Origin of the sequence: Marinobacter sp. (assembly GCF_033722195.1) — a bacterium.
GTDB lineage: Bacteria > Pseudomonadota > Gammaproteobacteria > Pseudomonadales > Oleiphilaceae > Marinobacter.
Genome location: NZ_JAWVZL010000022.1, coordinates 1 through 44847, shown reverse-complemented (window position 1 = coordinate 44847; position 44847 = coordinate 1). Strand labels below are relative to the sequence as shown.

49 protein-coding genes and 2 pseudogenes are annotated in these 44847 nt (G+C 65.2%); 27 read left to right on the top strand and 24 right to left on the bottom strand.

What is annotated here, in order from left to right:
- Both R3280_RS06510 and R3280_RS06505 read right to left on the bottom strand, forming a co-directional pair.
- Positions 1 to 308, bottom strand: a pseudogene (locus R3280_RS06510) (hypothetical protein); the annotation flags it as partial.
- A 5-nt stretch (positions 309 to 313) separates the two neighbouring features.
- On the bottom strand, positions 314 to 1066 hold the full coding sequence (locus tag R3280_RS06505) for a TVP38/TMEM64 family protein (protein WP_318997776.1): 753 nt from the start codon (positions 1064 to 1066) through the stop codon (positions 314 to 316).
- 194 nt (positions 1067 to 1260) lie between these two features.
- On the opposite strand from R3280_RS06505, the gene R3280_RS06500 reads away from it, so the two are divergent.
- Positions 1261 to 2274 (top strand): hypothetical protein, encoded by a 1014-nt coding sequence (locus R3280_RS06500; RefSeq protein WP_318997775.1) that lies wholly within the window; start codon positions 1261 to 1263, stop codon positions 2272 to 2274.
- Positions 2275 to 2277: 3 nt separating this feature from the next.
- Here R3280_RS06500 and R3280_RS06495 read toward each other — a convergent pair whose 3' ends face one another.
- Positions 2278 to 3228, bottom strand: a complete 951-nt coding sequence (locus tag R3280_RS06495) for a ribose-phosphate diphosphokinase (RefSeq protein WP_318997774.1) — start codon at positions 3226 to 3228, stop codon at positions 2278 to 2280.
- A 313-nt stretch (positions 3229 to 3541) separates the two neighbouring features.
- On the opposite strand from R3280_RS06495, the gene R3280_RS06490 reads away from it, so the two are divergent.
- The 4 genes from R3280_RS06490 to R3280_RS06475 are packed head-to-tail and all read left to right on the top strand — an operon-like array spanning position 3542 to position 5814.
- On the top strand, positions 3542 to 4288 hold the full coding sequence (locus R3280_RS06490; protein ID WP_318997773.1) for a hypothetical protein: 747 nt from the start codon (positions 3542 to 3544) through the stop codon (positions 4286 to 4288).
- Between the two features lie 54 nt (positions 4289 to 4342).
- Positions 4343 to 4717 carry a DUF6152 family protein gene (locus R3280_RS06485; protein ID WP_318997772.1) on the top strand — a complete coding sequence of 125 codons (375 nt, stop codon included), beginning with the start codon at positions 4343 to 4345 and terminating at the stop codon, positions 4715 to 4717.
- Between the two features lie 15 nt (positions 4718 to 4732).
- The gene (locus R3280_RS06480; RefSeq protein ID WP_318997771.1) at positions 4733 to 5212 is read left to right on the top strand and encodes a DUF6644 family protein; all 480 of its coding nucleotides are present in this window, start codon (positions 4733 to 4735) and stop codon (positions 5210 to 5212) included.
- Between the two features lie 50 nt (positions 5213 to 5262).
- A complete protein-coding gene (locus R3280_RS06475; protein ID WP_318997770.1) occupies positions 5263 to 5814 on the top strand; it encodes a VIT1/CCC1 transporter family protein in 552 nt (183 codons plus the stop codon).
- A 25-nt stretch (positions 5815 to 5839) separates the two neighbouring features.
- On the opposite strand, the gene R3280_RS06470 is transcribed toward R3280_RS06475, so the two are convergent.
- The gene (locus tag R3280_RS06470; protein ID WP_318997769.1) at positions 5840 to 8734 is read right to left on the bottom strand and encodes an FAD-binding and (Fe-S)-binding domain-containing protein; all 2895 of its coding nucleotides are present in this window, start codon (positions 8732 to 8734) and stop codon (positions 5840 to 5842) included.
- A 183-nt stretch (positions 8735 to 8917) separates the two neighbouring features.
- On the opposite strand from R3280_RS06470, the gene R3280_RS06465 reads away from it, so the two are divergent.
- From R3280_RS06465 to R3280_RS06445, 5 genes are all read left to right on the top strand, one after another.
- Entirely contained in the window at positions 8918 to 10033 is a 1116-nt protein-coding gene (locus R3280_RS06465; RefSeq protein ID WP_318997768.1) for a glutathione S-transferase family protein, read from the top strand.
- A gap of 78 nt (positions 10034 to 10111) precedes the next feature.
- A complete protein-coding gene (locus R3280_RS06460) occupies positions 10112 to 11125 on the top strand; it encodes a class I fructose-bisphosphate aldolase (protein ID WP_318997767.1) in 1014 nt (337 codons plus the stop codon).
- 82 nt (positions 11126 to 11207) lie between these two features.
- Positions 11208 to 11582, top strand: coding sequence for an NfeD family protein (locus R3280_RS06455; RefSeq protein ID WP_318997766.1), 375 nt, complete (start codon positions 11208 to 11210; stop codon positions 11580 to 11582).
- A 37-nt stretch (positions 11583 to 11619) separates the two neighbouring features.
- Entirely contained in the window at positions 11620 to 12420 is an 801-nt protein-coding gene (locus R3280_RS06450) for an Fpg/Nei family DNA glycosylase (RefSeq protein ID WP_318997765.1), read from the top strand.
- Positions 12421 to 12495: 75 nt separating this feature from the next.
- The gene (locus R3280_RS06445; protein ID WP_318997764.1) at positions 12496 to 13077 is read left to right on the top strand and encodes a tRNA-uridine aminocarboxypropyltransferase; all 582 of its coding nucleotides are present in this window, start codon (positions 12496 to 12498) and stop codon (positions 13075 to 13077) included.
- Here R3280_RS06445 and R3280_RS06440 read toward each other — a convergent pair.
- A complete protein-coding gene (locus tag R3280_RS06440; RefSeq protein WP_318997763.1) occupies positions 13071 to 14027 on the bottom strand; it encodes a tetratricopeptide repeat protein in 957 nt (318 codons plus the stop codon). The genes R3280_RS06445 and R3280_RS06440 overlap by 7 nt on opposite strands.
- Positions 14028 to 14300: 273 nt before the next feature.
- On the opposite strand from R3280_RS06440, the gene R3280_RS06435 reads away from it, so the two are divergent.
- From R3280_RS06435 to R3280_RS06425, 3 genes are all read left to right on the top strand, one after another.
- Entirely contained in the window at positions 14301 to 14939 is a 639-nt protein-coding gene (locus tag R3280_RS06435; protein ID WP_318997762.1) for an HPF/RaiA family ribosome-associated protein, read from the top strand.
- A 44-nt stretch (positions 14940 to 14983) separates the two neighbouring features.
- Positions 14984 to 15370 carry a DUF2267 domain-containing protein gene (locus R3280_RS06430; RefSeq protein ID WP_318997761.1) on the top strand — a complete coding sequence of 129 codons (387 nt, stop codon included), beginning with the start codon at positions 14984 to 14986 and terminating at the stop codon, positions 15368 to 15370.
- Positions 15371 to 15443: 73 nt separating this feature from the next.
- On the top strand, positions 15444 to 16334 hold the full coding sequence (locus tag R3280_RS06425; RefSeq protein ID WP_318997760.1) for an NAD-dependent protein deacetylase: 891 nt from the start codon (positions 15444 to 15446) through the stop codon (positions 16332 to 16334).
- 10 nt (positions 16335 to 16344) lie between these two features.
- Here R3280_RS06425 and R3280_RS06420 read toward each other — a convergent pair whose 3' ends face one another.
- Positions 16345 to 17232, bottom strand: a complete 888-nt coding sequence (locus R3280_RS06420) for a succinyl-CoA synthetase subunit beta (protein ID WP_318997759.1) — start codon at positions 17230 to 17232, stop codon at positions 16345 to 16347.
- 62 nt (positions 17233 to 17294) lie between these two features.
- On the opposite strand from R3280_RS06420, the gene R3280_RS06415 reads away from it, so the two are divergent.
- Positions 17295 to 18071: a sulfite exporter TauE/SafE family protein gene (locus R3280_RS06415; RefSeq protein ID WP_318997758.1), complete on the top strand. Its 777-nt coding sequence runs from the start codon at positions 17295 to 17297 to the stop codon at positions 18069 to 18071.
- Here R3280_RS06415 and R3280_RS06410 read toward each other — a convergent pair.
- Positions 18060 to 18854, bottom strand: a complete 795-nt coding sequence (locus R3280_RS06410) for an SDR family NAD(P)-dependent oxidoreductase (protein ID WP_318997757.1) — start codon at positions 18852 to 18854, stop codon at positions 18060 to 18062. The genes R3280_RS06415 and R3280_RS06410 overlap by 12 nt on opposite strands.
- 116 nt (positions 18855 to 18970) lie before the next feature.
- Between R3280_RS06410 and R3280_RS06405 the strand changes: the two genes are divergently transcribed.
- Positions 18971 to 19933, top strand: coding sequence for a ribonuclease Z (locus R3280_RS06405; protein WP_318997756.1), 963 nt, complete (start codon positions 18971 to 18973; stop codon positions 19931 to 19933).
- 7 nt (positions 19934 to 19940) lie between these two features.
- Here R3280_RS06405 and R3280_RS06400 read toward each other — a convergent pair whose 3' ends face one another.
- Positions 19941 to 20171 carry a hypothetical protein gene (locus R3280_RS06400; RefSeq protein ID WP_318997755.1) on the bottom strand — a complete coding sequence of 77 codons (231 nt, stop codon included), beginning with the start codon at positions 20169 to 20171 and terminating at the stop codon, positions 19941 to 19943.
- A 72-nt stretch (positions 20172 to 20243) separates the two neighbouring features.
- Positions 20244 to 21284, bottom strand: coding sequence for an aldo/keto reductase (locus R3280_RS06395; RefSeq protein ID WP_318997754.1), 1041 nt, complete (start codon positions 21282 to 21284; stop codon positions 20244 to 20246).
- Positions 21285 to 21433: 149 nt separating this feature from the next.
- Between R3280_RS06395 and R3280_RS06390 the strand changes: the two genes are divergently transcribed.
- Together R3280_RS06390 and R3280_RS06385 are read left to right on the top strand one after the other, a co-directional pair.
- Positions 21434 to 22372: a fatty acid desaturase gene (locus tag R3280_RS06390; RefSeq protein ID WP_318997753.1), complete on the top strand. Its 939-nt coding sequence runs from the start codon at positions 21434 to 21436 to the stop codon at positions 22370 to 22372.
- A gap of 44 nt (positions 22373 to 22416) precedes the next feature.
- Positions 22417 to 23079: an SDR family oxidoreductase gene (locus tag R3280_RS06385; protein WP_318997752.1), complete on the top strand. Its 663-nt coding sequence runs from the start codon at positions 22417 to 22419 to the stop codon at positions 23077 to 23079.
- A gap of 396 nt (positions 23080 to 23475) precedes the next feature.
- On the opposite strand, the pseudogene R3280_RS06380 reads toward R3280_RS06385, so the two are convergent.
- A pseudogene (locus R3280_RS06380) lies at positions 23476 to 23579 on the bottom strand.
- Positions 23580 to 23860: 281 nt separating this feature from the next.
- Here R3280_RS06380 and R3280_RS06375 point away from each other — a divergent pair.
- The gene (locus R3280_RS06375) at positions 23861 to 24298 is read left to right on the top strand and encodes a nucleoside deaminase (protein ID WP_318997751.1); all 438 of its coding nucleotides are present in this window, start codon (positions 23861 to 23863) and stop codon (positions 24296 to 24298) included.
- A gap of 1 nt (position 24299) precedes the next feature.
- Here the strand turns inward: R3280_RS06375 and R3280_RS06370 are convergent, their stop codons facing one another.
- Positions 24300 to 25103: a DUF3750 domain-containing protein gene (locus R3280_RS06370; RefSeq protein WP_318997750.1), complete on the bottom strand. Its 804-nt coding sequence runs from the start codon at positions 25101 to 25103 to the stop codon at positions 24300 to 24302.
- Between the two features lie 18 nt (positions 25104 to 25121).
- Complete coding sequence (locus tag R3280_RS06365) at positions 25122 to 25790, bottom strand: cupin domain-containing protein (RefSeq protein WP_318997749.1); 669 nt, start codon at positions 25788 to 25790, stop codon at positions 25122 to 25124.
- A 142-nt stretch (positions 25791 to 25932) separates the two neighbouring features.
- Here R3280_RS06365 and dgt point away from each other — a divergent pair, with 142 nt between their 5' ends.
- The gene (gene dgt / locus R3280_RS06360) at positions 25933 to 27492 is read left to right on the top strand and encodes a dGTPase (protein ID WP_318997748.1); all 1560 of its coding nucleotides are present in this window, start codon (positions 25933 to 25935) and stop codon (positions 27490 to 27492) included.
- A gap of 3 nt (positions 27493 to 27495) precedes the next feature.
- On the opposite strand, the gene R3280_RS06355 is transcribed toward dgt, so the two are convergent.
- Positions 27496 to 28656, bottom strand: a complete 1161-nt coding sequence (locus R3280_RS06355) for a GNAT family N-acetyltransferase (RefSeq protein ID WP_318997777.1) — start codon at positions 28654 to 28656, stop codon at positions 27496 to 27498.
- Between the two features lie 191 nt (positions 28657 to 28847).
- Between R3280_RS06355 and R3280_RS06350 the strand changes: the two genes are divergently transcribed.
- The 6 genes from R3280_RS06350 (at position 28848) to R3280_RS06325 (ending at position 33039) form a co-directional block, all read left to right on the top strand.
- On the top strand, positions 28848 to 29537 hold the full coding sequence (locus R3280_RS06350; RefSeq protein WP_318997747.1) for a response regulator transcription factor: 690 nt from the start codon (positions 28848 to 28850) through the stop codon (positions 29535 to 29537).
- Positions 29534 to 30865 carry a HAMP domain-containing sensor histidine kinase gene (locus tag R3280_RS06345; RefSeq protein WP_318997746.1) on the top strand — a complete coding sequence of 444 codons (1332 nt, stop codon included), beginning with the start codon at positions 29534 to 29536 and terminating at the stop codon, positions 30863 to 30865. The genes R3280_RS06350 and R3280_RS06345 overlap by 4 nt, the downstream gene beginning before the upstream one ends.
- Before the next feature lie 116 nt (positions 30866 to 30981).
- Complete coding sequence (locus tag R3280_RS06340) at positions 30982 to 31506, top strand: DUF4136 domain-containing protein (RefSeq protein ID WP_318997745.1); 525 nt, start codon at positions 30982 to 30984, stop codon at positions 31504 to 31506.
- Positions 31507 to 31512: 6 nt separating this feature from the next.
- Positions 31513 to 31866 (top strand): DUF2007 domain-containing protein, encoded by a 354-nt coding sequence (locus tag R3280_RS06335; RefSeq protein ID WP_318997744.1) that lies wholly within the window; start codon positions 31513 to 31515, stop codon positions 31864 to 31866.
- A 53-nt stretch (positions 31867 to 31919) separates the two neighbouring features.
- On the top strand, positions 31920 to 32276 hold the full coding sequence (locus R3280_RS06330) for a translation initiation factor Sui1 (RefSeq protein WP_318997743.1): 357 nt from the start codon (positions 31920 to 31922) through the stop codon (positions 32274 to 32276).
- A 91-nt stretch (positions 32277 to 32367) separates the two neighbouring features.
- Entirely contained in the window at positions 32368 to 33039 is a 672-nt protein-coding gene (locus tag R3280_RS06325; protein ID WP_318997742.1) for a glutathione S-transferase, read from the top strand.
- Between the two features lie 58 nt (positions 33040 to 33097).
- Here R3280_RS06325 and R3280_RS06320 read toward each other — a convergent pair whose 3' ends face one another.
- Entirely contained in the window at positions 33098 to 34741 is a 1644-nt protein-coding gene (locus R3280_RS06320) for a fatty acid--CoA ligase (protein WP_318997741.1), read from the bottom strand.
- Positions 34742 to 34900: 159 nt separating this feature from the next.
- Positions 34901 to 35182 (bottom strand): pyrimidine/purine nucleoside phosphorylase, encoded by a 282-nt coding sequence (locus R3280_RS06315; RefSeq protein ID WP_318997740.1) that lies wholly within the window; start codon positions 35180 to 35182, stop codon positions 34901 to 34903.
- A 66-nt stretch (positions 35183 to 35248) separates the two neighbouring features.
- On the opposite strand from R3280_RS06315, the gene R3280_RS06310 reads away from it, so the two are divergent.
- Positions 35249 to 35737 carry a DUF4112 domain-containing protein gene (locus R3280_RS06310; RefSeq protein WP_318997739.1) on the top strand — a complete coding sequence of 163 codons (489 nt, stop codon included), beginning with the start codon at positions 35249 to 35251 and terminating at the stop codon, positions 35735 to 35737.
- A 14-nt stretch (positions 35738 to 35751) separates the two neighbouring features.
- Here the strand turns inward: R3280_RS06310 and R3280_RS06305 are convergent, their stop codons facing one another.
- From R3280_RS06305 to R3280_RS06265, 9 genes are all read right to left on the bottom strand, one after another.
- On the bottom strand, positions 35752 to 36084 hold the full coding sequence (locus R3280_RS06305) for a Na+/H+ antiporter subunit G (RefSeq protein WP_318997738.1): 333 nt from the start codon (positions 36082 to 36084) through the stop codon (positions 35752 to 35754).
- Complete coding sequence (locus tag R3280_RS06300; RefSeq protein ID WP_318997737.1) at positions 36081 to 36350, bottom strand: K+/H+ antiporter subunit F; 270 nt, start codon at positions 36348 to 36350, stop codon at positions 36081 to 36083. The genes R3280_RS06305 and R3280_RS06300 overlap by 4 nt, the downstream gene beginning before the upstream one ends.
- Positions 36347 to 36838 (bottom strand): Na+/H+ antiporter subunit E, encoded by a 492-nt coding sequence (locus R3280_RS06295; RefSeq protein WP_318997736.1) that lies wholly within the window; start codon positions 36836 to 36838, stop codon positions 36347 to 36349. Before R3280_RS06295 ends, R3280_RS06300 begins: the two co-directional genes overlap by 4 nt.
- Complete coding sequence (locus tag R3280_RS06290; RefSeq protein WP_318997735.1) at positions 36835 to 38370, bottom strand: monovalent cation/H+ antiporter subunit D; 1536 nt, start codon at positions 38368 to 38370, stop codon at positions 36835 to 36837. Before R3280_RS06290 ends, R3280_RS06295 begins: the two co-directional genes overlap by 4 nt.
- Positions 38367 to 38732 carry a Na+/H+ antiporter subunit C gene (locus R3280_RS06285; RefSeq protein ID WP_318997734.1) on the bottom strand — a complete coding sequence of 122 codons (366 nt, stop codon included), beginning with the start codon at positions 38730 to 38732 and terminating at the stop codon, positions 38367 to 38369. The genes R3280_RS06290 and R3280_RS06285 overlap by 4 nt, the downstream gene beginning before the upstream one ends.
- A 1-nt stretch (position 38733) precedes the next feature.
- The gene (locus R3280_RS06280; protein ID WP_318997733.1) at positions 38734 to 41523 is read right to left on the bottom strand and encodes a monovalent cation/H+ antiporter subunit A; all 2790 of its coding nucleotides are present in this window, start codon (positions 41521 to 41523) and stop codon (positions 38734 to 38736) included.
- A gap of 329 nt (positions 41524 to 41852) precedes the next feature.
- The gene (locus R3280_RS06275) at positions 41853 to 42665 is read right to left on the bottom strand and encodes a crotonase/enoyl-CoA hydratase family protein (protein ID WP_318997732.1); all 813 of its coding nucleotides are present in this window, start codon (positions 42663 to 42665) and stop codon (positions 41853 to 41855) included.
- Positions 42666 to 42849: 184 nt separating this feature from the next.
- Positions 42850 to 43014 (bottom strand): hypothetical protein, encoded by a 165-nt coding sequence (locus tag R3280_RS06270; RefSeq protein WP_318997731.1) that lies wholly within the window; start codon positions 43012 to 43014, stop codon positions 42850 to 42852.
- 179 nt (positions 43015 to 43193) lie between these two features.
- Entirely contained in the window at positions 43194 to 44168 is a 975-nt protein-coding gene (locus tag R3280_RS06265) for a GlxA family transcriptional regulator (protein WP_318997730.1), read from the bottom strand.
- 104 nt (positions 44169 to 44272) lie between these two features.
- On the opposite strand from R3280_RS06265, the gene R3280_RS06260 reads away from it, so the two are divergent.
- The coding region (locus tag R3280_RS06260; protein ID WP_318997729.1) for an acyl-CoA dehydrogenase family protein at positions 44273 to 44847 on the top strand (575 nt) is incomplete at its 3' end.

Genomic DNA, 44847 nt, shown 5'->3' with positions numbered 1-44847 from the left:
GTCCAGTTGCGGTTGCTCAGGTTGATGTGGGTAATGGAGAAGGCCCGGGGAATGAATGCCGGATCCTTGGGGTCGAACTGGCGCTCGACCCAGTAGGGCCAGACCCAGTCCAGGTTGTGCTGGATCACCCGGCTGTTGATGAGGCCCCGTGCATGGAAGACCACGCCGGCCCGCAGCAGTTCGATGGGCTCACCCACCTCCGAGGGCTGGGCGAAGCCGTGCAGCTTGGCCAGCAGGGAAATGGGGTCCAGAAAGCCGTGTTGCCGCGCAACCCGCTTTACGATGAACCGCCAGGGCAACCACTTCATCCAGCTCACTCGGGTGCCTCCACAATGTTTTCCGATCCGGTGTATTTCGCCAGCGCCCGTCGCGCCAGCCGATTGAGAAAGATCACCGCCACCACGGTGCCGACGAAGCCGGCGCCGTAGATCGCCCATTCCAGCGGTGTGCGTCCGGTCTCCCGCACCCCCAGCACGGTCAGGTCCGCCGCCAGCGAACCAAGGTAGACGTTGTGCAGGGAGAAGGGGATGTAGCCGATGGCGCTGCCCAGCACGAAGCCGGGAAATGAGAAGTTGGTCAGGCCGAAGAAATAGTTCGAGATCTTGCTGGGAAAGAAGGGAATCAGCCGGGTCAGCAGCACGATCTTCCAGCCGTGGGGCGTGAGCTCATCGCTCATCAGGCGCAGCCGGGCCCGGTCCATGACGAACGCCTGGGCTCGTTCCCCGAACAGGTGGCGGGCGATGAGGAAGGCCAGGGCGGCGCCCAGAACCGTGCCGCTTACCACGTACAGGGTGCCTTCCAGAACGCCGAACACGAAGCCGGCGCCGGTGGTGAAAAGCACACCGGGCAACAGCAGCAGCATGACCAGGGCCATGATCAGGATGAACAGCAGTGGCGCCCAGGCACCCTGGGCATCAAACCAGCGCAGCAGGTCCACCACCCGCTCGTGGATGCCGAAGGCATAGAGCACCGCGAGGATCAGGCCAACGAACAGGATACTGGCCAGGATGCCCAGTGCCGGACTCTTCTTCCAGCCTGCCCGCCGTTCTAGTTCCGCCTGTTTCATGGCTGACCGGGTCTCCCCCTGTAACTGGTGCGAACATTGCCTGCTGGCGACTTGCCATCTGTTTTCAGCCTAAGGCACCGATGCCTGCCAATACAAGGCGCCGCCTTTTTCGGCGGGACCCGCCGTGTAGCCTTGGGTGTGGCGGGAGGTTACCCTGTCGGTAACACGCAACCCCGCCCAACCCTGGAGCTTCAATGGCCCGCAGCAACGCCGGCAAGGATTCGAGCCCGAACAGCAACCAGCCTCTGGATGCCATTACCGACTTCCTTGAGGAGCCTGATAATTACCCTGAACCCACCGGCAAGGTCACCGTCAAGGACACCCACCTGTCTCGGGTATTCCTTACCGATGACTACGTCTACAAGCTGAAAAAGTCGCTGCGCTACGATTTCCTGGACTTCAGCAGCCTCCAGGCAAGGCTTCGCAACTGCGAAACCGAGGTGGTCATCAACTCCGAGCTGGCGCCCTCGGTGTACCAGGGCGTGGTGGTGCTGGCACAGGGCGGGAGCGGCGGCTTCGAGCTGGGGGGCAGCGGCGAGCCGGTGGATTACCTGGTGAAAATGCGCCGGCTGCCGGATTCAGCCAATCTGGAAGCGCAGCTCGAGGACGGCGGGCCTGACCGGGCGGAAGTGGACGCTGCCGCCACCAGGCTGGCCCGCTTCTACCGTGATCGGCCGGTGGCCGGCGGCGTCGACCCGGAGCATTACCGGTCCCTGTGCCGGGAGCGCCGGGACGAGCTGCGGGATTTGCCCCTGTCGCCGGGGGACGATCTGGATCGTCTCCACGACCGCCTGCAACGCGCACTGCGGGACCATGGCGACGCGCTGGCCCGGCGCCACCGGGTCGATGTGCACGGTGATTTGCGGCCCCAGCATGTCTACCTCGGCGAGGATCCGGTATTTATCGACCGGCTGGAGTTCAACAGCGAACTGCGACTGCTGGACCCGGTGGAGGAGCTGGTGTTTTTCCAGCTCGAGTGTCAGCGCCTGAGCCACGGCTGGGTGGGAGAGCGCTTCCTGCGAACCTACTGTGAGCTGTCCGGTGACCAGCCGCCGCAGTGGCTGCCGGGGCTGTACCAGGGCTATCGGGGGCTGCTCTGGGCGCTACTGTCGGCCCGTCACCTGGAGCGCAACGACACCCGCAAGCCCTGGGCCGAGATTGCCCGTGATTACCTGCGTCGTGGCCTGGCGGCCATGAAGGAAGACTGACGTCTACTCACCCCGCAGGCGTCTGACCGCATCGGCGAAGAGGCCGGCGACGGAGACCAGGGTGACCTTGCCGGTGTCTCCGGGCTCCATCCTTGGCCGCACACTGTCGGTGACCAGCAACCGGGTCATGGTCTCGTTGTCGTAGAGTTTCTCGGAACCTTCGCCGAACAGGCCATGGGTGATGACGCCGTAGACTTCGGAGGCGCCCTTCCTGCGGCAGGCATCCACCGCCCGCAGCAGGGTGGTGCCGCCGGCCACCAGGTCGTCCACGATGATGGCCACCCGGTCCTCCATGTCACCGACCACCGCTTCCCCGCTGACCTCACCCTCGCTGCGGCGCTTTTCCAGGAAGGCGGTTGGGGGCTGGTCGCCGGTGCGTTCGACCCAGACATCCCGGAACCGGTCCGCGCGCTTGGTGCCGCCGGCGTCCGGCGACACGATCACCACCGGCCGGTCGCCGATGTCGTCGCGGATTTCGTCCACGAACAGGCCGTGGGCTTCCAGGTGCAGGGTGCGGCAGCGGAAGGCGTTGTCGAAGGCGGCCCGGTTGTGCACCTCCAGCGCCACCACGCAGTCCACCCCCATGGCTTCGAAAAGCTGGCCCACGTAGCGGGTGGTGACCGGATCGTAGTCCTTGGTGCGGCGATCCTTGCGGGCGTAGGCCAGGTAGGGCAGCAGGGCGGTGACCCGGGCGGCGCCGGCGTCCCGCACCGTGGCGATGAAAAACAGCAGCGTCAGCAGCTTGTCGTTGACCGAGGCGTTGTCGTCGCCGAACAGGGTGTGCAGCACATAGACATCACGACCGCGAACACGCTCCAGCGGCCTGGCCTTGTGTTCGCCATCGCCGAAATCCCGGTGTTCGTGTTCCGCCAGGCTGATGTCCAGCTGTTCCGCCACCGCCTCGCCGAACGTCTGGCTGCCCTCCAGAGCGAACAATACCGGTTTGCTGTCCATAGGTTCTCCTTGATTGCTTTACAGAAACTTTGCACAGCGCCGACAGCAACTGACACCGCAGGGGGTAGCCTTGTTCTGTCGTTCAACCAAAAGGATAGGATATGAAACGCCTCCTGATAACCTTGATCACGCTTTCCTGATCCGAAGCCGGATTTAGGTGCCGGTGGCCTCGAGGCTGTCCGTGGACTGTACGGCCCTCGAAGGGCTCGCACTCCGCTCAGTCGCAAGCCTCCGCCGACTGAGGCACAATGACTGGGAGACCCGGCCACGGGTCTCCCAGTCACGACAGCCCTCAGTGAACAACGGAGGCGCCATGAGCTTTGAAAACCGCATAGAGGCCATTGTCGATGACCGTGAGCACGGCTCGTCGGTACTGGTGGAACGCATCTGCAGTGCCTTTGAATCCCTGGCCCAGAGCGACGGTAACCGCGAGCGCCTGCACTGGGCGTTCCGCGAACTGCGGCGGGTCGACTCTTCCATGGTCGTCGTCCACCATTTCCTGGATACCCTGGAACCCTACATCGACGCCGACTTCTTCGACCGCCTGGCGGCTTACGTGGCCCACTGGGAGGGAGTCGAGGTGGACATCGCCGAACGGCTGCTGAAGGCGCAGAAGCTGGAGGGCAAGACACTGCTGACCCACAGCCACAGCGGCACCCTGGTGGCGGTGATCAGTGAACTGGCCCGCCAACTGAAAGACCTGCGAGTGCTGCAGACCCGCTCCGAACCCGGCGGCGAAGGGGAGCGCCAGTATCGCGAGCTCAAGGATCGGGGTATCACGGTGGAGCTGATCGACGACGATCAGGTGGCCGAGCGTGTCGGTGATCTGGATGCCGCCCTTCTGGGAGCCGACCAGTACACGGATGAGACCTTCGTCAACAAACGGGGCAGCGCCGCCATCGTCGATACCCTGGCTGCCCGCGACAAGCCCACCTACGTGCTGACCGATTCCCGCAAGAAAGTCACCACACTGGATTTCTCCGGCGAGCTGTTCGAAGCTTGTACCATCGGCCCTTCGGTGCACCTGGTCACCGAGGGCAGGCGCCAGCGAATCCAATGAACCGCTGGTCTGGCTTGGGCCGCTGGCGGCCGTCAGGCCATGGGGAGAACCAAGATGATGAATGTCCTGCAACTGCGTTTTCTGCCACTCTGGATCCTGTTGTGCCTCGGCTCCGGTGTCCTCCAGGCCCACCATGGCTGGGCCTGGCTCGATGAGGATGAGTTTGAACTCACCGGCACCGTCACCGGCGTCAGTCTCGGGAACCCCCACGGCGAGGTGACGCTGGACGCCAACGGCGAACAATGGGTGGTGGAGGTGGGCCAGCCCTGGCGCAACGAACGCGCCGGTCTTACCGCCGAGCTGCTCAGTGAGGGCCGCACCATCACCGCCACCGGGCATCGCTCGGAGCAGTCCGGCGAACGCATCATGAAGGCCGAGCGGGTGATCATCGATGGCAGGAACTACGACCTCTACCCGGACAGACTCTAGCCACCGGCACCCAACGTGACCGACTGGCTGTTGGCGCTGGAGGGTACCGCCGTTGCCAGCGCGTTACGTGGTTCCACGCTGGCGTATCCGCTGGTCAACGCCGGCCACATCCTGGGCATTGCCCTGCTGGTCGGTGGCATCCTGCCCCTGGATCTGCGGCTCTTGGGGTTGTGGCGCTCGCTGCCGCTGCAACCCCTGCTGCGGGTATTGGGCACCACCGCAGCGGTGGGCCTGGCCCTTGCCCTGGTGTGCGGCCTGCTGCTGTTCATTGGCCGCGCCACCGAATACGTCCAGTCGAGCCTGTTCGTGGCCAAGATGGCGGTTGTGCTGGTGGGGCTGACCAACGCCGTGTTTCTGCGCCGGGCGCTGGCCAGCGACCCGGCTGCCGGTGCCGCCGGCTCTGTTCTGCCCTGGCATTTGCGGGTCGGGGGCCTGGTGTCCCTGCTGGCCTGGGTCTCGGCACTGGTGCTGGGGCGGCTGGTGGGCTATTTCTGAAGCCCCGGCGAGAACGGGCCGGGCCGTCGATTCAAACGCAGGGATGTTTCATGAGCATCAACAACAGGGCGGGTAATGGTGTCGGCCGGCTGGCCCGCAAATATCTCTCCGATCTGGTCTACGGCGCCAATGACGGCCTGATCACCACCTTTGCCATCGTGGCAGGAGTGACCGGCGCCGCCCTGTCCGCCGAGGTGGTCCTGATCCTGGGGTTCGCCTCGTTGCTGGCGGACGGCTTCTCCATGGCCACCAGCGACTATCTGGCGGAACGCACGCCCACCAGCGAGACCGCCCGTACCGGCAAGCGGGAGGCTGCCCGCCATGGCGTCGCCACCTTCGTGGGGTTCATCTTTCCCGGCGTGGTGCCGCTGCTCGCTTACCTGATGCCGCTGGCGCCGGATCATCGCTTTCCGGTGGCGGCCCTGCTGACACTGGTGACCCTGTTTTTCGTCGGTGCGGGTCGGGCCGCCGCCTCAGACCTCAAATGGTGGGTGGCCGGCCTGGAGATGCTGCTGGTCGGGCTGCTGGCGGCCTCGGTGGCCTATGGCGTCGGCGCCTTTGGCGCCTGGGTCACCGGCGGCATTGGCATGCCGGCGGTCTGACCCGACCCGCTCGACAGCTGCCCTCTCAGGTCCGGGCCAGGGCCAGTTCCAGCAATTCGGCGGTGTGCAGTGCCCGGCGGCCCGTACCCCGCTGGATCTGCTCCCGGCAGCTGAAACCGTCCGATACGATCCAGGTGTTGACGCCCGCCTCACGCACCGCCGGCAACAGCACTGACTCACCAATACGCTGGGACACGGCGTACTTGTCCGCCTCGAAACCGAAGCCGCCAGCCATACCGCAGCAGCCGCTGTCCGGCGTGGTCACCCGCAGCCCCATGGCCTCCAGCAACTCCCGGCTGCCGTCCAGGCCCGCACCGGCGGCCTGGTGGCAGTGGCCGTGGAGCAGGACCTCGCCCTCCAGACGAGGCAGCGCCAGGCCCTGCTGATTGGCAAGGAAGTCGGGCAGCAGCCAGGTGTTGTCCGCCAGCCAGCGGGCGCGGTCGTCGTCCGGCAGCAGGTTCAGGAGTTCGTCCCGGAACACGCTGAGGCAGGAGGGTTCCAGGCCCACCACCGGCAGGCCCTCGTCCATCGCCGGCTGCAGGGTCGCCAGGGTGTGCTCGAGGCGTTTGCGGGCCGGCCCCAGCCAGCCGTAATCGTACAGCGGGCGGCCACAGCAGACCGGACTGCCGGGCAGGCGCACGTCGAATCCGAGCTGCTCCAGCACCGACTGGGCCGCCGATGGGGTCTGGGCGTGAAGGAAGTTGTTGAAGGTATCGGGCCAGAGCACCACCGCCGGGCGCTGGCCATCCCTCGCCTGCGGGCTCTGATAGCTGCGGGTGTAAGGCCGGGTGGAGAAGCGGGGCAGGCTGCGCTCCGGCGCCATGCCGGTGATCTTCTTGACCAGCCGGTTGATGCCGGGCAGGGCGGTGAGGCCGTTGAACAGCCTCGGAGCCTGGCCCGCCAGCCGTGACCATTCATGGATGCGGCCAAAGGTCCAGGCCTGCCGGGGCCGGCGATGATGCTCGTAATAGTGGGCCATGAATTCCGCCTTGTAGGTGGCCATGTCCACCTGTACCGGGCACTCGTGCTTGCAGGCCTTGCAGGCCAGGCACATGTCCAGGGCCTGGTGCACCGACTCGCTGGCCCAGCCGTCGGCGACCGGTTCCCCCTGCAGCATCTCGAACAGCAGCCGCGCCCGTCCCCTTGTGGAATGCTGCTCATCCAGTGTGCCCCGGTAGCTGGGGCACATGATGCCGCCGGCCTGGCTGCGGCATTTGCCCACACCGACGCAGCGGTTGGCGGCCATGGCGAAACTGCCCTGGTCCTTATGGAAGCTGAAGTGCAGCGGCTCCGGCTCGATGGGGTCGTAATCCGGGCCGGTACGCAGGTTCTCGTCCAGCCGGTACGGGTCCACCAGCTTGTGGGGGTTGAGGCGGTGACGTGGGTCCCAGATGGCCTTGAACTCATCGAAGGCCTTCAGCATGTCCTCGCTGAACATCCGCGGCCAGAGTTCGGCCCGGGCCTGGCCGTCGCCGTGCTCACCCGACAGTGAGCCGCCGTAGGACACCACCAGATCGGCGGCTTCCTCGGTGAAGCGGCGCCATTGGGCCACGCCCTCGGTGCTGGCCAGGTCAAAGGTGACCCGGCCGTGGATGCAGCCGTCGCCGAAATGGCCGTACAGGGAGGAGCGGTAACCATAGCGCTCCAGCAGTTGGCGGTAATCCCGCAAATAGTCCCCCACCTGCTCGGGATCGACGGCGGCATCCTCCCAGCCCGGGTAGGTTTCCGGTTCCCCGGGCAGGGCATTGGTGGCCGCGGCACCGCTCTTGCGCACCGACCACACCAGATTGGCCTCGGCGGGATCGGTGTAGAGGCGGCTGTCGACGCAGTGATCCCGCTCCTGGTCCATGGCCCTGCGGGCCTGGTGGGTGGCTTCCTCAAGGCTGTCGCCACCGAACTCCGCCAGTAGCCAGCCGTTGCCATCGGGCAGACCCTCCAGGGCCTTCAGGCCCATGCCTTTTTTGCGCATGTCACCGACAATCTGCTCATCCAGGCCTTCCAGGGCCAGGGCGCCGGTGGCCAGCACCGGCGGAGAGCGGTCGCCGGCCTGGCAGATGTCCTCGTAGCCCAGCACCACCAGCACCCGGTGGGGCGGGCTGGGTATCAGCCTGGCTTCGGCGGCCAGGGTGACCGCGCAGGTGCCCTCACTGCCGATCAGGGCGGCGGCCACATTGAAGCCGTTCTCCGGCAGCAGGGCGTCCAGGTTGTAGCCGGAGACCCGGCGCCGGATATCCGGGAACTCCCGGCGAATCCGGTCGGCGTAGCGGTCACGCAGGTCGCACAGGCGAGCGTAGATCTCGCCGCGGCGGCCGCCGGCGCGGATCAGGCGTTGCAGTTCCTGCTCGCTGGTGGGCCCCACCGTCATGCGCAGGCCGTCGTAGGTGAGGATCTCCAGCGACTCGATGTTGTCCACGGTCTTGCCCGCCATCACCGAATGGGCACCGCAGGAGTTGTTGCCCACCATGCCGCCCAGGGTGCAGTGGGTGTGGGTGGACGGGTCGGGACCGAAGGTAAGGCCATGCTCTTCGGCGGCATTGCGAAGCTGGTCGCAGATCACGCCGGGTTCCACCCAGGCGCGCCGGCGCTCCGGATCCAGACTGAGGATGCGATTGAGGTGGCGGCTGGTGTCCAGCACCAGGGCAATATTGCAGGTCTGGCCCGCCAGGCTGGTGCCGCCGCCACGCATCAGCACCGGAGTGTCGGTGTCGCGGGCGATGGTCAGGGCGGTTTCCAGGTCGGCGGTGTCCCGGGGCGTGACCACCCCGATCGGCACCTGACGGTAGTTGGAGGCATCCGTGGTGTAGAGTGCCCGTCCGCCGGGGTCGAAGCGCACCTCCCCGGACAGCCGCCGCCGGAGTGTGGCAAGCAGCTCGGCGGTCTCTGGAGGGACACCGCTGTCGATATTCCTGGCCCGGGGCATGTAACGACTCCTGGGGTTTGAATGCGACGTTGATTTTTTATAACACGGTGACGCCTTCGAAAACCAACCGGGCCGGGACTTTCCCGGGGGCGCAGAGTGCGCTATTTTTGTTCGCTGCCTATCTATTCAGCCCGGGTCTTTCCACCCGGGATCCGTCTATAACCACCTCACCAGGAGACCAGGATGGCACGCGCCGATACCTTCACCCTTTATGGGACCGAGTTTTCCCTGTACACCGGCAAGGCGCGGGCCTACCTCCGCTACAAAGGCATTCCCTACCGCGAAGTGCTTTCCACCGTAGGGGTCTACCGGAAAATCATCGTGCCTCGTACCGGTGTGCGGTTCATCCCGGTGCTAGCCACACCCGAGGGGGAGTTTGTCCAGGACACCACCGAGATCATCGATGTTCTGGAAGCGCGTTTCCCCGAGCGCACGGTGTTTCCGCCGGGGCCGCGCCAGGCGGTGGTGGCGAAACTGCTGGAGCTCTACGGGGATGAGTGGTTGCTGATCCAGGCCATGCATTACCGCTGGAGTTTCCCCGAGCAGAACGAGGACTTCATCATGGCGGAATTCGGTCGCGTGGTGCTGCCTTGGGCACCGGCTTTCCTGCGCCGCAAGGTGGCCCGCTCCAAGGCCTCCCTATTCGCCGGCATGCTGCCGATCCTGGGCATCGATGACACCACAGCGCCGGCCATCGAGGACTGGTACCTGGAGACCCTGGACCATCTCGATGCCCACTTTGCCCGTCATCGCTACGTATTTGGCGACCGCGCCAGCATTGCCGATTTCGGCCTGATCGCACCGCTCTACGCCCACCTGTACCGGGACCCGGCCCCCGGCGCCATCATGCGCCAGCGCGCCCCCCATGTGGTGGCCTGGGTCGAGCGCATGTTCCAGAACCGGCCCGAGGTGGGGGACTGGCTGCCGGAGGACGAGGTGCCGGAGACCCTGCTGCCGCTGCTGCAGCGCCAGTTCAGCGAGCAGTTTCCGGTCTTGCGGGAGACGGTGGCAGCGGTGGCACGCTGGGTGGACGAGCACCCCGGTGAGCGTCTGCCCCGCCGCCTGGGCCGGCACAGTTTCCGCATCGGGAGCGTACAGGGTAGCCGCGAACTCATGCCCTACCCCCAGTGGATGCTGCAGCGGGCACTGGACGTCTACCAGGGCCTGCCGGACGACCAGCGCGCAGCCGTCGACCAGTTGCTGTCCCGCTGTGGCGGCCAGGACGCCATGCAAATGCGCATTCCCCGCCGGGTCGAGCGGGTCGCCAACCGGCTGGTGCCCGGCGCCGCCAATCCCTGACCCGGACCCTTGCCCCGGCCGGGTAAATCGGCAACCATGAGTTGTCGTTTAGTACGGGACACTTAGGGAGGGGAACCGATGTCGGTTTATGCCGAATTGCAGAAAACCATGGACGACATGCTCGATGCCGAACGGGGTATCCTGGCGGCGGACGAGAGTACCAGCACCATCGCCAAGCGCCTGAAGGCGGTGGGGGTTGAATCCACCGAGGAGAACCGGCGCTGGTATCGCTCCATGCTGTTGTCCACGCCGGACGTGGGCAAGTACATCTGTGGCGTGATCTTCTACGAGGAAACCCTCAGCCAGCAGGACAGCCGGGGCAAGCCACTGCCCGAACTGGCGGCCTCCCAGGGCATCATTCCCGGTATCAAGGTGGACAAGGGCAAAGGCGATCTGCCCGGCGCTCCCGGCGACATGATCACCTACGGCCTGGATGGCCTGGCAGAGCGGCTGGTGCGCTACCACAAGCAGGGCGCCCGCTTCGCCAAGTGGCGCGAGGTCTATCCCATCACTGACCACAACCCCACCGCGCTGGGACTCACCGCCAATGCCGAGATGCTGGCCCGCTATGCGGCGGTATGCCAGGCCAACGGCATAGTGCCCATCGTCGAGCCGGAGGTGCTGATCGACGGCAATCACAGCATCGACCGGGCCGCCGAGGTCAACGAGCAGGTCCTGCAGGCGGTCTTCCACGCCCTCTACCAGCACCGGGTCCGGCTCGAACACATGATCCTCAAGCCCAGCATGGTGACACCGGGCAGGGAGCAGACCAAAGCCTCGCCGGACGATGTCGCCATGATGACCCTGCGAACCCTGCGCCGGACCGTGCCGGCGGCGGTGCCCAGCATCAACTTCCTGTCCGGTGGCCAGACTCCGGAAGAGGCCACCGCCAACCTGAACGCCCTCAACCAGCATCAGGACAAGGCGCCCTGGCACCTGAGCATGTCCTTCGGCCGGGCCCTGCAGGAGCCTGCCATGAAAGCCTGGAGCGGCGATAACAGCCAGCGCGAGCAGGCCCAGCAGGCGTTCCTGAAACGGGCGCGCCTGAACAGCCTGGCACGGACCGGGCAATACACGCCGGACCAGGAGTGAGCTCGGCTCTGATCGGCCTTGACTTGGCATCCGGGACCTCTGGCGGCAGACGATAGAGCCCACAGTGATCTTGAGTGTCGCCATGTCCACTGCCGTCAAATACATCCTGCTGCAGATCCCCGCCGCCGTGCTGGTGGCGTTGCTGCTGATCTTCCTGCATCGTGAGGGCTGGGTCGACCTGACCTGGACCCTGGTAGTGATGGCCGGCTGGCTGCTGAAGGACGCCCTGCTGTATCCCTTCTATCGGCGTGCCCTGGAGGGCGCACCCCCGCAGGGAATGGCGGCGCTGGTGGGCGAAACCGCGACCTGTCTGACCCCGGTTGATCGCCGTGGCCTTGTACGGCTCAGGGGCGAGCACTGGCAGGCGCGGTCGGTGGACGGCGACACCCTGGCTGTGGGCCGGCGGGTCCGGGTGGTGTCCCACCAGGGCCGCGTACTTCTGGTAAAGCCCGAGTGAACGGGCGCACAACGACAAATTGCAAGGAGGGTCGAGCATGCCCGAACTGCCCGATGTCGAAGTCTTCAAGCGTTACATCGATGCCACCTCACTCCACAAAACCGTCCGCCGGGTAACCGCGCCGGCACCGAAAATACTGGCGGACCTGTCGGTCAACCAGCTCTCCCGGGCCCTCTGTGGCCAGCGCATCGAGGCCAGCCGGCGCTGGGGCAAGCAGCTGTTTCTGGAGCTGGACAGCGGACGCTGGCTGGCGCTGCATTTCGGCATGACCAGCTACCCCCGCTACCAGCGCGCTGAAACCCTGGATGACACGCCGGACGCCCGCTTCGATGCGGTCCGCCTGTTCTTCGACAACGACTACCTGATGGCCTTCAACTCACGCCGCAAGCTCGGGCGCATCCGGCTGGTGGACGACCCCGAGGCCTTTGCCCGGGACCAGCAACTGGGCCCGGATGCGCTGGCCATCGGCGAGGACGATTTCGTCCAGCGGCTGGAACGGGGCCGCGGCGGCCTTAAATCCTTCCTGATGAACCAGAAGCAGCTCAGCGGGCTGGGCAACGAGACCAGCGATGAGATCCTGTTCCAGGCCGGCTGGCATCCGGCCCGGCAGGTGCGCTCCCTGGGCGAGTCAGAGCGGCGGCGGCTCTACCGGCTCATGGTGGAGGTGCTGGAGGCGGACATCGACGCTGGCGCGGACCAGGACCGGATGCCCGACGGGTTTCTGCTGCCCCGGCGACGGGAGGGGGAGCGCTGCCCCCGCTGTGGCGGCGATATCCGCAATGTGAAGGCCGCCGGCCGGTCGGCCTACATCTGCCCGCGGTGCCAGCCTGAACCCTGACGCCGGCCTTGTACCGGCGGCGCCGGAGCCTGAAAATACCAGCCTCATGCGAGCTTTCTGTCCGGGGATCTGTCTGTGCGTGCCGGCCTCTGCCGCCAATGCGGTGTTCACCAACGACTCTGTGTCTGCGACCTCTGCCATCCGGTGGAGGGAGCGCCGCCGCTGTGGGCGCTGCAGCATCCCACGGAAGTCGGTCGCAGCAAGGGCACCCTGCGGCTGGCCCGGGCCTGCCTGCCGTCATTGCGGGTGCTGGTGGGGGAGGCCGGAGACTGCTTTGAACCCCTGGCCAGCCGGGCCTCGGGCGCCATCGGCCTGGTGTTTCCCCATGCCGGCAGCCAGCCGCTGGAAACCGCCGCCACTGGGGACATCAAGGAATGGGTGGTGCTGGACGGTACCTGGCGCAAGGCCCGGCGGATGTTCCTGAGCAATCCCTGGCTGCAGAGTCTGCCGGCGTTTCACTTCCAGCATGCCCCGGCTTCCGCCTACCGAATCCGCAAGGCCCCCCGCAGCGATAGTCTGGCGACCGCGGAGGCGCTTACCTACCTGTTGACAGTCGTGCGTCCGGAACTGGATGTGCGGCCACTGAGCGAGGCCATGGCCGGGCTGGTGAGCCGGCAGTTAGCGCAGCTGCCGGCCGGGGTGCGTGACCGTTACTGAGTGCCCGGGTCGCGCTCTGCAGCGCTGCCGTCAACGCGCCGGATATCCAGCTGGAGCCGTTGGATCAGCGCTTTGCCATCGATCACCTCCAACTCCGCGACCTCCAGGATCTCCAGCTGCGGGGCGTCCGGGCCGGTGCCGAACCATTCCCGGATCAGTGAATCGGCCCGAACGAGTTCACCGCCGCGGCTCAGTTCCGGGGCCAGGCGCTGATAGCGGTAGTCCTGCGCGCGATCGAAAGTGGCCTGCCAGAGCGCGACCAGCTCCGCGCGGTTGAGCGTCTGCCAGGCGTTGGCATCCGGCAGCCTGACCCGTATGTCCGCATCCGGCGCCAGCAACGCCAGCATTTCCTCCGGCTGGCCGCGCTGGATGGCCAGGTCCATGCGCGCCAGGGTGGCCAGCACCGCATCCCGCCGCTCGGCGGTCAGGGCGCTGTCACCGGCCGCGGTGGTGCTGAGACCCGCCAGAAACTGCTGGGCCGATGGCTGACCACCCTGCTGGGCGGCCTTGCGGATCCAGGCCAGGCCTTCCTGGTGCTGCCCCTGCTGATACATGGCCCTTCCCACGACCCACTGGGCGTCCGGATTGTCTTTCTCGGCTGAGCGACGGTACCAGCTCATGGCCAGCTCCGGATCCGGCGCCACCCCCAGACCTTCCTCGTAGGCCCTGGCCACCTCCGCCATGCTGATGGCATCGCCGGCCTCGGCGGACTTGCGGTACCAGTAAAGGGCGTTCTCGTGGCTCTGGGGAACGCCCAGACCCTGGGCGTACATATTGCCAACGTTGAGCATGCCCTGGCGGCTGCCAGCCCTGGCAAGCTTCAGGTAGCGTTCGAAGGCCAGTTCAAACTGACCCATCTTGTAGACGGTATAGGCGTCCAGCACCTGGATCATCTCGCGCGCCACTTCGGTCTGCTGATCATCCGCCTGAACCGGAGCGGTCAGGCCCAAGAGGAGCGCGAAGCCAGTGATTCGGAAACGATCTGAGACATGTGCCATGGCGGTGAGCCCAATGCAGGTGATCTGTCAGTCTGACGCTAGCAGAGACGGGGGCGCGCGTCTGCGGGCCCTTGGTGGTGATTCTCTCGCACTTTGGTGGGGAGCGCCCTGATCCTGTGCGGCACGGTTGAATTCTTTCCTGCCGCTCGCACAGTGTGTAATAGGGCATTCAGAATGTCGCTTCTGAAACCCAACGCGAATGCACGACAACCTATGGGGGCAACCATGCAAATCCCTCTGGAACTGAAATTCGACGGTGTAACCCACTCCCAGTGGATTGAGGATTATGTTCGTGAGCGTGCGGCCAAACTCGACCGCATGTGCGACAACCTGATGTCATGCCGGGTCGTGGTAGAACGGGCCCAGCATCATCACAACACCGGTAACCCTTATCGGGCCCGGGTCGAGGTGACTCTGCCGCCCAAGAAAGACCTGGTGGCGGATAAGCAGGGCACGGTATCAGACCCTCATGTCCAGCTGCGGCCGGTCATCCGCAAGGCCTTCGAGGCCATGGAAAAGCAGATCAAGAAGGAGACCGCCCGTCGTAACGGCGCCGTCAAGGTTCACGACGAGCAGCCCAGTGCCCTGGTGGTGCGGATGTTCCCGGATCAGGATTATGGTTTTATCAAATCCCCCACGGATGGCACCGAATACTATTTTCACCGCAACGCGGTGCTCCATGACGATTTCGACCGGCTGACGCCCGGCACCGAAGTGCGATTCGAGGCTGAGATGGGAGACGACGGCCCCCAGGCCAGTACCGTTCAGATCATCAACAAGCCGGGGGCACGGCCCCACACCGGTGCTGAGGAAAGCGAGCCGCCGGAGGAATGGCAGGCCAATCCGTCCGCGGATAACACCTGATTCAGAGGCCTGCCAACCGAAAGCCAACGAAAGGAGGTTTTGCTATGAAATTTGACGAATTTCTTGGTCATGTCCAGGACCGTGCCAAACTGGATTCCCTGGATGCCGCCATGCTGGCGACCCGGGCCACCCTGAATACCCTGTCCGAGCGCCTGACCGGCAATGAGCCGGAGCATCTGGCGGCACAGTTGCCCGGCGAAATTGGCGAGCACCTGAAAACCGACAAGGCCGGTCAGGGCGAGCGTTTCGACGTGAAGGATTTCATCGCCCGTGTCAGTCAGCGTGAGGGCGTGCCGGAAAGCCAGGCGACCCATCATGCCCAGGTGGTGATCGGCGTAGTGAACGAAGCGGTATCAACGGGCGAGATGTCCGACATCCGTGGCCAGCTGCCTTCGGACTACGAGCTGCTGTTCCGCCGGGAATGGGCCTGAACCCGGGCCCGGCCTTGGATGGGTCGGTTCGGCTCACTAGAATAGCGGTCCCATTGATGCCGCAGGCCGAGCCATGACCCTTGCCAAAGACCCCACGCGGGCAGTGCCCCTGCCCGCTACCGTCCAGCCGCTGCCAAACCATACCCTGGAAGAGGCAGCCTGCCGGCTGGCGGAATTCATCGATCGCCATCCCAGACTCTTCGTGCTGACCGGAGCGGGCCTGAGTACCGACTCCGGGATTCCGGATTACCGCGACGGCGATGGTGCGTGGAAGCGCAAGCCGCCGGTACAGCACCAGGACTTCATGACCCATCATCACGTGCGCCAGCGCTACTGGGGCCGCAGTCTGGTGGGCTGGGGTGTGATGCGCAGCGCCAGGCCCAACCCCGCGCATTTTCAGATTGCCGAACTGGAGCGCAGGGGCCGGCTCAGCCATGTGGTCACCCAGAATGTGGACCGTTTGCACCAGCGGGCCGGGAGCGAACAGGTCATCGATCTCCATGGCCGGGCCGACGAGGTGATCTGCATGGGCTGTGGGCAACGCCAGCCCCGGGATCGTGTGCACGAGCGCTGTGACCGGCTCAACCCGTCGTTCCGGCAGTACTCGGCTGCCACCGCGCCGGATGGCGACGCCGATCTGGAAGTGGATTTCAGTGGCTTTCAGGTGGCCGATTGTGAGCACTGCGGCGGCATCCTCAAGCCCGACGTGGTGTTCTTTGGCGACAATGTGCCAAGACCCAGGGTGGCGAGCGCCATGGCGGCCCTGGAAGCCAGCGACGCCATGCTGGTGGTGGGCTCGTCGCTGATGGTCTATTCCGGTTTCCGGTTCTGCCGTCAGGCGCGGGAGTGGGACAAACCCATGGCCGCCCTGAACATCGGCCGCACACGGGCCGATGACATGATGGACCTCAAGCTCAATGCCCGGATCAGTGAGACCCTGGCGCTGACGCTGGCGCAACTCTGACGCTCTGCGCTTACTCCAGGCGCAGGTCCAGCAGATACACCCGGCGAGGTGCCGGCAGGGCGCTGGCAAAGAGCCCAAGGCGGCGGATTCGGGCCATGTCCATCATGCGGCCGGCCGGCGCCTGCTCAATCTCCGCCAGCGGCACCACGAAGCGGTTGGCTCCGGGTGCCAGGACCAGCCGCCGATTGAAGCGGTCGCGGTAGGCCTGCTGGCCGCGGTCATGCTGCAGGTCATGGATTCTGAGGGTCAGTGTCAGTGGCTGTGGATCCGGGTTGTACACTTCCACCCGCAGCGCCCGGTAACCCTGCCAGTCCCCCGCCAGGTTATTTAGGGTGACGCCGCTGTAGGTGCCCGTATCAAGATCCAGGGCCAGACTGCGGCCGGCCGGTGCGCCTGCCTGATTGCCCGGCTTCAGCCCGGCCCCGCTCCAGTAAAGCGCCGGTTCGGCTTCACGGAAGTCGTACAGAGCTGGCAGCTGCTGCGCCAGCCGGAGCTGGCGCGCCGCCACCTCGGCAACCACCAGCAGTTCCACCAGCAGGAACGCCAGGGTTGCGCCCCGGAGCCCCAGGCGAACCCGGCGGGGTCGGGGCGGATAACACCAGGCCAGGGCGAGCCAGGCACCGGTGAGATTGCGGCCCAGGTCGCGCCAGTCCGCAGCCCGGTGGGCGGCGCCCTGCAGCAGTTCGATAGCCAGGCCCGCCAGCAGCACGGCCAGGGTCGTTGCCACCCACAAAGACGCTCCACGCAGCGGCTGCCGGGGCGCCACCAGCATCACCAGAAGCCCGAAGAACAGTGGATGTCCCAGGTTCCAGAGCGCCTTGTGCAGTGCGCCTGCGGACCAGTCGGGGCCACCGATGAAAAAGAGCGGCAGCATCAGCACCAGGGCGGCGGTTACCAATCCCCGCGGCAGGGCTTTACAATGTGCCGCCGTTTTCCGTTGTTCTGCCAATACGAGTCCCCATGAGCGATCTGCACGCGTACCAGTATGCCCTGATTGGCCTGATCTTTGTGTGGAGCGGTTTTGTCCGCTCCGGCCTGGGCTTTGGTGGTGCGGTATTGTCCCTGCCTTTCCTGCTGCTGGTCCACAACGACCCGCTGGTGTTCCTGCCGCTGATCGCCATCCACCTGCTGGTGTTCTCGTCACTGACCATCGCCATCAACAACCGGGGCCGGTCCGCCACCGGCTCCCTGGTGAGTACCGTGGACTGGCCCTACCTGTGGCGCATCCTGGGCATCATGATCGTGCCCAAGCTGGTGGGGGTGTTCGGGCTGCTGACGCTGCCCTCGGATATCATGAGCGCCATCATCTTCGTCATTGTGGCGTTCTATTCGGTGTCCTACATCGTCAATCGGCCGTTCCGCAGCGGCAGCACGACGGTGGACGTGGTTTTCCTGATGCTGGGGGGCTACATCAGCGGCACCTCGCTGATCGGCGCGCCGCTGATCATCGCGGTGGTGGCCCAGCACATCCCCAAGGAGCGGCTGCGGGACACCCTGTTCGCGCTCTGGTTCATCCTGGTGACCATCAAGGTGGCGGCATTCGTCTGGGCCGGGGTGGACATGCAGTGGATCCATCACCTCTGGCTCTTGCCCTGCGCCGCCATTGGCCACGTCATCGGCCTGAAATTCCACCAGCGCATGCTGCAGGCCGAGACCCCGGTATTCTTCCAGGTGCTCGGCTCGGTATTGCTGGTGATCAGTGTGATGGGGCTGTGGCAGGGCCTGTCAGGCGATTGAATCCACCACGCCGCCATCCACCCGCAGGGCCGCGCCGGTGGTGGCGGAGGCCTGCTCGGAGCAGGTGTAGACGATCATGTTGGCCACCTCCTCTACCTCGGCCGCGCGCCGGATGATGGACGAGGGCCGTTTGGCGGCGACGAAATCCCGGCCTGCCTGTTCCAGGGAAACGCCCCGTTCCTTGGCATCCTCCTCCAGCATACTCGCTACCCCTTCGCTCAGGGTGGGGCCCGGCAGCACCGAATTCACCGTGACACCGGTGCTGGCCATGCGTTTGGCAAGGCCCCGTGAGAGGCTCAGCACCGCGGTCTTGGTGAAACCGTACTGGATCATCTCGGTGGGAATGTTGAGGCCGGATTCCGACGACAGGAACACCACGCGGCCCCAGTCCCGGGCCTGCATGCCAGGCAGGTAGGCCCGGGAGAGCCGAACGCCGGACATGACGTTGGTGTCGAAGAAGCGCTGCCAGTCGGCGTCCGGAATCTCGAAGAAATCCTTGGGCTCGAAGATGCCCAGGTTGTTCACCAGGATGTCGCAGTCGGGCTCCTTCTCCAGCAGCAGGGTGCAGCCGGTGGCTTCCGACAGGTCCGCCGCAACGCCGCGGATGAGGGCGTTGGGAACCTCCTTCTGGATGGCCAGGCGGGCATCATCGACCGCCTCCTGGCTGCGACCGTTGACCACCACGGTGGCGCCGGCGCGGGCCAGGCCCTTGGCGGCGGCCAGGCCGATGCCCTTGGTGGAGCCGGTGACTATGGCGGTTTTGCCGGTGAGTCTGATGTCCATGGAACCTCCGTCTGCTCAGTGAATCGCGATGTTTGAGGGTCGGGTTAAAGCCATGCATCATGACGGCATTGGCCTTCCGGCAAGTGCGCCGGTGCCCGGACCCCGGTGAAAAGACTATGCAACTCGAGTTTCTCGGCACCTGCGCCGGCATGCCCAGCAAGCACCGCAATGTATCGGCGACGGCGATCCGCCGCAGCGACGCCAAGGGCTGGTGCCTGGTGGACTGCGGCGAGGGTACCCAGCACCAGCTGCTCTACAGCGAGCTTTCCCTGCACCACCTGCACGCGGTACTGATCACCCATGTGCACGGGGATCACTGCCTGGGCCTGCCGGGCCTGTTGGCCACGGCCTCCATGTCCGGCCGTACCGAGCCGCTGACCCTGGTGGCGCCGAAGGATCTGCGGGTGATGGTGGAGGCGGTGCAGGCGGTGACCCGTACCCACTGCAACTTTCCCATCCACTTTCTGGCCATCGAGGATTGGTCCGGTCAGGTGGTGGTGGGAGATTTCCGGGTCGATATCACCGAGCTTTCCCATCGTGTCCCCAGTTACGCCTTTGGCTTCAACGAGATTCCACGCCGCCGCCAGCTGGATATCCAGCGGCTGCAGCGTGAGCAGGTGCCCGCGGGGCCGGAATGGGGCCGTTTGCAGCAGGGCGAGGATGTTGCCCTGTCTGACGGCCGGCTGCTGCAGGCCGAAGACTTCCTGCTGGACCCGGGTCCGCCCCGGCGAATCGTTATTGCCGGCGACAACGACCGGCCGGAACTGCTGACCGGGGCCGTCGAGGGCGCCGATGTCCTGGTCCACGAGGCCACCTACACCCAGGTGGTGGCGGACCGCAACGACAATCGGCCCCAGCACAGCTCGGCGGAAATGATTGCCCGCTTCGCACAGCACGCGGGTGTGCCGCACCTGGTGCTGACCCACATCAGCCCGCGCTACGGCGATGGCCCCCGCAGCCAGCCGGCGCTGTCGGAGCTGGAGCAGGAGGCCCGGGCCCATTATCGGGGCACCCTGTTCCTGGCCCGGGATTTGGCCCGCTACCAGCTGGAGCCGGACCGCCAGTTGCGTCCGCTGTGAAACCGTATCAGCCGCCCTGTTCGCCCAGGAAGTAGTGGTCGATCTCCCGGCGCGCCTCGCTCAGGCGCTCCCAGGCGTCAGCAAGCCGGCCCTGGGCGACCGTGTCGGGAAGCTCCTCCTTGCCGGCGGCGGACATCTCCTCGTAGGCGGCATGCACATCGGTGACCACCTCCTCATAGTTACGCCAGGCGTCGTCATGGGCTGCGCGCAGGCTCTGCCAGCGGGATGGATCTGCCATTTCTTGCCTCCTCTTGGACGGGTTGACCGATAGCGGGCGATGGAATGCCGGAATCGATCTGTCGGATCCTGATCAAAGCGTACCGCTATGGACCGAGCGGGGCTTGCGCTTGGCACCGGGCTTGGCGCGGCTCGGCGGCGCCATGAATTCCGGGCCCACCGGGTCCTTGATGTACTGGTCGAGGATGTCGTCGATGGTGTCCATGGCGCCCTCATCCAGTGACCAGCCTTCAATGTCGCCAACCGGGTCCAGCTGGTCCGGGCGCCGGGCGCCCCAGAGTGCGGTGGTGACGCCCTCCCGGTCGATCAGCCAGCGCAGCGCCAGGGCCAGCACGTTCTTGCCGGCATAGTCATGGGCAAACCTGTCCAGGGCGTCCACGGCGCTGAGGTACTGCTGATAACGGTTGCCCTGGAATTTCGGGTCGTTCTTGCGCAGATCGTCACCCTGGAACTGTGTGTCCGGCCGCATCTTGCCGGTGAGCATGCCGCGGCATAGGGCGCCGTAGGTAATGGTGGCGATGTTCTGGCGCTGGCAGTAAGGCAGGATGTCCTGCTCGATCTCGCGCTCAAACAGATTGTAGGGTGGCTGCAGGCTGTGCAGGGGGGCGAACTTGCGAAACTCCTCCATCTGCTCGGGGCTGAAGTTACTCACCCCGATCGCCCGGATCTTGCCCTCCTGGTAGAGGGTCTCCAGGGCCCGGGCGGTTTCTTCCATGGGGGTCTCCGGGTCGGGCCAGTGCACCTGGTAGATATCGATGTGGTCGGTCTGCAGGCGCCGGAGCGAATCCTCCAGCTCTTTTTCGATGCGCTCTGCGGTGGCTTCGCGCCAGACCTTGTCCTGCTCCAGGTTCCAGTTCAGAGCCACCTTGGTGGCCAGCGCCACCTTGTCCCGGCGGCCTCCCGCCAGGGCCTTGCCAACGATTTCCTCGGAGCGGCCAAAGCCGTAGACCGGCGCCGTGTCAACCAGGCCGATGCCTTTGTCGATGGCTGCGTGGATGGTGTCGATGGAGTCTTTCTCATCGGTGCCGCCCCACATCCAGCCGCCTATGGCCCAGGTTCCAAGTCCCACCGGGGTCACCTGAATATCGGTATTGCCGAAGTTTCGGGTTTTCATGGCGCCTCCTGCGTCTTTGCCGTGGTTGCTCAATTTCACCATAGCAAGGCCAAGAGGACCCCGTAAACGTCGCCACCGGCGCCCGACGCTTTCTTGAATCGTCCGCGATATTGCTATATTGTCGGACAGAAATTACAAAGGTGATCCCTATGCCGTCCCCTTCCGACGCCCGGTCCCCGTCAGCCCTCGCCCAGGACGATGAGACCCTGGCGGCGCTGATCACCCCGCCCAGAGTGGCCTGGCCGACGCTGGCGCTGTTTGCCCTGAGTCTTTGCCTGTACGCCTCCGCCACGGCCCTGGCGCTCGCCGGTCAGCTGGCGCCGGTATGGGCGGTGTTGGTCAACACCCTGGCGGCCTACTGGCTGTTCACGGTGTTCCACGACGCCGCCCACCGGGCGCTGGGCCACAGCCTGCAGCTGAACGACTGGGTCGGGCGCATCAGTACCCTGGCGCTGTTCCCGTTTCCCATCTTCAAGGCCTTCCGCTTCATCCACATGCAGCATCACCGGTTCGCCAATGAATCCGATGGCCGCGACCCGGACGCCTACACCGGCGAGGGCCCGGCGCTACTGTTGCCGCTGCGCTGGGCCACGGTGGACTTCAATTATTACCGCTTCTACCTGGCCCACTGGCGGCAGCGGCCCCTGGCGGAGCGCCGGGAGACCCTGCTGGCGCTGGCGTTCGGTGTGCTCGCCTGTGGCGGCCTGATCCTGGCCGGTGCCGGCCAGGCCCTGCTGCTGTACTGGCTGTTGCCGGGCCGTCTGGCCATCGCCGTGCTGGCGTTCGCGTTCGATTATCTGCCCCACCATCCCCGTAAGAGCACCCAGCAGGAAAATCCCTGGCAGGCCACCAACAACCGGGTGGGCCTGGAGTGGCTGTTGACCCCGGTTCTGATGTGGCAGAACTACCACCTGATCCACCATCTTTATCCGCGGGTGCCCTGTTACCGTTACCTCAAGGTCTGGCGCCAGGGTGAGCCCCTGTTCCGGCGGCAGCAGCCGCTGCTGGTGGACGTTCTGGGTCGTGAGCTGGCCGGTACCGAGTTGGCCGGGCCGGCGGCCCGACAGGGGGAAAAGCCGGCCCACTGATGCTACCCTTGTGCGCTGATGTAACCTGAGCAGGAGGACACGGCATGGCATCTGTGCTGATTACCGGCGCCAACCGCGGCATTGGACTTGAGCTGGCAAAACTCTACTCGCGGCGGGGCTGGCGGGTGACGGGGGTCTGCCGGCAGAGCTCGCCGGAGCTGGATGAAGCCGCGGCCCGGGTGATCGACGGCATCGATGTCACCCGCCCCAAGGACGTGGCGCGGCTGGCCGAGCTGCTGAACGGCGACAGCCTGGACCTGCTGATCAACAACGCCGGCCTGCTGCAGGACGAAAAGCTCGGCAGCCTCGATTTCGACTCCATTCGCACGCAGATCGAAGTCAACGCCCTGGCGCCCCTGCGGGTGGTTGAAACCCTGCTGCCCAATCTGGGCCAGGGTGCCAAGGTGGCCAACATTACCAGCCGCATGGGGTCTATCGCCGACAACGATTCCGGCGGCCGATACGGCTATCGGGCGTCCAAGGCGGCGCTGAACGCTTTCGGCAAATCCCTGGCCATGGATCTGAAGCCCCGGGGCATCGCGGTGGCCCAGCTCCATCCCGGTTACGTCAAGACCCGGATGGTGAACTTTGGCGGGCTGATCAGTCCGGAGGAGGCCGCCCGAGGTCTGGCCGAACGCATCGATGGCCTGACCCTGGCGAACACCGGCTCGTTCTGGCACAGCAACGGCGACGAGCTGCCCTGGTGACTGGCCGGAAAATTAAGTCTCTGTAAATAAAGGGTAAATAACCCCTTCTACCGTGGATTGTTGGCGCCGGATGAGGCAACGTAGGGAAAGGGAGCCGGTGGGCTCCCGCTTCCAGGCGCCGGCCCCTGCCGTAGTTCGTTAGAGCGGGGCCGCCGCCTGACCAACATCGAATGTGGATCAAGAGGTGGGTTATGAAATCGATTCCTGCGGCAGTTGCCCTTACCCTGCTGGGCTCAGCCTCCCTGCCAGTGGCGGCGGACATCTACAAGAGTGGTGCCGGCAGCCTCTATGCCGGCGCCAACTACACCTTTGTCGACCTTGAGGGTAACGGTCTGGATTCCGATCTTGGCACCCTGTCCGCCAAGGTGGGCGCCAACATCACGCCTTATTTCGGCCTGGAGGCCAGAGCCGGATTCGGGGTCAAGGATGACAGCATCACCAGCACCACCGACCTGTCCGCCAATGCCTTCTACGGCGGCTATGCCACCCTGAACCTGGCCAACGAATCGCCGGCCACGCCCTACGCCATTCTGGGTTTCACCCGCTACGAGCTGGAGCTGGACAACACGTTTCTCGGCACCACCCGGGATGACGAGTCGGATCTCTCCTACGGTCTGGGCGTGAACCTCGCCATCACCGAGGCCCTGTCCGGCAACCTGGAATACATGCGCTATTTTGACAAGGACGATGTCACCATCGACGGCATCGGTGTCGGCCTGACAGTGAACTTCTGACCAGAGTGGCGGGCCAAATTGCCCGCCCGGGAAACGGAGAATGCGCCATGGATCTGTGCATGCAAGCCGCCATCGAGGAGGCCCGTAAGGGCCTGGAAGAGGGCGGCATCCCGATCGGCTCGGTACTGGAGCTGGACGGCAGGATCGTCGGCCGGGGCCACAACCGCCGGGTGCAGAAGGGCAGTGCTGTCCTCCACGGCGAGATGGACTGCCTTGAGAACGCCGGCCGCCTCAAGGCCGCCGACTACAGGCGTGCCACCCTCTACACCACCCTGTCGCCCTGCGACATGTGCACAGGCGCGGTGCTGCTCTACGGCATTCCCAAAGTGGTGGTGGGGGAGAACAAGACCTTCACCGGGCCCGAGGCCTATCTTCGCTCCCGGGGAGTCCAGGTGGATGTGGTGGACAGTCCGGAATGCCGGCAGCTGATGGAGAATTTTATCCGCGACAATCCCGAACTCTGGCACGAAGACATCGGGGAGTGAGTTACTGGTCCGATGCCAGGGCCGGCGGCGCCTCCGGTGAGGCGCCGTCGCTGTCCATCCAGGGGTCACGCAGGCCCAGATGACCCACCCCTGGCAGTTTGATGGCCAGGGCCAGCGGGTCCACGCCAAAAGACAGCCCCAGCAGGTTGAACTCCACGCCCTCCCTCAGGCTGGCCAGAACGCCCAAATACCCGGCGAGTGAAAACTGGTAGCCGGTATCGCTGGGTGTCCGTGACACCAGTCCTTCCCCGAGATAATCCTTGCCGATGGCGGTGTTGGGCAGTGCCACGTCCAGGTCCGGCACCTGCCGGATCACCCAGGCCACGAAAGTGTTGCTGTTGGGTCCGGGCCAGGCTTCGTAACGGTTCGGGTAGGGGTAGTCCGCCACCGCAGCCTGGATGTGGGGAATCATGGCGGCCGCCCGTGGCCCGCGGATATCCGCCAGCAGCTCCGGCGGGTTGCCGTACCAGGCCCGGTCCGGGTCACCGGGGCGGGATCTCACAGTCTCACGGCCCCAGCCGGTGACGTCGTGCACCACATAGAAGTCTGCGTTCTCCGCCTTGGTGGCAATCCAGGTATGCACCGCGAAATAGCCCCGCCAGCCAAACGCCCGCGCGCCGTAGACCTGCACCACCGCTGCCGGCGTCTGCTCCGGGCGGGGCGCGATACCGGCACTGGAGCGATCCGCCTGGTACCAGGTCTGGCCGTTCTGCAGGTTACTGCACGCGGCCATGAAGGCCGGTCCGGCCAGCAGCGCCAGCAGGATCAGTAAGCTTCGCAGGGGCCATTTGATAAAGGACTTCATGGATCGATTCACGGTCTCCTAGGGTGCGCCGGTGCCGGTCAGGGGCAGATGACCGGTTTTGACCCAGATGACGGTATCCAGTTCCACGAACGGGTGATGCTGGCTGCCGTGGGGGCTGCGTATCCAGGTACCTGCCGGATAGTGCCCGTGTTCATCGCAGAATTCCCCGGCCAGCACGAAAATCTCCTCGCCTCCGAAATGCCGGTGGGGCTGGAAACGCTCACCGGCGGGCCAGCGCACTAGCGCCACGTGTTCATGCTCGAACTCGTGCAGCGGCAGCACCTCGAGGCCGCCGATGCCCGGTCGCCAGGCGGCGGTGCGGGTATCCACCCGAACCCGGTCGGTGTCGCCGGGGGCGAACTGGTGGAGCTTGACGAACAAGGTACAGCCGTCGCGGCTGAAGGGCGCGTGACCGCTGCCGGGCGGATTGCGGATATAGGTGCCGGGGCCGTAATCGCCTTCCTCATCGGAGAAGGTGCCCTCAAGCACCAGGATCTCCTCACCGCGGGGGTGCGTGTGACGGTCGAAACGGGCGCCGGGTTCGTAGCGCACCACGCTGGTGGCGTGGCCCCGCTCGGCTTCCTCGCGGGCCAGGGGCTTGCGGGCCACGCCACCGGCCGGGCTCGGTGTCCAGTTCATGGCCCCGGTGTCGATGACCACACGCTGGCTGAAATCCAGGTTGAGCATTGCTGACTCCGCTTGGGTGGATGCTGCCAGTTTATACGGGCCAGCCGGCCAGACGCATCACTGCCTGGCCGGCACTCGGGAGCCGGGGCTTACCGGGGCCGTGGAAGAGGGTACACTGGGGCCGCCGTCCACGGAGGAAACCATGACCGACTTTGCCGACCTGTTTTCGATCCAGCGCCCCTTTAATCGCCAGGCTGATAATCGCCAGGCTGACGGGAATCGCCAGGGCGACCGTGCCGATACCTTCCGGCTGCGCCAGTGCGGCATCACCCGGCTGGAAGACGCCCTGGAAAGCGACCGCGGCCGGATCATCAACTCGGCGGCGGTGCGTCGGCTGCAGCAGAAAACCCAGGTCTTTCCACTGGAGCGCAACGCCGCGGTGCGCAGCCGCCTGACCCACTCGCTGGAAGTGCAGCAGACCGGTCGTTTCATCGTGCGTACGGTGTTCCGGCTGCTGGGCAAAAACCGGCTGGAGCAGCTGGGCCTGGGTGGCCTGGACCGGGCCTGTGAGACCCTGGTGGAGATGGCCTGCCTGATGCACGACATCGGCAACCCGCCGTTCGGCCATTTCGGCGAGGCAGCCCTGTCCAAATGGTTTGCCGATCACCTGCGCGAGCTGGCGCCTTTTCGGGAGGTCACCGCCGCGAGCTGGGATACCGCCGGGGCTGATGAGAAAGCCCTGACCGCCCAACTGGCCCGGGAGTTGCAGAGCTTCGAGGGCAACGCCCAGGCCATCCGGCTGATTGCGCACCTGCAGAAACTCAACCTCACCTATCTGCAGGCCGCGGCCGCGTTCAAGTACACCCGGCCGGCCACCGAGCCACGTCCGCCCGCGGACCACCCCCTGAGCTACCTGCAGAAGAAGCCGGGTTATTATTTTTCCGAAACCGGCTTTGTCGCGGCCATGCAGCAAGCCCTGGGCATGGCCCCGGGCCACCGGCATCCACTGGCCTACATCATGGAGGCGGCGGACGACATCTCCTACTGCCTGGCCGACCTGGAGGACGGTGTCGACAAGGGCTTGATGAGCTATACCCAGCTGGCCGAACGCCTGGTGGCCACCTTCGACGAGCTGCGCCCGGACCAGGCCCGGACCGCCCACTTCGGATCGGAGTCCTTCGCCAGCCTGGTGGATTACGCCCTGAAACGGGCCGGGGCCGAGGACATCAACCGGGAGCATGAGTTCTTCGTGTGGCTGCGGGTGAAGGTCATCCATCCACTGGTCCAGCACGCCGCCAGGGCCTTTATCGACAACCTGGCAGCCATCCGGGAGGGCAGTCTCAACCGGGCCCTCCTGGAGGACGATTCCGCCTGCCACACGGTGATCGGGACCTTCAAGCGGGTGGCAGTCAAGCATGTGTTCTCGGTGCCGGAGGTGGAAACCCTGGAGCTGCAGGGCTACCGCATCATCACCGGCCTGCTGGACCACTTCAAACCGCTGCTGCTGCTCTCCCGCGCCGACTTCGCCCGCCTGCTGGCGGGGCAGCAGAAGGGCCTGCTGGTGGAAAGCCGGCTCTATAAACGCCTGCCCAACAAGCATGTGAAGGCCTACCTGGCCGCGGTGGCGGAGGATCGGGGTGTGGCTCCGGAGGTCTGGGAGCGCTACTGCCGCTGCCGGCTGCTCCAGGACATGGTCAGCGGCATGACCGACCAGTTCGCCCTGGATGAATTCCACACCCTGTCCGTGACCCGCGCCATCTGAGCCTCAGCTGTCCTGGCGAAAGGGCAGGGCGTCCAGGGCGGCTTCCCGGTAGGCCCGCACCTGGGCCGCCTCCTCCTGGCAGAAGCGGCTCAGGGCACCGGCGAAGCCGGCCTCGGCCACCCAGTGCCAGGAATGGGTGAGCTGGGGCTCGAATCCCCGCACCAGCTTGTGCTCGCCCTGGGCGCCGGCGTCGAAGCGGCGCAGGCCCCGAGCGATGGCCAGTTCGATGCCCTGGTAATAGCAGGTCTCGAAATGCAGGTGGTCGTACTCCTCCAGGCAGCCCCAGTAACGGCCGTAGAGAGTGTCCTGGCCCAGCAGGAAGAGGGCGCCGGCAATGTATTCCCCGTTTTTGACCGCCATGGTGACCTGTAGCTGTTCCGGCTGGCGATCCCTGAGGGCGCGGAAGAAGTCCAGGTTGAGGTAGGGCCGCTGGCCGCGCTTGAGGTAAGTGGCCTGGTAGAACAGGTAGAAAGTCTCCAGCACCGGGTCCGGCAATTCGGCGCCGGTGAAATGCTCAAAGCCGATGCCCTGCTCGGCCACCTGCCGGCGCTCCTTGCGGATCGACTTGCGCTTGCGGGAGGTGAGGGTGGCCAGGAAGTCCTCGAAGCTGTTGTAATTCCGGTTGAGCCAGTGGAACTGACAGCCCAGCCGGTGCAGACGGCCAGGGGCGTCCAGCAGGACCTGATCGTCCGCGTTGGGAAACAGCAGGTGCCAGGAATGGCCGCCGGCGGCTTGGCAGACCCGGTCCAGGGCCCGGTGCAGGGCGGGCGGGTCCAGCTGCGCCCGCAGCCGGTCTGAGAACAGCAGCCGGGCGCCGGTGGATGGGGTGAAGGGCACCGCCATCAGCAGCTTCGGATAATACTCCAGGCCATAGCGCTGGTAGGCGTCCGCCCAGGCCCAGTCGAACACGTACTCGCCCATGGAATGGTGCTTGAGGTAGGCCGGGATGACCCCCACCACCTCCCCGTCCTGGCGGAAGACCAGGTGGCTCGGGGTCCAGCCGGTGGCGGTGGTGGTGCAGCCGCTGTGCTCCAGTGCCGCCAGGAAGCGGTGGCGCAGGAACGGATTGCCGCTGCCCGCCAACGCGTCCCAGACCGGCTCGGGTATGTCCCCGATGCTGGCAACGGTGTCGATTCGAAGGGCGGCGTTTTCCATTTCGGGCATGGTGGTGTCGGTCTCTGTGGCACTGGGCAAGCCCCTTACCTTACGTCAGAAACCGCCGGGCGATCACCCCCGATACCGGCGCGGCCGCTATTTCCCCCCTCCTGTAAAGGTTGTGTAAACCCCACCGCCAGCGGCCTGATGGCGCCCCGCCGGCATGCTAGACTGCGCTCAACCAGGCAAGAGAGTGCACCATGCAGAATCGAGTGCTGCTGATCGAAGACGACGACGAGCTGCGACAGCTGCTGGCCCGCTACCTCACCAGCCAGGGCTTTACCGTGCGGGAGGCCGCCGGCGGCCGCGACGGCCTGCTGCTGGCGGCAGAGAACCACTGCGACATCGTGGTGCTGGACATCATGCTGCCGGACCTCAATGGCCTGGAGGTGCTGTGCCAGCTGCGGGCCCGGACCCATCTGCCGGTGGTGCTGCTCACCGCCCGGGGCGATGAGACCGACCGCATCGTGGGCTACGAGGTGGGCGCCGACGACTACATTCCCAAGCCCTGCAATCCCCGCGAGTTGGTGGCCCGCCTGCAGGCCATTCTGCGGCGCATCGCCTGGGACCAGCAGACCGGCGTCGACGACGCCCGCGTCTATGGCGACCTCCGGGTGGAGCCGGGCCAACGCCGGATCTACCAGAACGGCGAGCCGGTGGAACTGACCGCCACCGAGTACGAAGTGCTGCAGGTGCTGCTGGCCCACGCCGGCAGCGTGGTGCGCAAGACCGACCTGATGCAGTGGGCCCTAGGCCGCCGGCTGGCGAGCCACGACCGTACCCTGGACATGCATATCAGCAACCTGCGCCGCAAGCTGGGGGGTGATGATCCGCCCCGCATCGAGACCGTCCGTGGCCTGGGCTACAGCTACCGGAGCGTGGTTTCGTGAGGCGCCGACTGTGGTTCCCGCTGTTCTGGCGGATCTTCCTGATGATCTGGCTGGCCATGTCGGTGACCGTGGTGGTGAGCAACCTGGCGACCCGGGAACTGGTGGACCGGGAGCGCCTCAGCATCGAGCGCCAGGTGGGCCTGCGGGACATCGGCGCCGAGGCGGTGAACATCCGGCAGGACCAGGGCCGGGGCGCCACCTGGCGCTACCTCAAGGACCAGGGGCAGGCCCTGGATCTGCACCTGCTGCTGATCTCGGATGAACGGCTGGAAAGCGGCGAGGGCGAGGCCCTGCCCAAGGAGCTGCAGGACCGCATGGGGGCGGGCTGGTATCGCCAGCGGCCCGCCATCATCGAACTGGACGAGGGCTTCCGTCTGGTGGCCTGGCCCAGGGCCAGCGGTGAGGGCTGGCTGGATCCTCACCTGTTCCGCTGGCTGGAGTGGGGGCTGGGCTTTGTCATCGTGACCCTGGCCTGCTGGGCCATTGCCCGCAGGCTGTCCAAGCCCCTGGGCCACATGGAGGCGACTGCCCGAACCATTGCCGGTGGCGACACCTCGCAGCGGGTGGCAGACAGGATCGCCAACCGCCATGACGAGATCGGGGCCCTGGCGCGGGCCTTCAACGCCATGACCGAGCGGCTCTGGGGGCTGCTGGAGCGCCAGAAGCACCTGCTGCGGGACATTTCCCACGACCTGCGCACGCCACTGACCCGCCAGCGCATTGCCATCGAGCTGGTCAGCAATGGCCAGGCCGACGAGGACCTGATGGCCAGCATCCTGCGCCAGAACGAGCGCATGGAAGTCATGACCTCCCAGATCCTTACCCTCTACCGGTTGTCCGAACAGGGCGCCGATATTGCCCGGGAGCCGGTGCGGCTGGTGTCGGTGCTGAATCAGGTGCTGCGGGATGCCGCCGATTACGCCGAACACCGCCGGGTGGACTGCCAGCTCACCGCGCCCCGGGACTGCCAGTCGTTGACGGTACTGGGCGACAGCGGCCTGATGCAGCGGGCCCTGGACAATGTGCTGCAGAACGCCCTGGACCACACCCCGCCGGGCCGTACCGTGGCCATCAGCCTGACCCGCCAGGATGGCCAAGTACGCTGCGACATCGCCGACAGCGGCCCGGGGGTGCCCGAGCATACCCTGGATAAACTGTTCGAGCCTTTCTACCGGGGCGATGAGTCCCGCTCCGGCCAGGGCTGGGGCCTGGGCCTGGCCATCGCCCGGGACATCCTGCGGGCCCACGATGGCGAGATCTATGCCAGTCCGGGCGCCCGTGGTGGCCTGGTGGTGTCCCTGGTGTGGCCGATCTTCACCCAGGGCTGATGGGTTGCTGTGACGCCCGGGCTGCATTACGGTCAGGAAAGGTAGCGAACCGCACGGGCTCCGCCGGCGTCTGCTATGCGTATACTGAAATAACAGGACCCTGTTTGGAGGCGATTATGATTCGCAACTGGTTGACGATACTGATGCTGGCCGCCTTGGCAGGTTGCGCCAGCAACGTGGCAACCGACTACAACCCCTCGGTGGTGTTCGGCAACTACAACACCTGGTCGTTCGCCGAGCGCGAGGGCGAGCCCAAGCTCTCTCTGGATGGCGCCCGTATCGAGGAGGCCATCACCCAGGCCATGAATCGCAAGGCCCTGGAGCAGGTGCCGGCAGAGGAGGCAGACCTGCTGGTCTATTACGGCATCGAGACCGTGGAACGGCTGGACACCACCGGGCTTTCCTACGGCCTGGGCTTTGGCCGGGGGCCCTTCGGTTTTGGCTTCACCACGGCGCCGCCGGTGCGTGAGATCGAGGAGGGCAAGCTTTACGTGGAGCTGGTGGACAACGAAACCGATCGGGTGGTGTGGCGCTCCGTCAGCAAACGCTACCTCAATGAGGATCAGTCTCCCGAGACCCGCCGCGAGCTGATCGATGAGTCGGTGGCGGACATGTTCGCCAAGTACCCGCCCGGCGCCTGATCCGCCATGAACTGGGTGACGCTGCGCCAGTATTCACTGCCTTACGAGGCACATCTGGACAGGGCGCGCCTGGAATCGGAGGGCATCACCGCGGTGATCGCCGATGAGCACACCATAGCCATGCAATGGATGCTTTCCGATGCCCTGGGTGGCGTCCGCCTGCGGGTACAGCCTGACGATCTGGCCCGTGCCGAGCGTATCCTGGCGGAGGACCGCTCGGATCTGGTGGACGAGCCCGACAGCCACAGGGCGCCGGCCCAGACTTCCGGCTCAAGCCCCATGCGGCTGGCCCCGCTGGCCACAAGCAACCGCAAGCGGGGCTTCTTCGCCACGCTACTGGCCTTGTTCATCGGCTCCTGACCGGCTGGTATAGTGTCGCCGTCCACCCCTTTGACGGCCCCTGGAGGACCCCCATGAAAAACCCGTCCCGCGGCGGACTTGTCTATTCCACCGACCAGGGCCGTATGTGCCCGGATTGCGGCCATCCCAGGTCAGACTGCCGCTGTGGCAGCGCCGCTCGCCCGTCCGGTGACGGCATTGTGCGGGTCAGCCGCGAAACCAAAGGCCGGAAGGGCAAGGGCGTGACCCTGGTGACCGGAGTGCCGCTGGACGATAACGAACTCAAGGCCCTGGCCAAGGTGCTCAAGGCCAAGTGCGGTACCGGCGGTACCGTCAAGGACGGTGTGATCGAGATCCAGGGCGACCAGCGCGACCTGCTGGTGCCCCTGCTGGAAGCCAGGGGCTGGCAAGTCAAACGCGCCGGCGGCTAGACTGAGAGGGGCCTGATCTGCGGTGAACCAAACGGTGATTCGTTACGGACTCTGTTACGCTGTCGCCACTTTTCACCACTCGGAGTAGTCCATGATCACTGTCCACCACCTCAACAATTCCCGCTCCCAGCGGGTCCTCTGGATGCTGGAGGAGCTGGGCGTCGACTACGAGATCAAGCGCTACGAGCGGGATCCGGAAACCATGCTGGCCCCCGCCAGCCTCAGGAAGGTGCATCCGCTGGGCAAGTCGCCGGTGATCACCGACGGTGAACTCACCATTGCCGAATCCGGTGCCATCGTGGAGTACCTGGCCCACACCTACGGCAACGACAAGATGCTGCCGAAGCCGGGCAGTCAGGCCTGGCTGGACTGCAGCTACTGGCTGCACTACGCCGAGGGCTCGCTGATGCCGCCGCTGGTCATGCGCCTGGTGTTCGAGAAGATCAAGACCAGCCCCATGCCCTTCTTCATCAAGCCGGTGGCCAAGGGCATTGCCAGCAAGACCAACCAGATGTTCATCGGCCCCCAGATCAAAACCCATATGGATTTCGTCGAATCCCATCTTGCGGACCGGACCTGGTTCCTGGGCGACGAGTTAAGCGCGGCTGACTTCCAGATGAGCTTCCCGCTGGAAGCCTCGGTGGCTCGCGGCATTGTTGAGAAGAAGAGTCGGCCCAACATCGTGGCCTGGGTCGAGCGTATGCACGCCCGTCCTGCCTACCAGCGGGCACTTGAGAAAGGTGGTGAGTACGATTTCGCCTGATGGTCTGAGGCGGTAAGACCACGGCCGGGCCGGGTGAAGGGTCCGGCCGTGGTCTGCCTTATTTCAGCTGGTCGCGAATCAGCTTCTTGTTGATCTTGCCGACACTGGTCTTGGGGATGTCCTCGACGAAATCGATCTTCGCGGGGATGGCCCACTTGTTGATCTCGCCGCTGTCCACGTACTGCTGCAGATGCCGCTGCAGGGTCGCGGTGTCCGCCTGCTGGCCCGGTGCCAGCACCACCAGCGCGTGCGGCCGCTCGCCCCACTTTTCATCCGGTACGCCCACCACCGCGGCACCGGCCACCGCCGGGTGCTGACTGATCAGGTTCTCCAGATCCAGTGACGACAGCCACTCGCCGCCGGTCTTGATCACATCCTTGATGCGGTCCTTGATCATCAGGTTGTGGTCGGGCTCGATGCTGGCCACGTCACCGGTGTGCAGCCAGCCGCCGGCCCAGAGTTCCTGACCCTTGTCCGGCTCCTTGAGGTAGCTCTGGGTCAGCCAGGGCGCCCGCGCCACCACTTCGCCCTTGGCCTTGCCGTCGTGGGGCAGGGGTTGGCCGTCGGCGTCCAGGATGCGGATGTCCACCAGCGGCACCGGCACGCCGGTCTTGACCCGCTTGCCCACCTGCTGCTCCAGGGGCAGCTCCAGGTCCTCGTTACGCAGGTGGGTGGCGGTCAGCAGCGGACCGGTCTCGGACATGCCGTAGCCGGTGTACATGCGAATGCCCAGTTTGGCGCCGGCCTTGCACAGGCCCTCGGTGAGGGCACTGCCGCCAATCAGCACGTGCCACTGGCTCAGGTCGGCCTTCTTGATGGCATCGGTGGCCAGCAGCATTTGCATGATGGTGGGCACGCAGTGGGAGAAGGTGACCTTGTGGGTGGTGAGCAGGTTCACCAGCAGTTCCGGCTCGTAGCGGCCCGGGTAGACCTGCTTAAGACCCAGCATGGTGGCGGCGTAGGGCACGCCCCAGGCGTGGACATGGAACATGGGGGTGATGGGCATGTAGACGCTGGACGAGCGCATCAGCGGCGCCTCGTCGTAGGCCGAGAAGTTGGACGCCATGGCCAGGGTGTGCAGCACCAGCTGGCGATGGCTGAAGAACACCCCCTTGGGGTTACCGGTGGTGCCGGTGGTGTAGAAGGTGGTGGCTATGCTGTTCTCGTCGAAATCCGGGAACTCGAATTGGGTGTTCGCCTTCGCCAGCAATGCCTCGTACTCGCCATGACTGGTCAGTTTGGTGGTCTTGGCCTGGTCCGCGTCGGTCAGCTGGATGTAGCCCTTGACGGTGGTCAGCTCGCCGGCCACCTGCTCCAGCAGGGGCACGAAGTCGTCGTGCACCAGCACCAGGTCGTCTTCGGCATGGTTCATGGTATAGACGATCTGCTCCGGCGACAGCCGCACGTTGACGGTGTGCAGCACGGCGCCGATCATCGGGATGGCGAAGAAGCACTCCAGGTACCGGGGCGTATCCCAGTCCAGCACCGCCACGGTGTCGCCCGGGCCGATGCCGGCATCGGTGAGGGCATTGGCGAGACGATGGATACGTTCCACCAGGTCGGTGTAGGTGTATTTGCTGCGATTGGCGTAGATGATTTCCTGGTCCGGCGCGTAACGGGGCGCGGACAACAGCAACTGCTTGATCAGAAGGGGATACTGATAGGCGTTCTCAGCCGCCGGTAAGAGCTTGGTCTGGGCCATTGAGCGGGGTCCTCTTGTTCTCGTGTGTTGGAGTTGTTGCGAGAATAGAGGATCAATCTGACACAGTTGCGGAAAAACCGGAACCTTCGGCAGGGCAAATTATGCCAGGGCGCTATTGCGCCCTGCGAACCGCTGATTCACTCACAGTGGCAGAGTGATTCACTCATAGGTGCAGAGATAGGCGGTATCAATATCGGTTTTCACTTTGAAGCTGGCCTGGCCGGCCACCTCGAAGCTTTCACCGGGGGCGTAAGTCATCCAGTCCGTCATGCCCGGCAGCAGCACCGTGAGTGCGCCGCTGATCACGGTCATGGTCTCTTTCTTGGACGTACCGAACTCGTAATCTCCCGGGCTGATCACCCCCACAGTGGCGGGCAGCGACGAGGTCTGGAAGGCAATGGACTTTGCCTTACCGTCAAAATACTCGTTAACCTTCAGCATACAGCGTGTCTCCTGAAATCTGGGTGGCCTACTATACGGCAAATTTGGCCTTTGAGAAGGACGTACATGAGCAATTCAGATCCCCGCGGGCGCGGGCTGACACCGGAGCAGAGAATTCAGTACCAGCGCACCCTGGACCGGCTGGACCGTTATGCCGGGTTGCTGGACAGCCGCTTCCGGATTCCCTTCACCCGCATCCGCTTCGGGCTTGAGCCGCTGATCGGCCTGTTGCCGGGGATCGGCGACCTGGCCGGGTTCGGGCTGTCGCTGTACCTGGTGGGTGAGGCCGTCAAGCTGCGGGCCGGGTCGCGTCTGATCGGCAAGATGCTGGGCAACGTCGCGGTGGATTTCGTGGTGGGCCTGGTGCCGGTGCTGGGTGATGCCTTTGATCTGGTCTGGCGGGCCAATGATCGGAACGCGCGACTGCTGCGGGAGCACATCGAACAGACCCTGCGACCACCCCAACCCCACACGCCCTGGCTCACCCGTGCCCTCTGGGTGGTTTTCGGGGTCATGGTACTGGCGCTGATCGCGGTGCTGGTGGCGGCGGTCTGAGCAACCGCCGCCGGTCACTGGTCCCAGAGGTTGCCGCGGGTGTCCTCGTCAGCTTTGGCGCGAATATGCATGGCGGCCTTGGACAGCATGTTGGCGCTGACCGGGGCGGTGAGGAACAGGAAGATCAGCAGCAGCACTTCCGAAATGGCAAGGCCCTCTCCCTTCAGATAGAAGAACAGGATGGAGGCCAGCACGATACTGCCCACCCCTAGGGTGGTGGCCTTGGTGGGCCCGTGCAGGCGGGTGTAGAAGTCCGGCAGCCGCGCCAGGCCGATGGCGCCCACCAGGGCAAAGCCTCCCCCCATCACCAGCAGGACTGAAACCAGAATTTCCAGGGCAGCCGTCATTCGATCACACTCCCGCGCTTGAGGTATTTGGCCAGGGCCACGGTGCCGACAAAGCCCATAACGGCAATCAGCAGCGCGGCCTCCAGGTAGAGCCGGCTGGCGACGCTGATGCCTAGCAGCACGATCAGAGCCAGGGCGTTGATGTACAGCGTGTCCAGCGCCAGGATCCGGTCCGGCGCATCCGGTCCTATGATCAGGCGGTACATATTGAGTATCAGCGCCAGGCTGACCAGTGCGATGGTGACGGGCAGGGCGATCTCGATCATGGGAACATCTCCTGCAGGGGCTTCTCGTAGCGTTCGCGAATGGCCTCGATCAGGGCCTGGTCGTCGTCCACATCCAGGGCGTGGATGAGCAGCTTCGACTCGGCGTCATTGATGTCGGCACTGACCGTGCCGGGGGTCAGGGAAATCGTGGACGCCAGGATGCTGATGGCCATGGGGTGGGTCAGGGTCAGCGGGTAGTTGATGAACGCCGGCCGCGGCTTGCGACGGAAGTTCAGTACCAGCGCTGCCACCGAGAAGTTGGCAACGATGATGTCCTGAATCACCCGAAGCAGGTAGGCCAACATACGCCAGGGCTTGCGGAAAGGCGGGTTATCCGGCCACAGGCCACGCGTCAGCAGCGGCAGCAGCCAGGCCAGGATCAGACCCATGACCACACTGGCACCCGACACCTCGCCGGCCAGCAGTTGCCAGACCAGGAACAGCACCAGGCTGAGATAGGGGCGGGGAAATCCGAATTTCTGATTCATGGCAGCAGCTCCTTCGGGGACTTCGGTCCCACGGCCTGGGTGCCCAGGATGGTGATGTAGCCATCAGGATCATGCAGCTGCGCCGCGGTGGCGTCGGTGTAGCGGGAAATAGGTCCGGCCAGCACCACAATGACCACGGTCATGGCCAGCAGTGCGCCGGTGGAGACCGATACCGGCAGGGTCAGCTTGCCGGGATTGCTGACGTGGCCCTCCACGTTACGCCAGAACACGATGCTGCCGGCCCGGCTGAAGGCCACCAGGGTCAGGAAGCCGGCAATCAGTATGGTGCCCCAGAGCCAGGCCATCTGGGGCCCGGGGTCGGCAGACTTGAGGATCAGCAGCTTGGCGAAGAAGCCGCTCAGTGGCGGCAGGCCCGCGGCGGCGGTAGCACCCAACAGGAACAGCACGCTGAGCAGGGTCCGGCTGTGCATGCGGGGCGCGGTAATGATCTTGTCGGCAGCGGTGCCGCGCTGGCGGCCCACCAGATCCACCAGCAGGAACAGGCCACCGGCCAGCCAGGTGGTATTGAGCAGGTAGAACAGCGCCGCCGAGGTGCTCTCGGTCTTGCCCAGGGCGATGGCGGCCAGGAGGGTACCCACCGAGACCACAACCTGCCAGGCGACCAGGGTCTTGAGCCCGCCGGCACCCAGAGTGCCGATGATGCCCATGGCGATGGTGGCCAGGGCAGCGGGGAAGAGCCAGTCCATGCCAAGGTTGGCCAGCACACCGGCATCGTCGCCGAAGACCAGGGTATGGACCCGCAGGATGGCGTAGATGCCCACCTTGGTCATCACCGCGAACAGCGCCGCCACCGGTGCGGTGGCGTTGGCATAGGCCCGCGGCAGCCAGAAGCACAGTGGCAGCACCGCGCCCTTGAGGGCAAAAACCACCAGCAGGATCAGGCCGCCGGCCTTGACCAGGGGGATGTCCTCGTCGCTGAGCTGCGGCACCAGTACCGCCAGGTCCGCCATATTGAGGGTGCCGGTGACGCTGTAGATCATGCCGACGCTGATCAGGAACAGCGCCGATCCGGCCAGGTTGAGCACCACGTAATGCAGGCTGGGTATGGTCCTCAGGGTGCCCTTACCATGCATCATCAGACCATAGGAGGCGATCAGCAGGACCTCGAAGGCGACGAACAGGTTGAACAGGTCACCGGTCAGGAAGGCGATATTCAGACCGAACAGCTGGAACAGGAAGAGCGCGTGGAAGTAGTCGCCGGCCTCGTCGGTGCCACGCACCGAGAATATGTGACAGCACAGGGCCAGAGAAGCGGTCAACACCAGCATCAGGGCGGCCAGGCGATCCAGTACCAGCACAATGCCATAAGGCGGCGGCCAGTTGCCGAAGGCGTAGACCCGGTAGTTGCCGTCGTCGGCGAGCCCCAGCAGCATCACGGTGGCCACCAGGGTCAGCACGCTGGTGGCCAGGGCCAGGGTACGTCTGAGCTGGAGCGGCGCATAGCTCATGAAGATCTGCACCAGGGCGCCGAACAGCGGAATCAGCAGCGGGGCGGTCAGCCAGTGGTTCATTGGCCGCCCTCCGACTCTTTTGTGGTACTGACTTCGGGTCGGTCCTGGGGACCGTCGACATGGTCGTCACCGGTATCGGCCCGGCTGCGCAGGGCCAGGATCACCACAAAGGCAGTCATGGCAAAGCCGATCACGATGGCGGTCAGTACCAGCGCCTGAGGCAGGGGGTCGCTGTACTGCTCGGTGCTGCCGATGATGGGCTGGGCGCCCGTGGCCAGACGACCGCTGGAGAACAGGAACAGGTTGACGCCGTAGGACAGCATGGTCAGCCCCACCACGACCGGGAAGGTCCTGGCCCGAAGCACCAGGTAGACACCGGATCCCGCGAGGGCACCGATCACCAGGGCAAACATCAGTTCCATATCAGGCTTTCTCCTTGCGGGTCGGAATTCGGAGCGACAGCCGGCCCAGGCTGACCACGATCAGAAGGGTCGCGCCCACCACCGTCAGGAACACCCCCAGGTCGAACAGCAGCGCGGTGGCCAACTCGAACTTGCCCACCACCGGTAGGGTGACGTAGGTGAAGTCCGAGGTCAGGAAGGGGTAGCCGTAGAAGAAGCTGCCGACACCGGTCAGGGTGGCGATCAGCACGCCCAGGCCCAGCATGGCCGGGTAGCGCAGCGGTAGCCGGTCCTGGGTCCAGAGCATGCCATTGGCAATATACTGCAGGATCAGCGCCACCGCCGTGATGAGGCCGGCGATGAAGCCGCCGCCGGGCAGGTTATGGCCCCGCAGGAAAATGTAGACCGACACCATCAGCGCCAGCGGCAGCAGGGGACGGGCCAGTTGCGCCAGCATGGTGGGGTGCGGATCCCGGGAACCATCCGGCCCGCTCAGGTCGGGGGGGCTCAGCACCACGCCCCGCAGCATGGCGAAGATGCCCAGGGCGGCGATGGCCAGCACGGTGATCTCACCAAGGGTATCGAAGCCCCGGAAGTCCACCAGGATGACGTTGACCACGTTGGTGCCGCCGCCGCCCGGTTTGCTGTTGGCCAGGAAATAGTCGGAGATCGAGCTGAACGGCCGGGTCAGCATTGCCAGGGTCACCAGGGTCATGCCCACACCCACGGCCACCGACAGCCCAACGTCGCGCCAGTGCCTGAAGCTGCTGGCCTCCATCGGTGTCCAGGATGGCAGGTAATAGAGCGCCAGCATCAGCAGCACGATGGTGACCACTTCCACCGACAACTGGGTCATGGCCAGGTCCGGGGCCGAGAAGCGGGCGAAGGCCAGCGCCACCATCAGCCCCACCACGCTCAGCAGGATCAGCGAGTACAGCCGTTGCCGGTGCAGCGCGGCCGTGGCCAGGGCGCAGACGATGAGGATCAGCGCCCCCACGACAGTGGCGCCATCCACCGCCGAGAGGCCGGCGCTGCCCACGGAAATTCCCAGGCTGGCGATGGGAGCGATGGTCATCACCAGCACGGTCAACAGGGTCAGCATGGTATAGCGCTGCAGCGAACCGTTCTCCAGCCGGGCGGTGACGCCGTTGGCCCTGTCGGAAAGCCAGGATACCGCGCGCTCGAAGATGGCCTTCTCATCGATCTCCCCGATGCGGGCGTGAAAATCGAAGAACCTCTGGCGCTGGCTGTACATGATCAGACCACCGACGAAGGCAATCAGGCTCATCATCAGCGGCAGGTTGAAGCCGTGGAACACCGCCAGGCCGTAGTCGGGCACTTCGCCTGCCAGGGTTGCGGCGGCGGCGGCGTACAGCAGCGGTCCAACGGCGAAGGCCGGGAACAGGCCCACCAGGATGCAGGCCACCACCAGGATTTCCACCGGAATCTTCATGTAGCGCGGCGGTTCGTGGGGCGGGTAGATGGGTATGTTGTTGGGCTTGCCGTTGAAGAAGACGTCGTGGATGAAGCGCGCCGAATAGGCCACCGAGAAGACCCCGCCCAGGGTGGCCACGATGGGGGGAATCCAGGCCCAGAGGCCGGGCAGATTCAGGCTCAGGGCCTCGGCGAAGAACATCTCCTTGGACAGGAAGCCGTTCAGCAGCGGTACCCCGGCCATGGAAGCGGCCGCCACCATCGCCAGAGTGGCGGTATGGGGCATGAACTGCCAGAGACCGTTCAGCTGGCGCATATCCCGGCTGCCGGTCTCATGGTCGATGATGCCGGCGGCCATGAACAGTGAGGCCTTGAAGATGGCGTGGTTGATGACGTGGAACAGCGCCGCCACCGCGGCCAGTTCCGTACCCATGCCCAGCAGCAGGGTGATCAGGCCCAGGTGGCTGACGGTGGAGTGGGCCAGCAGGCCCTTGAGATCGTGTTTGAGCAGGGCCACGTAGGCACCCACCAGCAGCGTGGCCATGCCGGTGAAGGTGACCATCAGGAACCACTGCTCGGTGCCGGCCAGGGCCGGGTAGAGCCGGGCCAGCAGGAAGATGCCGGCCTTCACCATGGTGGCGGAATGCAGGTAGGCCGACACCGGCGTGGGCGCCTGCATGGCATGGGGCAGCCAGAAATGGAACGGGAACTGGGCGGACTTGGTGAAGGCCCCCAGCAGCACCAGGGTCAGGGTGATAGGGTAGAGGTCGTGGGCCTTGATCTGCTCGCCCGCCGCCAGCACTGCGTCCAGCTCGAAACTGCCGACGATGTGGCCCAGCAGCAGTATACCCGCCAGCAGCGCTAGGCCCCCGCCGCCGGTGATCGCCAGTGCCATGCGGGCGCCGCGGCGGGCGTCCTGCTTGTGGTCCCAGTAGCTGATCAGCAGGAAGGACACCACGCTGGTGAGCTCCCAGAACACCAGCATCAGCAGCAGGTTGCTGGACAGCACGATACCCAGCATGGAGCCCATGAACATCAGCAGCAGCGAATAGAACTTACCGACGTTCTCATAAGGCTTGAGATAGTAGCGGGCGTAGAGAATGATCAGCAGCCCGATCAGCAGGATCAGCAGCGCAAAAAGCAACGACAGGCCGTCCAGGCGGAAGCTGAGGGACAGGCCCAGCGCCGGCAGCCACTCATGGGTTTGCAGCAGCACCCCGCCCTCGGCCAGGGTCGGCCAGTGGGGAAACAGGGCCGCCAGGGCCAGAATGGCCGGCACCGACGATACAATGGCGATGGCAGTGCGGCCGGCCTGGGCGAACAGGGGTGCGACGAGTGCGCCGATAAAAGGCAGAAGAACGACCAGCGCCAGTGTCATCGTAACCTCTTTATTTTGGTTATGCGGAAAAACGGGTAACGGATGCTCGAGACCAGAGCTTGCCTGAGTGTAGACCCCAGGCGCCGGCCCTGCACTGCGTCAGCGGGCCGGAACGGGAGCTCATGCCGGGGGATCAGTGAAATACGGAAGGCGCCCCGGTTGGATCACCGAGTGTACAGCGGGTCGGAAACCCGTGTCAGAGATGGTGCGGGACAGTGCCAGCATGAATGCTCCATCAGGAAACGCGATCCCTGATAATACGTTGCCAACCGGCGAGGTCAAGCGAAGCCGGCCGCAACGAGCCTGATCCGGCCGCAATCGGGTTGTATTCAGAGCGCCCGGCGGTCCCGGAACGGCTGCTCAGGATCGCCGGTGTTGCGGGCCACCGCGATGCGCTGGTTGGTGCGACCAAGGACCTTTTTCTGGAGGCGGGTTTCCCAGTCCAGCGCGGTCTTGTCGGACGCTGTCCAGGTGCGGTTGAACAGCAGCTTGCTGGCAGCCATCGCGTCCGGCGAGCGCTCCGCCAGCTCGCGGGCGAAAGCGTAGGCTTCGGCCACCGGATCCTCGCAGACCCGGCTGACCAGGCCCATGTGGTGGGCGGCCTCGCCGCTGAACTGGCGCGCGGTCATGGTCAGCTCCTTGGCCAGGTCGATGCTGATCAGCTCCCGCAGCGTGACGGTCAGGCTCATGTCCGGAATCAGCCCCCACTTGCTCTCCATGATGGAGAACCGGCAGTCCGGCGTGGTGAACCGGAAGTCAGCCCCCAGGGCGATCTGGAAGCCGCCCCCGAAGCAGTAGCCGTGGGTGGCGGCAATCACTGGCGCCGGCACCTCACGCCACAGGTAACCCACGTCCTGTGCCAGGTTGCTGATGCGGCGGCCCGGCTTGGTCAGCAGGCGCAGGAAGTTGAGCGGGTTCTTGGACACGGTTTTGACATCCAGCCCCGAACAGAAAGCCTCGCCATTACCTCGCATCACCACCGCCCGCACATGACGCTGTTTCTTCAGGGTCCGGGCGGCGCGAGTGATGCCCTCGAACATGGGCATGTCCAGGCCGTTGTACTTGTCCGGGCGGTTGAGGGTGACCGTGGCGATGCCATCTTCGATGTCCAGCAGGACGCGGTCAGAGAGGACCTGGCTCATAGTGGGCTCCGTGGCTTGCTGTTCCGTCGTTGGCCGCCATTATGGCGGCCGGCCGATATCTTGCAAAGCCGGAGCATAGACGGTGTCGCCCTCGGGCGAGTGCCGGGCTGTGGCGCAGCGGACAATTTTTGTCAGTTACGGACAGGGCGTGGCCCCGTTGCCGGCACCCGCGGGACTGGCGGACTCAGCGCTGAAGCTTCATGGCATCACTGATGGCCCGGGCCTCGGCTTCAAGCACCCGGTAGCGCAGGCTGTCGCCCTGTTGGCTGGCGTGCAGCAGCTGCTTCTGTTTCATGTCATAGAGTCGGGTCAGCAACTCCACCTGTCTGCTCAAGCGCGGTGTTCTCATGGCACTGGTCTCCTGCCGTCACGCCGGGTCTGCTGTCAGGGTAATTTACGGTTTCCCGTCACAAACGCCCTGTGGCCGGAAATCCAGCATAAAACATGCCATCCGGAAGGGACTTCCGCTGCGCGAAATGGTCATCGGCCAAATCGGTGAAAGAGCCCCATCAAACCGATGAACGCGCCTCAGCGCCCGAACCGGGACCGGTAATCACTGGGAGGCAGGCCGGTGAGGCGCTTGAACAGCCGGGTGAAGGAGCTGACATCGTCGTAGCCCACCCGCTGGGTGATGGTTTCCACTGATTCGCTGGTGGTTTCCAGCAGTTCACGGGCCGCCTCGATGCGCAGCAATTGCAGGTAGTTACGGGGGGTGTCGCCGGTGGCGGCCTTGAAGCGGCGCAGGAGGGAGCGGCTGCTGAGCCCGCTGACACGGCAAAGATCGGCCGAGCTGACCGGGTGGCTGTGATGGGCGTCGAGCCAGGCCTGCAGCTCCAGGATGACCTCGTCCTGGTGATAGCGCCGGGTCTGCAGGGCGGTGTAGGGGGCCTGGCTGCGGCGCCCGGCATCCACCACGAAAGCCTTGGCCAGCTCACGGGCAGTCTGGGCGCCGGCGTATCGCTCTACCATGAACACGCCCAGGTCGAACCAGGCCATGCCACCGCCGGCACAGGCAACGGCACCGTCTACTGTCACCAGCTGCTCCGGGCGGCAGATCACAGCCGGGTAGCGCTCCTGCAACAGCTCGCTGAAGCCCCAGTGAGTGGTCGCCTGACGACCGTCCAGCAGACCCGCCTCCGCCAGCAGGAAGGCGCCGGTGCAGTTGCTGGCAATGGCGCGGCCACTGCGGGCCTGGTCTGCCAGCCAGCGGATTTCCTGCTGACAGGCTGCCAGAGTGGGGGCGATGGGGCCGCCGATGGTGGGTACCAGGACAAGCTCGCCCGGGTCGCTGCTGTCCAGCCGGCCATGGGCGGGCAGAGTCAGGCCGTTCAGGCAGCGGCAGGGATCGCCGTCCACGGTCAGCAGGCTGACCTGGAAGCGCTGTTGCGGCTGTTGGCCCTGGATCCGGGCCCAGGTTACCCCCGCCAGCTGGAACAGGTCGATCATGCCGGTAATGGCGCTGGCCAGGGCGCCTGGGAAGCCCAGAATCGAAATACGAACCATAGCGTGGCAGCCGGTGGCGGAATTGACCAAGATTGTGTCAGATATGACGGTTTTCTCAACCCCAGGCTTGTGCCAGTCTTAGCGCTCTGACTGGGAGACCCGCTATGACCGATGCCTTGATTGACCGCCGCGACCTGGATTTTCAGCTCTACGAAGTACTGGACACCGAAACCCTATGCCAGCGTGAGCGTTTCATCGAGCACAGCCGCGAGACCTTTGACGCGGTGGTGGAAACCGCCGACAAGATGGCCCGTGAGAAGTTCGCCACCCACAACGCCGCTGCGGACAAGGACGAACCGAAGTTCGTCGACGGCAAGGTGGAAATGCTGCCGGAGGTCAAGGAGGCGTTCGACGCTTACGCCGAGGCGGGCTTTATTGCCGGTCGTTACGATTACGAGCTGGGCGGCATGCAGCTGCCGGAATCGGTGATGGCCGCCTGCAATGGCTTCTTCACCGCCGTCAACCCAGGTACCGCCGGTTACCCCTTCCTGACCACGGCAGCGGCCAACCTGATCCGGGTGTTCGGCTCCCCCCAGCAGCAGGCCAAGTACCTGGAACCCATGCTGACGGGTCGCTACACGGGCACCATGGCGCTGACCGAGCCCCATGCCGGCTCGTCGCTGGCGGACATCCGCACCTCCGCCACCCCTACGGATGAGGGCCACTACCTCATCAAGGG

Coding starts and splice junctions, on each gene's coding strand:
- R3280_RS06505 (WP_318997776.1), bottom strand. CDS start 1,066: ATGAAACAGGCGGAACTAGAACGGCGGGCAGGCTGGAAGAAGAGTCCG.
- R3280_RS06500 (WP_318997775.1), top strand. CDS start 1,261: ATGGCCCGCAGCAACGCCGGCAAGGATTCGAGCCCGAACAGCAACCAG.
- R3280_RS06495 (WP_318997774.1), bottom strand. CDS start 3,228: ATGGACAGCAAACCGGTATTGTTCGCTCTGGAGGGCAGCCAGACGTTC.
- R3280_RS06490 (WP_318997773.1), top strand. CDS start 3,542: ATGAGCTTTGAAAACCGCATAGAGGCCATTGTCGATGACCGTGAGCAC.
- R3280_RS06485 (WP_318997772.1), top strand. CDS start 4,343: ATGATGAATGTCCTGCAACTGCGTTTTCTGCCACTCTGGATCCTGTTG.
- R3280_RS06475 (WP_318997770.1), top strand. CDS start 5,263: ATGAGCATCAACAACAGGGCGGGTAATGGTGTCGGCCGGCTGGCCCGC.
- R3280_RS06470 (WP_318997769.1), bottom strand. CDS start 8,734: ATGCCCCGGGCCAGGAATATCGACAGCGGTGTCCCTCCAGAGACCGCC.
- R3280_RS06465 (WP_318997768.1), top strand. CDS start 8,918: ATGGCACGCGCCGATACCTTCACCCTTTATGGGACCGAGTTTTCCCTG.
- R3280_RS06460 (WP_318997767.1), top strand. CDS start 10,112: ATGTCGGTTTATGCCGAATTGCAGAAAACCATGGACGACATGCTCGAT.
- R3280_RS06455 (WP_318997766.1), top strand. CDS start 11,208: ATGTCCACTGCCGTCAAATACATCCTGCTGCAGATCCCCGCCGCCGTG.
- R3280_RS06450 (WP_318997765.1), top strand. CDS start 11,620: ATGCCCGAACTGCCCGATGTCGAAGTCTTCAAGCGTTACATCGATGCC.
- R3280_RS06435 (WP_318997762.1), top strand. CDS start 14,301: ATGCAAATCCCTCTGGAACTGAAATTCGACGGTGTAACCCACTCCCAG.
- R3280_RS06430 (WP_318997761.1), top strand. CDS start 14,984: ATGAAATTTGACGAATTTCTTGGTCATGTCCAGGACCGTGCCAAACTG.
- R3280_RS06425 (WP_318997760.1), top strand. CDS start 15,444: ATGACCCTTGCCAAAGACCCCACGCGGGCAGTGCCCCTGCCCGCTACC.
- R3280_RS06415 (WP_318997758.1), top strand. CDS start 17,295: ATGAGCGATCTGCACGCGTACCAGTATGCCCTGATTGGCCTGATCTTT.
- R3280_RS06410 (WP_318997757.1), bottom strand. CDS start 18,854: ATGGACATCAGACTCACCGGCAAAACCGCCATAGTCACCGGCTCCACC.
- R3280_RS06405 (WP_318997756.1), top strand. CDS start 18,971: ATGCAACTCGAGTTTCTCGGCACCTGCGCCGGCATGCCCAGCAAGCAC.
- R3280_RS06400 (WP_318997755.1), bottom strand. CDS start 20,171: ATGGCAGATCCATCCCGCTGGCAGAGCCTGCGCGCAGCCCATGACGAC.
- R3280_RS06395 (WP_318997754.1), bottom strand. CDS start 21,284: ATGAAAACCCGAAACTTCGGCAATACCGATATTCAGGTGACCCCGGTG.
- R3280_RS06390 (WP_318997753.1), top strand. CDS start 21,434: ATGCCGTCCCCTTCCGACGCCCGGTCCCCGTCAGCCCTCGCCCAGGAC.
- R3280_RS06385 (WP_318997752.1), top strand. CDS start 22,417: ATGGCATCTGTGCTGATTACCGGCGCCAACCGCGGCATTGGACTTGAG.
- R3280_RS06375 (WP_318997751.1), top strand. CDS start 23,861: ATGGATCTGTGCATGCAAGCCGCCATCGAGGAGGCCCGTAAGGGCCTG.
- R3280_RS06370 (WP_318997750.1), bottom strand. CDS start 25,103: ATGAAGTCCTTTATCAAATGGCCCCTGCGAAGCTTACTGATCCTGCTG.
- R3280_RS06365 (WP_318997749.1), bottom strand. CDS start 25,790: ATGCTCAACCTGGATTTCAGCCAGCGTGTGGTCATCGACACCGGGGCC.
- dgt (WP_318997748.1), top strand. CDS start 25,933: ATGACCGACTTTGCCGACCTGTTTTCGATCCAGCGCCCCTTTAATCGC.
- R3280_RS06355 (WP_318997777.1), bottom strand. CDS start 28,656: ATGCCCGAAATGGAAAACGCCGCCCTTCGAATCGACACCGTTGCCAGC.
- R3280_RS06350 (WP_318997747.1), top strand. CDS start 28,848: ATGCAGAATCGAGTGCTGCTGATCGAAGACGACGACGAGCTGCGACAG.
- R3280_RS06340 (WP_318997745.1), top strand. CDS start 30,982: ATGATTCGCAACTGGTTGACGATACTGATGCTGGCCGCCTTGGCAGGT.
- R3280_RS06335 (WP_318997744.1), top strand. CDS start 31,513: ATGAACTGGGTGACGCTGCGCCAGTATTCACTGCCTTACGAGGCACAT.
- R3280_RS06330 (WP_318997743.1), top strand. CDS start 31,920: ATGAAAAACCCGTCCCGCGGCGGACTTGTCTATTCCACCGACCAGGGC.
- R3280_RS06325 (WP_318997742.1), top strand. CDS start 32,368: ATGATCACTGTCCACCACCTCAACAATTCCCGCTCCCAGCGGGTCCTC.
- R3280_RS06320 (WP_318997741.1), bottom strand. CDS start 34,741: ATGGCCCAGACCAAGCTCTTACCGGCGGCTGAGAACGCCTATCAGTAT.
- R3280_RS06315 (WP_318997740.1), bottom strand. CDS start 35,182: ATGCTGAAGGTTAACGAGTATTTTGACGGTAAGGCAAAGTCCATTGCC.
- R3280_RS06310 (WP_318997739.1), top strand. CDS start 35,249: ATGAGCAATTCAGATCCCCGCGGGCGCGGGCTGACACCGGAGCAGAGA.
- R3280_RS06305 (WP_318997738.1), bottom strand. CDS start 36,084: ATGACGGCTGCCCTGGAAATTCTGGTTTCAGTCCTGCTGGTGATGGGG.
- R3280_RS06300 (WP_318997737.1), bottom strand. CDS start 36,350: ATGATCGAGATCGCCCTGCCCGTCACCATCGCACTGGTCAGCCTGGCG.
- R3280_RS06295 (WP_318997736.1), bottom strand. CDS start 36,838: ATGAATCAGAAATTCGGATTTCCCCGCCCCTATCTCAGCCTGGTGCTG.
- R3280_RS06290 (WP_318997735.1), bottom strand. CDS start 38,370: ATGAACCACTGGCTGACCGCCCCGCTGCTGATTCCGCTGTTCGGCGCC.
- R3280_RS06285 (WP_318997734.1), bottom strand. CDS start 38,732: ATGGAACTGATGTTTGCCCTGGTGATCGGTGCCCTCGCGGGATCCGGT.
- R3280_RS06280 (WP_318997733.1), bottom strand. CDS start 41,523: ATGACACTGGCGCTGGTCGTTCTTCTGCCTTTTATCGGCGCACTCGTC.
- R3280_RS06275 (WP_318997732.1), bottom strand. CDS start 42,665: ATGAGCCAGGTCCTCTCTGACCGCGTCCTGCTGGACATCGAAGATGGC.
- R3280_RS06270 (WP_318997731.1), bottom strand. CDS start 43,014: ATGAGAACACCGCGCTTGAGCAGACAGGTGGAGTTGCTGACCCGACTC.
- R3280_RS06265 (WP_318997730.1), bottom strand. CDS start 44,168: ATGGTTCGTATTTCGATTCTGGGCTTCCCAGGCGCCCTGGCCAGCGCC.